This window comes from Pseudoalteromonas sp. P1-11, from assembly GCF_001399995.1.
Taxonomy (GTDB): Bacteria; Pseudomonadota; Gammaproteobacteria; order Enterobacterales; family Alteromonadaceae; genus Pseudoalteromonas; species Pseudoalteromonas atlantica.
This window is the reverse complement of the sequence record NZ_LJSP01000006.1, coordinates 1-57,671: the sequence shown is the minus strand read 5'-3', so window position 1 is coordinate 57,671 and position 57,671 is coordinate 1. Positions and strand designations below refer to the sequence as shown.

51 protein-coding genes (1 of these 51 running past the window's edge) are annotated in these 57,671 nt (G+C 40.8%); 33 read left to right on the top strand and 18 right to left on the bottom strand.

Annotation, left to right across the window (positions count from 1 at the left end; all coding sequences use genetic code 11):
• Nucleotides 1-281, bottom strand: the beginning of a protein-coding gene (locus AN390_RS11935) for a YoaK family protein (RefSeq protein ID WP_055254741.1). Its footprint begins 376 nt before the window's first position; the window shows 281 of its 657 coding nt (coding positions 1-281); its start codon is at nt 279-281; its stop codon lies off the left edge, out of view.
• Between the two features lie 11 nt (nt 282-292).
• Nucleotides 293-985, bottom strand: a complete 693-nt coding sequence (locus AN390_RS11930; RefSeq protein WP_055254739.1) for an ABC transporter substrate-binding protein — start codon at nt 983-985, stop codon at nt 293-295.
• Nucleotides 986-1,103: 118 nt separating this feature from the next.
• On the opposite strand from AN390_RS11930, the gene AN390_RS11925 reads away from it, so the two are divergent.
• From AN390_RS11925 to AN390_RS11915, 3 genes are all read left to right on the top strand, one after another.
• Nucleotides 1,104-1,352 carry a TIGR03643 family protein gene (locus tag AN390_RS11925; protein WP_054983514.1) on the top strand — a complete coding sequence of 83 codons (249 nt, stop codon included), beginning with the start codon at nt 1,104-1,106 and terminating at the stop codon, nt 1,350-1,352.
• 76 nt (nt 1,353-1,428) lie between these two features.
• Nucleotides 1,429-1,791: a hypothetical protein gene (locus tag AN390_RS11920; RefSeq protein WP_024031662.1), complete on the top strand. Its 363-nt coding sequence runs from the start codon at nt 1,429-1,431 to the stop codon at nt 1,789-1,791.
• Nucleotides 1,792-1,814: 23 nt separating this feature from the next.
• Nucleotides 1,815-2,894: an endonuclease/exonuclease/phosphatase family protein gene (locus tag AN390_RS11915; RefSeq protein WP_055254737.1), complete on the top strand. Its 1,080-nt coding sequence runs from the start codon at nt 1,815-1,817 to the stop codon at nt 2,892-2,894.
• Nucleotides 2,895-3,168: 274 nt separating this feature from the next.
• Here the strand turns inward: AN390_RS11915 and AN390_RS11910 are convergent, their stop codons facing one another.
• Nucleotides 3,169-3,678 (bottom strand): hypothetical protein, encoded by a 510-nt coding sequence (locus AN390_RS11910; RefSeq protein ID WP_029774162.1) that lies wholly within the window; start codon nt 3,676-3,678, stop codon nt 3,169-3,171.
• 111 nt (nt 3,679-3,789) lie between these two features.
• Nucleotides 3,790-4,659, bottom strand: a complete 870-nt coding sequence (locus AN390_RS11905) for a hypothetical protein (protein ID WP_029774161.1) — start codon at nt 4,657-4,659, stop codon at nt 3,790-3,792.
• 362 nt (nt 4,660-5,021) lie between these two features.
• Here AN390_RS11905 and AN390_RS11900 point away from each other — a divergent pair, with 362 nt between their 5' ends.
• The gene (locus AN390_RS11900; RefSeq protein WP_029774160.1) at nt 5,022-5,285 is read left to right on the top strand and encodes a hypothetical protein; all 264 of its coding nucleotides are present in this window, start codon (nt 5,022-5,024) and stop codon (nt 5,283-5,285) included.
• Between the two features lie 209 nt (nt 5,286-5,494).
• On the opposite strand, the gene AN390_RS11895 is transcribed toward AN390_RS11900, so the two are convergent.
• Both AN390_RS11895 and AN390_RS11890 read right to left on the bottom strand, forming a co-directional pair.
• The gene (locus tag AN390_RS11895) at nt 5,495-6,871 is read right to left on the bottom strand and encodes an NAD-dependent succinate-semialdehyde dehydrogenase (RefSeq protein ID WP_055254734.1); all 1,377 of its coding nucleotides are present in this window, start codon (nt 6,869-6,871) and stop codon (nt 5,495-5,497) included.
• Between the two features lie 182 nt (nt 6,872-7,053).
• Complete coding sequence (locus AN390_RS11890; RefSeq protein ID WP_055254732.1) at nt 7,054-7,572, bottom strand: NUDIX hydrolase; 519 nt, start codon at nt 7,570-7,572, stop codon at nt 7,054-7,056.
• A gap of 238 nt (nt 7,573-7,810) precedes the next feature.
• On the opposite strand from AN390_RS11890, the gene AN390_RS11885 reads away from it, so the two are divergent.
• From AN390_RS11885 to AN390_RS11860, 6 genes are all read left to right on the top strand, one after another.
• The gene (locus AN390_RS11885) at nt 7,811-9,151 is read left to right on the top strand and encodes a sigma-54 dependent transcriptional regulator (RefSeq protein WP_024031667.1); all 1,341 of its coding nucleotides are present in this window, start codon (nt 7,811-7,813) and stop codon (nt 9,149-9,151) included.
• Nucleotides 9,152-9,363: 212 nt separating this feature from the next.
• On the top strand, nt 9,364-9,579 hold the full coding sequence (locus AN390_RS11880) for a hypothetical protein (RefSeq protein ID WP_004588505.1): 216 nt from the start codon (nt 9,364-9,366) through the stop codon (nt 9,577-9,579).
• A 27-nt stretch (nt 9,580-9,606) separates the two neighbouring features.
• Nucleotides 9,607-11,091, top strand: a complete 1,485-nt coding sequence (locus AN390_RS11875; RefSeq protein ID WP_055254730.1) for an ATP-binding protein — start codon at nt 9,607-9,609, stop codon at nt 11,089-11,091.
• The gene (locus AN390_RS11870; RefSeq protein WP_024031669.1) at nt 11,092-11,553 is read left to right on the top strand and encodes a response regulator; all 462 of its coding nucleotides are present in this window, start codon (nt 11,092-11,094) and stop codon (nt 11,551-11,553) included. It begins immediately after the preceding gene.
• 61 nt (nt 11,554-11,614) lie between these two features.
• Nucleotides 11,615-13,585, top strand: coding sequence for a hybrid sensor histidine kinase/response regulator (locus AN390_RS11865; protein ID WP_055254961.1), 1,971 nt, complete (start codon nt 11,615-11,617; stop codon nt 13,583-13,585).
• A gap of 15 nt (nt 13,586-13,600) precedes the next feature.
• The gene (locus AN390_RS11860; RefSeq protein ID WP_055254728.1) at nt 13,601-14,215 is read left to right on the top strand and encodes a fumarylacetoacetate hydrolase family protein; all 615 of its coding nucleotides are present in this window, start codon (nt 13,601-13,603) and stop codon (nt 14,213-14,215) included.
• Here AN390_RS11860 and AN390_RS11855 read toward each other — a convergent pair.
• From AN390_RS11855 to AN390_RS11845, 3 genes are all read right to left on the bottom strand, one after another.
• Nucleotides 14,172-15,050, bottom strand: a complete 879-nt coding sequence (locus AN390_RS11855; RefSeq protein WP_095206768.1) for an ABC transporter substrate-binding protein — start codon at nt 15,048-15,050, stop codon at nt 14,172-14,174. The two genes, AN390_RS11860 and AN390_RS11855, sit on opposite strands and share 44 nt — an antisense overlap.
• 153 nt (nt 15,051-15,203) lie before the next feature.
• Nucleotides 15,204-16,256: an aldo/keto reductase gene (locus AN390_RS11850; protein ID WP_055254724.1), complete on the bottom strand. Its 1,053-nt coding sequence runs from the start codon at nt 16,254-16,256 to the stop codon at nt 15,204-15,206.
• 67 nt (nt 16,257-16,323) lie between these two features.
• On the bottom strand, nt 16,324-16,746 hold the full coding sequence (locus tag AN390_RS11845; RefSeq protein WP_004588512.1) for a thioesterase family protein: 423 nt from the start codon (nt 16,744-16,746) through the stop codon (nt 16,324-16,326).
• Between the two features lie 476 nt (nt 16,747-17,222).
• Here AN390_RS11845 and dinB point away from each other — a divergent pair, with 476 nt between their 5' ends.
• Nucleotides 17,223-18,275: a DNA polymerase IV gene (gene dinB / locus AN390_RS11840; RefSeq protein WP_024031675.1), complete on the top strand. Its 1,053-nt coding sequence runs from the start codon at nt 17,223-17,225 to the stop codon at nt 18,273-18,275.
• A gap of 238 nt (nt 18,276-18,513) precedes the next feature.
• The gene (locus AN390_RS11835; RefSeq protein ID WP_055254722.1) at nt 18,514-20,049 is read left to right on the top strand and encodes a leucyl aminopeptidase family protein; all 1,536 of its coding nucleotides are present in this window, start codon (nt 18,514-18,516) and stop codon (nt 20,047-20,049) included.
• A 200-nt stretch (nt 20,050-20,249) separates the two neighbouring features.
• Here the strand turns inward: AN390_RS11835 and AN390_RS11830 are convergent, their stop codons facing one another.
• Both AN390_RS11830 and AN390_RS11825 read right to left on the bottom strand, forming a co-directional pair.
• On the bottom strand, nt 20,250-21,887 hold the full coding sequence (locus AN390_RS11830; RefSeq protein ID WP_055254720.1) for a methyl-accepting chemotaxis protein: 1,638 nt from the start codon (nt 21,885-21,887) through the stop codon (nt 20,250-20,252).
• Nucleotides 21,888-22,030: 143 nt separating this feature from the next.
• Nucleotides 22,031-24,256 carry a S9 family peptidase gene (locus AN390_RS11825; protein ID WP_055254718.1) on the bottom strand — a complete coding sequence of 742 codons (2,226 nt, stop codon included), beginning with the start codon at nt 24,254-24,256 and terminating at the stop codon, nt 22,031-22,033.
• Between the two features lie 112 nt (nt 24,257-24,368).
• Between AN390_RS11825 and AN390_RS11820 the strand changes: the two genes are divergently transcribed.
• Nucleotides 24,369-24,773 carry an HIT domain-containing protein gene (locus tag AN390_RS11820; RefSeq protein ID WP_004586851.1) on the top strand — a complete coding sequence of 135 codons (405 nt, stop codon included), beginning with the start codon at nt 24,369-24,371 and terminating at the stop codon, nt 24,771-24,773.
• Between the two features lie 44 nt (nt 24,774-24,817).
• On the opposite strand, the gene AN390_RS11815 is transcribed toward AN390_RS11820, so the two are convergent.
• Nucleotides 24,818-26,518, bottom strand: a complete 1,701-nt coding sequence (locus tag AN390_RS11815) for a dipeptidyl-peptidase 3 family protein (RefSeq protein ID WP_055254716.1) — start codon at nt 26,516-26,518, stop codon at nt 24,818-24,820.
• A gap of 275 nt (nt 26,519-26,793) precedes the next feature.
• Here AN390_RS11815 and AN390_RS11810 point away from each other — a divergent pair, with 275 nt between their 5' ends.
• Nucleotides 26,794-27,633, top strand: a complete 840-nt coding sequence (locus tag AN390_RS11810) for an HDOD domain-containing protein (protein ID WP_004586853.1) — start codon at nt 26,794-26,796, stop codon at nt 27,631-27,633.
• An 82-nt stretch (nt 27,634-27,715) separates the two neighbouring features.
• Here the strand turns inward: AN390_RS11810 and rdgC are convergent, their stop codons facing one another.
• On the bottom strand, nt 27,716-28,624 hold the full coding sequence (gene rdgC, locus AN390_RS11805) for a recombination-associated protein RdgC (RefSeq protein WP_004586854.1): 909 nt from the start codon (nt 28,622-28,624) through the stop codon (nt 27,716-27,718).
• A gap of 83 nt (nt 28,625-28,707) precedes the next feature.
• A complete protein-coding gene (locus AN390_RS11800) occupies nt 28,708-30,465 on the bottom strand; it encodes a HAMP domain-containing sensor histidine kinase (RefSeq protein WP_055254714.1) in 1,758 nt (585 codons plus the stop codon).
• A gap of 372 nt (nt 30,466-30,837) precedes the next feature.
• Between AN390_RS11800 and AN390_RS11795 the strand changes: the two genes are divergently transcribed.
• From AN390_RS11795 to AN390_RS11730, 14 genes are all read left to right on the top strand, one after another.
• Nucleotides 30,838-31,206, top strand: a complete 369-nt coding sequence (locus tag AN390_RS11795; protein WP_024031682.1) for a response regulator — start codon at nt 30,838-30,840, stop codon at nt 31,204-31,206.
• 229 nt (nt 31,207-31,435) lie between these two features.
• The gene (thrA, locus tag AN390_RS11790; RefSeq protein WP_055254712.1) at nt 31,436-33,853 is read left to right on the top strand and encodes a bifunctional aspartate kinase/homoserine dehydrogenase I; all 2,418 of its coding nucleotides are present in this window, start codon (nt 31,436-31,438) and stop codon (nt 33,851-33,853) included.
• Nucleotides 33,854-33,862: 9 nt separating this feature from the next.
• Complete coding sequence (gene thrB, locus AN390_RS11785; RefSeq protein ID WP_055254711.1) at nt 33,863-34,798, top strand: homoserine kinase; 936 nt, start codon at nt 33,863-33,865, stop codon at nt 34,796-34,798.
• Nucleotides 34,799-34,809: 11 nt separating this feature from the next.
• Nucleotides 34,810-36,093, top strand: a complete 1,284-nt coding sequence (thrC, locus tag AN390_RS11780) for a threonine synthase (RefSeq protein WP_029773772.1) — start codon at nt 34,810-34,812, stop codon at nt 36,091-36,093.
• Nucleotides 36,094-36,363: 270 nt separating this feature from the next.
• Nucleotides 36,364-37,620, top strand: coding sequence for a serine hydroxymethyltransferase (gene glyA / locus AN390_RS11775; protein ID WP_055254709.1), 1,257 nt, complete (start codon nt 36,364-36,366; stop codon nt 37,618-37,620).
• 328 nt (nt 37,621-37,948) lie between these two features.
• Nucleotides 37,949-38,398, top strand: coding sequence for a transcriptional regulator NrdR (gene nrdR, locus AN390_RS11770; protein ID WP_004586861.1), 450 nt, complete (start codon nt 37,949-37,951; stop codon nt 38,396-38,398).
• Nucleotides 38,399-38,400: 2 nt separating this feature from the next.
• Nucleotides 38,401-39,534, top strand: coding sequence for a bifunctional diaminohydroxyphosphoribosylaminopyrimidine deaminase/5-amino-6-(5-phosphoribosylamino)uracil reductase RibD (ribD, locus tag AN390_RS11765; protein WP_055254706.1), 1,134 nt, complete (start codon nt 38,401-38,403; stop codon nt 39,532-39,534).
• Between the two features lie 16 nt (nt 39,535-39,550).
• Nucleotides 39,551-40,204, top strand: a complete 654-nt coding sequence (locus tag AN390_RS11760) for a riboflavin synthase (protein WP_054983490.1) — start codon at nt 39,551-39,553, stop codon at nt 40,202-40,204.
• 29 nt (nt 40,205-40,233) lie between these two features.
• The gene (gene ribBA, locus AN390_RS11755) at nt 40,234-41,346 is read left to right on the top strand and encodes a bifunctional 3,4-dihydroxy-2-butanone-4-phosphate synthase/GTP cyclohydrolase II (protein ID WP_055254705.1); all 1,113 of its coding nucleotides are present in this window, start codon (nt 40,234-40,236) and stop codon (nt 41,344-41,346) included.
• A 101-nt stretch (nt 41,347-41,447) separates the two neighbouring features.
• Entirely contained in the window at nt 41,448-41,912 is a 465-nt protein-coding gene (ribE, locus tag AN390_RS11750) for a 6,7-dimethyl-8-ribityllumazine synthase (RefSeq protein ID WP_004586865.1), read from the top strand.
• Between the two features lie 15 nt (nt 41,913-41,927).
• Nucleotides 41,928-42,338, top strand: a complete 411-nt coding sequence (gene nusB, locus AN390_RS11745; RefSeq protein WP_004586866.1) for a transcription antitermination factor NusB — start codon at nt 41,928-41,930, stop codon at nt 42,336-42,338.
• A 94-nt stretch (nt 42,339-42,432) separates the two neighbouring features.
• Nucleotides 42,433-43,407: a thiamine-phosphate kinase gene (gene thiL, locus AN390_RS11740; RefSeq protein WP_055254703.1), complete on the top strand. Its 975-nt coding sequence runs from the start codon at nt 42,433-42,435 to the stop codon at nt 43,405-43,407.
• A complete protein-coding gene (locus AN390_RS11735; protein ID WP_024031690.1) occupies nt 43,404-43,889 on the top strand; it encodes a phosphatidylglycerophosphatase A in 486 nt (161 codons plus the stop codon). Before thiL ends, AN390_RS11735 begins: the two co-directional genes overlap by 4 nt.
• 37 nt (nt 43,890-43,926) lie before the next feature.
• On the top strand, nt 43,927-47,013 hold the full coding sequence (locus AN390_RS11730) for a ligand-binding sensor domain-containing diguanylate cyclase (RefSeq protein WP_029773767.1): 3,087 nt from the start codon (nt 43,927-43,929) through the stop codon (nt 47,011-47,013).
• A 130-nt stretch (nt 47,014-47,143) separates the two neighbouring features.
• Here AN390_RS11730 and dxs read toward each other — a convergent pair whose 3' ends face one another.
• The 3 genes from dxs to AN390_RS11715 all read right to left on the bottom strand — a co-directional run bounded on the left by dxs (nt 47,144) and on the right by AN390_RS11715 (nt 50,241).
• Nucleotides 47,144-49,006, bottom strand: a complete 1,863-nt coding sequence (gene dxs, locus AN390_RS11725) for a 1-deoxy-D-xylulose-5-phosphate synthase (protein ID WP_029773765.1) — start codon at nt 49,004-49,006, stop codon at nt 47,144-47,146.
• Between the two features lie 102 nt (nt 49,007-49,108).
• Nucleotides 49,109-49,996 (bottom strand): (2E,6E)-farnesyl diphosphate synthase, encoded by an 888-nt coding sequence (gene ispA / locus AN390_RS11720; protein ID WP_055254701.1) that lies wholly within the window; start codon nt 49,994-49,996, stop codon nt 49,109-49,111.
• 2 nt (nt 49,997-49,998) lie between these two features.
• Entirely contained in the window at nt 49,999-50,241 is a 243-nt protein-coding gene (locus tag AN390_RS11715) for an exodeoxyribonuclease VII small subunit (protein WP_004586873.1), read from the bottom strand.
• 315 nt (nt 50,242-50,556) lie between these two features.
• Between AN390_RS11715 and pomA the strand changes: the two genes are divergently transcribed.
• The 4 genes from pomA to AN390_RS11695 all read left to right on the top strand — a co-directional run bounded on the left by pomA (nt 50,557) and on the right by AN390_RS11695 (nt 54,951).
• Nucleotides 50,557-51,324 carry a flagellar motor protein PomA gene (pomA, locus tag AN390_RS11710; protein ID WP_004586874.1) on the top strand — a complete coding sequence of 256 codons (768 nt, stop codon included), beginning with the start codon at nt 50,557-50,559 and terminating at the stop codon, nt 51,322-51,324.
• A gap of 2 nt (nt 51,325-51,326) precedes the next feature.
• Entirely contained in the window at nt 51,327-52,247 is a 921-nt protein-coding gene (locus AN390_RS11705; RefSeq protein WP_004586875.1) for a flagellar motor protein MotB, read from the top strand.
• A 211-nt stretch (nt 52,248-52,458) separates the two neighbouring features.
• The gene (locus tag AN390_RS11700) at nt 52,459-52,965 is read left to right on the top strand and encodes a hypothetical protein (protein ID WP_031289574.1); all 507 of its coding nucleotides are present in this window, start codon (nt 52,459-52,461) and stop codon (nt 52,963-52,965) included.
• A gap of 45 nt (nt 52,966-53,010) precedes the next feature.
• The gene (locus tag AN390_RS11695) at nt 53,011-54,951 is read left to right on the top strand and encodes a DNA topoisomerase III (protein WP_055254699.1); all 1,941 of its coding nucleotides are present in this window, start codon (nt 53,011-53,013) and stop codon (nt 54,949-54,951) included.
• A 22-nt stretch (nt 54,952-54,973) separates the two neighbouring features.
• Here AN390_RS11695 and AN390_RS11690 read toward each other — a convergent pair whose 3' ends face one another.
• Nucleotides 54,974-56,287, bottom strand: coding sequence for a M20 family metallopeptidase (locus AN390_RS11690; protein WP_029773761.1), 1,314 nt, complete (start codon nt 56,285-56,287; stop codon nt 54,974-54,976).
• A 94-nt stretch (nt 56,288-56,381) separates the two neighbouring features.
• On the opposite strand from AN390_RS11690, the gene AN390_RS11685 reads away from it, so the two are divergent.
• Complete coding sequence (locus AN390_RS11685) at nt 56,382-57,239, top strand: tetratricopeptide repeat protein (protein ID WP_024031324.1); 858 nt, start codon at nt 56,382-56,384, stop codon at nt 57,237-57,239.
• The last annotated feature ends 432 nt before the right edge of the window (nt 57,240-57,671 follow it).

Genomic DNA, 57,671 nt, shown 5'->3' with positions numbered 1-57,671 from the left:
AATAATAGGGTGTCGTAATGGCGTCCCAGCTTTAACGAGCCGCCGGTAAGTAAAAAACCAGAAAGGGCAGAGCCAAGCATAAAGCTTAAAATTATACTCATTAGTAGTAACGCAGCAGAGGTACTGCTCATTAGTTTTATACCAAGTAAAGTAACACTACCGGAAAGGTGAGAAATAGCCTGATGCTCAAACCCTAATAACCCTACAGCATTCACAATGCCAGCAATAAAGGCGAGTGTAAACGCGCCGTACTCAACCCAATTTGGTAATTTAGTTAACATTGCCTACCTTATTAATGCACACCGAATTGCGCTTTATAGCGTTTTATTTGCTCATCAACGATTGCGGTGTTGACCACGCCATGCTTAAAAGCAATATAAACAGGTAGGGCATAGCCTTCAAGCTGCTTAGCATGTATGTTTTTATAGCCTTTTGAGTACCATAAGCCGGCTTGATAATTAGTAATTGCGTAGTCAACACGCTGTTTATTAAGCAAATCAAATGTGGCTTTAGTGGAGAGTGAATGCATAAAGTTGCTTTGTTTAATATTGTATTCTTTTGCCAGTACATTGGGTAATTTAACGCCTCTTAGCATAGCAATGCGTGAATTTGATAAGTCATTATTAAGGTTTGCTTTTTCTGTGCTAAATAAACCAAATTGGGTGGTGTGTAGTGGCTCAGTGGTAAATTCTAAATATTGCGCACGCTCGGTATTATTTGCCAGCGCAAAGTAACAATCGTAGTAACCTAACGTCATTTCTTTTTTAATACGAGCCCACGGTAAATGCACCAACTCAATGGTTACTTTTAAATTACGCTCTATAAAAGTTAAATAGTCTATGTCTATGCCTGTAAAGGTATGTGTTTCATCGTCATAAATTGTAAAAGGCGGGTAATGGGTCGTTGCACAGCGCAGCGTTTTATTAGGCGCTGCTAATAATAGCGAAGAAAAACTAAAAGCTAAAAGCAGCAGTAATGTGCGCATAAATGTAAATCCGATTTTTTCTTATGTTAGTGTGTTTATTATACAGCGATATTCGGTTTTGAGGTGATGATCTATGTATTTTTTCTTCTCGTATAAGTTTAAATTTTAAGAGATAACCATGTTTAACGCAGAGCAGCAATCGCGAATTATAGAAATGGCGTGGGAAGACAGAACCCCCTTTGAGGCTATAGAGCAGTTATACGGGCTTAATTATTCACAGCTGGTCGTGTTTATGCGAGAGCATATTTCAAAGGGTAGTTTTAAAGTGTGGCGCAAACGCCACGCAGGGCGTAAAACCAAGCATTTAAAACTGCGAGACCCAGCCATAATGCGCAGCCATTGCAAAACACAGTACAAGCCGAGATAAATAGCTGCTTGCAGTTTCATATGATGTTCAGGCGTGTTTGATAATCTTTAGCTATTAACATTATTAGAGATTATTTATGAAAGCGTTTTTATATACGGTTTTTTTAGCGGGTGCCTTGGTTAGCGTTAATGCACAGGCAAAGCCCGACAAAGACAATCACGGCCATAAAAATGGCCACCATAAACATCAGCAGCACAACTATAAAAGCAGTAAGAAACTATCTAAAAAGCAGCAAAAAAAGTTAGTGCGTGCTGGGTGGACGCCACCAGGGTTAAGTAAGCGTTACCATAGAGGCGATTACCTAGACCGCAATGTATATAAACAAGGCCGCGTTATTGAACGTTCTAGAGATAATGGTACAGTAAGTATAAAAATAGACAGTACAGTTATACACATGGTGCACGATACCCGAGAAATACTTTCAATTTTAACTCGTTAAGTACAATTTATAAGGATATTTAAATGCTCATTGCACTGGCTATAATCATTGGCTTTTTTTTATTAGTGACCTTGTTACCTATGTCGTACAGTCAGCACTACTTAGTGCGCAGCTGCGACTTCGTTCGACTACAGGTATTTTATATAGCCAGCGCTGTTGCAATTATATCGTTTTATTTACTGTGGCAAAGCGGCAATAGCGGGTATTTGTATACTGCTTTAACCGCATTACTAACCATGGCATTACAAGGTAAGTGGATATTTCCTTACACTTGGCTTGCTAAAAAAGAAGTTAAAACGGCCTCAGTGAGCGAAGATCACAGTGTTAGAATCATGTCGGCTAATGTGCTTATGTCAAACCACAATAGTGAGCAACTAATCTCACTGGTTGATAAACACCAGCCCGACTTATTAATTACCCTTGAAAGCGACAGCTGGTGGGAAAATAAATTAGCTGTTCTTAAAAAAAACTACCCCTATTATATTGAATGCCCTAAAGACAACCGCTACGGCATGCATTTATACAGTAAATTTAAAATTCTTGATGCGCAAATATGTGAGCTCATTGAACAGGATATTCCTTCAATTCATATCCTGTTCGAAAACAATGAAGGCCTTGAAATGCAAGGGCACTTTATACACCCCGCGCCACCAAGTCCCACTGAAGAAGACTCATCGCGCCCACGCGACTCAGAGCTAATAATGGTCGCTAAAGCACTTAAAAAGCCAACACGCCCGACCATTGTAGCCGGTGATTTAAACGATGTGGCATGGTCGCGTAGCACCCGTTTGTTTATGCAAATAAGTGGTTTTTTAGACCCACGTAAAGGCCGTGGCTTTTATAACACCTTTCACGCAAGTTACTTTTTTATGCGCTGGCCGCTCGATCATTTATTTCACAGCCAAGGCTTTAAAGTAAAGCGCATTAAGCGCCTTGCAAAATATGGCTCTGATCATTTTGCACTACTTACCGAGCTGGTGTATGAAAACGCCAAGCAGCATTCATTAGAAGATAAATCAGACGAGCTTAAGCAAGAAGAGATACAAGAGCTTGCTATGAGCAAAGCCGATAAACGAAAAGTGCCAAGGTTTGAGAAGGGCTAGCTATTAGTTTTTAGCTATTAGCTGTTAGTTGAATATGTTTTAACTTGAACGATCAGGTTTAACTCATGATATTTCATCAAACTTGATAACTTCATCAGCCAGTGTAGGTCGGATAAGCGAAGCGCCATCCGACACAGTAAAATACCTTGCCAATTATAATCAATATTTATGTTGTCGAGTGGCAGGAGAGTGCACGAGTAGACATTGATGAATCGTGATATGAGGAGTCAAGATTAGAACCCTTTGGCCTGATGATGTGAGAGTTAGCTGTGCTTCAATATTGAGTATATTTGTACTCTTTTTTTGTTTTGCGCCAGATATATGTTCCTCCAATTAAAAATAGAGCAACAATAAAAGGTGTCAACTTGTTGTCTGACTTCCAAGCTTGTTCAGATTCTTCATAAGAACGAACAAGCAGTCCATTCACTTTTAACTCAAAAAAATTATGATATATGTTCGAAGAGTAGATTGGCGAATGCGTATCAGAAGCCTCAAATAAAATAGTAACAAGCTGATCTTTTGATTTCAAAAGAGACTCTTCAACAATGCCTTGCCCATTTGATTTTGACGGGTAATTAAAATTCATTGGATCATTAACAAACCCGAAGCGTATTCCATAATCATGTGCTTGAACCCAATCAACAAGACCACTTTTTTCTACAAGGTCACTTTTAAAAGGAAAGCCACTATTAACCTGATTTAGATTTACAAACCCGATGACTAGGCCTAATGCGATGGAAATAACTGATAAAGATAAATTTTTATAATATGTTAATTTTGTCATTTATTAACTCAAATAAGCTCCTTGTTAGTTCGAGCGATAAAAATCAGTTTCGGGCTCAATTCCAAGGGCTTTAATGTGCCATGAGCGGACTGTCGTAACCTTAGACTCTTGTTATGCGCTGATACACCTATTATTCTCATTGATTTGGTGTATGGCGACTTTTAATACCTGCAAACAAATTTTAGCTGTATACATTGTAGGGTTAAAGCCTGTACTCATTTGTTCAAATGGGTGAATGTAATTCCTAAAATCTCTGAGTGCATGACTAAATTTATGAACGTCATGATGCAATAAATTTATCTCTTTTGAAACATCGATAAAATTTGCAAGTGACCACTCTTGAAATGGCCTTACCTTCTGTTCCCGATTTTTGGGTGCGCTATTAGCGCAATTAAATATCCTTGGATTACTAGTTGCAACGCCAAGTAAAATACCCTCAAGAGTACTACCAGCCATAAGAATTACAGAGAGTGGAGCGTTAGCAGAAAAACAGTTTTCTATTTCTTTAATTCTATACTCAAGCACGCTAGTTATAGTGCTATCCAATTGAAGGTTAGATAGCTTTAAATCCTTAAACTCTTGGTTGAGAAAACCTTCTTCATCATTTGTTTTCTTAGGAGTAGTAAATTCAACTTTATCTAGTTTTTGAAACGAGATATCCGCGTGGTTTCTTACAACTTTCCATTTATCAAATGCGAGATATTTATTGAATTCTGAGATATGTAAATCAAGTTTTTCAGGGGTTTCAATAAAGCTAACAGGAGAGAATAAGTTTTTAATACATTTATCAATATTTGGTGTGCCATTGATTGCTGCAAGTCTTTCATCGGTATACATCCAACGCGAAGGAAAGCCTTGTCCGTAACTGTCACTAAATCCCAACTCATTGAAGAATTGAATTATTTTAGGCCCACTTCGGTATTCTGTTTCTTCATTGATAAGAATGCGAAGTTTTTCTAATGTTTTCGTTCCTAGAATCAAATCTCAAATCCTTGACTTTGCTTAAGCCCATTTTGGTGGTTTATAACACACCAAAACGGCGTATATTACATACTCCGATAATTTCATCAATAATTACCTTTATAAACATGTTATTGAAATAGTGTTAATTCAAAGCTTGTTATTTTGCATCAAAATGGCGGTTAATAATGTTATCGGGCAAAATTAGGAACCTACTCATCAAAACAAGAATAACTTTAACTTTTTCAGTGTCAGGTTATCGCTCATTATTGCCTGTCAGGTTAAGTCTAGTGAAATAGATTGCATTGCATAGTTAAAGTTTTTATATTGTTCGGCAATATTTTACTTGGTGCTAATGAAGCACTGCGTGCAAAGGAAAGCATGTGAATTATAAAAAAATGTACTACCCAGTTAAGGCGCTTGCTGCCTTATCTTTAGTTGCAGTTGCAATCAAGTACTGGATGCCAACGGAGATTGGCTTTGCGTTTATGCTATTACCTTATTTGGTTTTGTATTTTTTAGCGAGTGCTAACAACTACCAAAATAAACGACTCTTTCTTATCAGAATTATAGCTGCATTATTTACTATTATTTTAGCGCCAGTTCTCATTTTTGGCATTGAACCTGACCCTCAGGCCGGAATCTAACTGCAATTAGTGCCTCAGAATTTATTATATTATTTTTTAATGTTGATAATGATTAAGAAGAAAAATGTACATTTTCAGCTATTAGTATTTAGTTTCGTGGGGTTTGGTCAGTAAAGGATGAGCTCTGCTGTAATCTAATTTTAAAGAAAAAAAACCTAAAAGAGATTACCCACTTTTAGGTTTTTTATATATTGGTATTTATAGCTAAATTAGCTATTAATCATAATACATTTGATATTTACAAACTCGCGCATACCAAAGCCGCCATGTTCTCGGCCGTAACCACTTTCTTTAACACCACCAAACGGTAGGTTGGGTTGGGCAAGGCCGTAACCGTTAATGTTGATCATACCGGTATCAAAGTGCTTTTTAGCTAGTTCAATGGCTTTTTTCTCATCTTTAGAGAAAATACCACCGCCTAAACCATAGCGAGAGTCGTTGGCGATACGCATTGCATCGTCGTTGTCTTTTGCTTTTATGAGCGAGGCTACAGGGCCAAATAACTCGTCATCGTATGCTGGCATGCCCGGCGATAAATTATCAAGAATAGTCGGTGGGTAGTAGTAACCTGTTTGCGATGGTACTTCACCGCCTGTTACAACATTTGCACCTGCTTCAACAGATTGCATTACTTGGTCGTGAATTTTATCACGTAAATCTTCACGTGCCATTGGGCCTAAATCGGTATCTTCGGCCATTGGGTCGCCCATTTTTAATGCTTCAAATTGCGCTTTAATTTTTTCTTTAAAGTCATCATATAATGACTCTACAACCACAAAGCGTTTTGCCGATACACAGGTTTCGCCGTTGTTGATCATGCGCCCTGTAACACAGGTTTCAACAGCAAGGTCTAAATCTGCATCATCAAGTACTAAGTAGGCATCGTTACTACCAAGCTCAAGCACTGTTTTTTTAACGTATTTACCTGCTTCTTCAGCTACTTTTTTACCGGTAGCGTCACTGCCTGTAAATGTTACGCCGCTGATTGCTTTGTGTGAAATAAGCGCGCTGGCAGTTTTGCCATCAATAAGTAAGTTGCTAAAGCAATATTCAGGGAAGCCCGCTTGTTTAAATAGGGTATCGATTTTCTCTGCCATACCAAATACATTACCGGCATGTTTAAGTACGGTCGTGTTACCAGCCATAATGTTAGCGGCACTGTAACGAATTACTTGGTAAAGCGGGAAGTTCCAAGGCTGAATACCTAATAAAACGCCCGTTGGTTGGTAGCTAACAATAGCGCGGCCGCCATCCATATCGCGCTCTTCATCGCCAAGTACTTGTGGGCCGTTTTCGGCTGTGTAACGACAAATACCAGCGCACAGTTCAATTTCTTGAAAACCTTGCTCGTACACTTTACCCATTTCTTCGGTCATTAGCTTAGCAATGGCTTCTTTTTGATCTTCGAATAAAGAGGCTAGTTTATTTAAATACTTAGCACGCTCGGTAAATGAGGTTTGGCGCCATTTTAAATATGTTTCGTGAGATTTTTCTACTACTTGTTCAGCTTCCTCTTGAGAAAGCAGCGTGTAGGTATCAATGGTTTGTTCAGTTGCGGGGTTGATTGTTTTAACTGTGTTACTCATTTTTATCTCCTTACAAATTAGTTATCAGTAAGGGTGCAAACACAAAGCCAGTTTGTTTTATAAAGTAAAATAGGGCTTAAGTTATTGAATAGTGGTCGCTTTAAATTTAATTATGGGATGTAAATAAAAAGCGAGTGATGAGCAAGCAGTAAAAAATACTGCTTTATGCAAATTTTACAGCCTTAGTTAAACAGTTGCTGTGCTATTTGTTTTAGTAGGTAAGTTTCACGAATGATAGACAGCCCTTGTTTTTCACTAAGGCTCATTGTGCGCTCGTTGTGTGCAATGGCGTCGTATATATTGACCCATTTAGGCGTCATACCATTTTGTTGCTCGTAATGTTCAAGCTGTGCTTTGCCAAGCTCTTTGTCTGTATCGCATAAATAGCAATACGACTGTATATGTATAATATCAAAGTCGTCTTTGTACCAAGGGCGGTACTCTTCGTATAACCCAAAGGGTTTAATAACCTGTATATTTTGCGCGCCAGTTTCCTCGCTAAGCTCTCTTATTAACCCTTGCTCTAGGGTTTCACCTTCATCCACACCGCCGCCGGGTAAACTGTAGTCTTCGTAGCGATTGGTATACATTAATAAAATGTGTGCATCTTTAATCACAATGGCGCGGCCTGTGCGGCGGGTAAATTGAGTGCCTTGGTTTAAATTTACGCCAGGGTGGACCATTGTTTTTAATAATTGCATTTTGTCTCCTTTTTAAAAGCAAAATTATATCAGCTGGTATACTTAGGCGAGTAGTAAAAATAATTCTAATTATTTTTAAAAATTATGATCGGTATGGCTTAAGTTTACGTACATACTCGGTTGTTAAAATTAAACGTTAAAAGACTCAATAGTTTAATCATTTTTAAGAGATTCTAGTAGCCCCTTTTATTTGCAAAATAGGGTGCGTAGAATAAGAAGAAAAGCATAGGGATTTATCATGTTAAACATACTTTTAGTCGATGATGACGTTGAATTTAGTGACGTTGTTTGCCACATTGTCGAATTCCTCGGGCACAACATTTGTACTGCAACTAGCTTAAAAGAAGCACATCAATGGTTTGAAAATAATACCTTTGATCACGTATTACTCGATTTTATGCTGCCAGATGGCAGTGGTCTTCATTTACTCGATCATTTAAAAATGATTGGGCAGTCTCCAAAAGTGACGCTTATTTCTGGCCACCCTTCAGTAAAAGGGATTTTGGCAGACATGTGTGAGCAAGATGTTGGGCATTTATTAAAGCCGCTGCAACGCGAAGACCTAGAGCTGGTATTAAACGGCCCTAAAAAAACAGCTAAAAAAGCTAAAGTTCCGGCTATTACTCGCCATTTTAATAGCTTAATTGGTGAATCAGAGCCAATGCAAAAGCTTTACACCATGATAGAGCGCGTAGCTAAAACCAATGCTAACGTGATGCTCATGGGGGAAAGTGGTGCCGGTAAAGAAGTGGTCGCCCAAGCAATTCATAACGCAAGCCAATGCGAAGGCCCTTTAGTGGCGAGCAACTGTGGTGCTTTGTCTAAAGAATTAATAGGTAGTGAGTTATTTGGCCATGAAAAAGGGGCTTTTACAGGTGCAATTGCCCGTAAAGAAGGGGTGTTTGAGCAAGCAGACGGCGGTACGTTATTTTTAGATGAAGTAACCGAAATGCCTATAGATATGCAGCCAAACTTACTGCGTGTGCTTGAAACTAAAAAAGTAACACGTGTAGGCGGCAATCGTGAACTGCCTATAAACTGCCGCGTTATTTCTGCGACTAACCGTTCGCTGACCGACTTAGCGCAAAACAATATTATTCGTGAAGATATTTACTTTAGACTTGCGGTTTTCCCCATTGATATACCTGCGCTGCGAGAGCGAAAAGAAGATATTCCACTGCTTGCGAAAGCCTTTTTAGAGCAACTTAACGATGAAAATGGCACTTCGTTTTATTGGCACAACGAGCAGCTAAAAGAACTACAGCAATACGAGTGGCCAGGCAATGTGCGTGAACTTCGCCACGCTATCCATCGCGCCTTTATTATGAGCGACCCACAATCGAGCGAAATTACACTTCCGGATAACTTAGAGTCGCCGTTTTCGCGTGTAAATACGCAAGTGGCCGACAACCATGTTTCGGCAGGGCAAACCATTGAAGAAGTCGAAAAAGAGTTAATCCACGCCACGCTAGATAAGGTGCAAGGTAATAAAACGCTAGCTGCGCAAATGCTAGGGATCAGTACAAAAACATTGTATAACCGATTAAACGCATACGGCGGAATTGGAGAATATAAATAACCTGAACTCTGAATAATAAACCTATCTCTAGCAGCTATTTTCAACGTTAACTGCGTTAAATTTGCTTGCAATAGGCCAGCTATTGACGCGTAAATTCGGCTTGTTTTCATTGAAAATCTCTGGCTAGAGAAAAGAATTTGGTTATCACTATAATTTAATATTTTAGTAAGTCTCTTAACCAGAGTTCAGGTTGAATAAGTATAGGAAGTAATATGAGTGATGAAAAAGAAGTTAATACGCTAAATAAATTGGTACATGATGCAAGAGCTCCACTGAATAGAATTTCTATGAATGCAGAGCTCATTAAACTGGTATTAGAAAACGATATGCCAAAAGACAAAGCGTTAGCAGCACTCGATAAAATAATTTCAAACTGTCAGCAATGTAGCGAAAGCTTGCAAAACATTACTGATTTTAATAATAAGTAGTCATTTAAAATTAGGTATTTACACATAATGAGTAAGCAAAAGCAGCAGGGTAAAACGAATATAACGTGGGCCGCTTTTATCGCAATAGTACTGTGTATTGTTGTTGGCAATGCAGTTTTGGCATTAAGTACTATTCAGGGATTAACGCAAACGCAAAAAAGCTTGGATAACACCAGCTTATTAGCCGATGCTATTGAGCGTCTTCACTTATCAATTGTGCAGGCAGAGTCTGGCCAGCGCGGCTACTTACTCACCGAAGAAGAAGACTACTTAATGCCTTATTACGATGCGATAGGGCAAATAGAATCGCAAATGGAGCATGTAAAGTCTCTACACTCTGAAATTGATGGCCAAGCTGAGCGAATTGCTGAGCTATTAGTGTTAACAGAAGCTAAAATTAAAGAGCTTAAACAAACGGTTAAGTTGGCTACTAATGACAAAGAGCGCCGTGCGTTATATGTATTAAATACGCACAGAGGGCGAGAGCTGTACAAAGATATTCGCGTTAAAGTTAATGATATTCAAGACCGAGAATTACTGTTTAAGGTGAGCCATTTTTCTAAGCTGGCACAAATAAAAAATGAAGCAAAAATCACCTTTGCTATTACAGCGGTTACCAGTGCGCTTTTAATAATAGGTATGTTTTTATTAACACGCCTAAATTTAAGAAACGCGGCTAAATACCGTGAGGAGCTTGAAAGACAAAACGAAACACTTGCAACTAAAGTGTCTGAGCGCACGCAAGAGCTGACCTTATATTCAGATGAGCTTAGCCGCTCAAACCGTGAGCTTGAAGAGTTTGCGTTTGTTGCCAGCCATGACTTACAAGAACCACTACGAAAAATTCAAGCATTTAGTGACCGCCTAGAAACCATGTTTAAAGATGAGCTGGGCGAAAAAGGCATAGATTACATAGGCCGTATGAAAAATGCAGCGCAACGTATGTCTAACCTTATTAACGACTTGCTAGAGTTTTCGCGGGTAACAACCCGAGGTAAAGACTTTGATGACACTGACTTAAAAGGCGTAGTTAACGATATTTTAAGTGATTTAGAGGTTGCCATTAAAGAAAGCAATGCGCACGTAGAGGTGGGCGAACTACCGGTTATTCAAGCCGATAAAAGCCAAATGCAGCAGTTGTTTTTAAACTTACTGTCTAACGCTGTTAAGTTTAGAAAGCCAGGTGTTGAGCCACATATAAGCGTAATGTACGAGCACAAAGACGAGTTTAGTGAAGAGCATAACGAAAAAGTGGGTTGGCAAATTATTACCATAAAAGATAATGGTATTGGTTTCTCACAAGAGTATGCTGATAAAATATTTGTACCATTTCAGCGCCTGCATGGGCGTTCGGAATATAAAGGCACAGGGATTGGGCTTTCAGTTTGTAGGCGTATAGTTGAGCGGCATGGTGGGATAATTACCGCTCATAGTAAAGACGGTGAAGGGGCAACCTTCATAATAAAATTACCTGTGGAAACAACGCTTTTCACACTTCAAGGAGAGGCTTAGATGCCGTATTCAAAAGTGAAACCTATTACAATATTAATGGCAGATGATGACGAGGATGATCGCCTACTCACGCAAGATGCGCTAGCCGAAAGCCGTGTATTAAACGAGCTGCATTTTGTGGAAGATGGGGTTGAATTATTAGAGTACTTAGAGCGCAAGGGTAAGTTTGAAGATAAAAATTCATCGCCACGCCCGGGGTTGATTTTGCTTGATTTAAATATGCCACGTATGGATGGCCGTGAAGCACTTGAGGCCATTAAGGCAAACCCAAACCTTAAAGGCATACCGGTTGTTATTTTAACCACCTCTAAGCAAGAAGAAGACATGGTTAAAGGCTATAACTTAGGAGCGGCCTCTTATATTACTAAACCGGTAACGTTTGATGGCTTGGTTGATTTAATGAAAACCCTAGGAAAATACTGGGTAGAATTTGTAGAGCTGCCGACAACGTTTAACGACTAAATAAGTAGCAACATTAAGCCCCTAATTAGGGGCTTATTAAATGCAATTAAAAGGAGGTAGTATGTTAGATAAAGTGACTCGCTTACTTTTAGTAGAAGACGATGAAGATGATTACATTCTCACTTGCGACTACTTAGATCAGTTAGATTCACATACATTTGACATAGATTGGATAAGCTCTCCTGAGCAAGCAATAAGCATTTTAAGTAAAAACGATCACGATATTTGTTTGCTTGATTATCGATTAGGCGCCTCAAATGGGCTAAGTGTATTAAAAAAGGCCATTGCTAATGGGTTTAGCGGGCCAATTATTATGCTTACGGGGCAATCTAATGATGAATTAGACTCTGCAGCACTAGATGCCGGCGCGGTAGATTACCTTATAAAAACAGAAATGAGTTCGAGCCGGTTTGCTCGCGCTATACGTTATGCTTTAGCGCGTAAAGATGTTGAAGGCGAGCGAGTAGAGCGTTTAAAAGCCGAGGCAGAGAACCGCTCAAAAGACAGATTTTTAGCCCACTTAAGCCACGAATTACGTACCCCGCTTTCATCTATATTAGGTTACACAGAGTTACTGCTGCAAAGCGACTTTAGCAAACAGGCCGAAAACGAATTAGGGGTTATTTACCGAAACGGTAAGCACTTGCTGAGCTTGTTAAACGACGTGCTCGATTTATCTAAAATTGCTGCCGACAAATTAGAGCTCACCTTAAGTGAAGTAAACTTAGATAGCATGCTGGCTGATGTTTACACCTTAATGCGTGTATCTGTGCTTGATAAAGGCTTAAAGCTTCGCTTTGAGTCTCTACAGCCTTTACCTCTTATTGTGAGAGTAGATGCCACCCGCGTACGCCAAATACTTATTAACTTAATCAATAATGCGGTTAAATTTACCGAAAAGGGCGAAATAGTGGTTAGTGCCTGGACCGAGTGGGTTGAAGGGCAAGAAATGCTATTTTTTAGTATTAAAGACTCGGGCATGGGGATTGCCCCTGAAAAACAAGCATTAATTTTTAAACCCTTTGAGCAAATAGCCGATGTAGAATCGCGCTCTGTTGGCGGAGCAGGCTTAGGCCTTGCTATTTGTGCCGAGCTATTAGCGCGTATGCACGGCAGTATTGATTTAACCTCTAGAATGGGCGAAGGCTCTACCTTTACTATTTCGGTGTACCCAGGTGATATAAGCGAAGTAGAACGCCAAGTATTAAACTTTAGTAGTGGCTCGCAACTACAGACAAAATCAGCACCATGCAAAGTGACCGGCCGCGTATTAGTGGTTGATGATTTACGCGATTTACGCATGTTAGTTGGCCATATGATTAGCACATGTGGTGCGCGCGTGGACTACGCCGAACATGGCCAGCAAGCGCTTGAAAAAGTAAGAATTGCCGAGGCGTATCGCTCGCCTTATGATATTATTTTTATTGATATACATATGCCCGTAATGGGTGGTAAAGAAGCCACAATAGAGCTTAGAAAAATGGGCTATACAGGCCCAATTATTGCGCTTACAGCCGCCACTATGAAAGGCATACATGAAGAGCTTGCCGCCCTTGGCTTTAACGATGTAATACCAAAGCCCGTTGATAGCTCTTCTTTGTATCAATGCTTACAAGATTACTTAGTATCGCCAGAGCATGCGCCTCAAGCTAAAAACATTCACAGCGACAAAGCTGTAATAGAGAAAAAACAGCGCTTTTTATTGGTTGAGGACGACCAAGATGCAGCGCAAATTACGCAGTTGCTGCTAGAAAGTTTAGGGGTAGAAACCGTTATTACCTCAACGTGTGCACAGTGTTTACAAACCCTCAATCATGACCAACAATTTAATAAGGTATTGCTAGATATGCACTTACCTGACGGGCGTGGTGTAGATTTAGGGAAGCAAATTAACGAACGTTACCCTGACTTAAGCTTAGTGATTGTTAGTGGTGCAGAGCCCGATCCTAAGCAGATCAAAGATTTAAATATTAATCATGTACTTTTGAAACCGATTAACCTGAGCTTATTAGAAACCTTGATAAGCTCGTAATTTAGAAGTTATTTTATGCAGTCGATAAAACTAGAAAGTGAGATATTAACGCCCTCTAAAGTAGTATGCGTTGGGCGTAATTACACCGCGCATATTGCCGAGCTTAATAATGAGCTACCAGATCAAATGGTATTGTTTAATAAACCGAACAGTGCCATAACGGATACCTTATTTGCTACGCACAATAACGACACACTGCACTATGAAGCCGAGCTGTGTTTTGTTATTAAAAATAATGAGTTGGCAGGCGTAGGTTTAGGGTTGGATTTAACTAAACGTACCGTGCAAAGTAAGCTTAAAAATAAAGGGCTACCGTGGGAGCGCGCCAAGGCGTTTAACGGCTCGGTATTATTAACGCCCTTTGTCGCTATAGCGGATGCTGAGCAGGTGTTTACGTTTGAGCTTAAAATTAACGATAACGTTATTCAACAAGGCGATACGCAATTTATGATACATAAGCCTAAAGATATTTTAAGTGAAATTAATGAGTTTATGCACTTAGAAAATGGCGATGTAATAATGACAGGGACGCCTGCAGGCGTAGGGGAAGTGCCTGCAAACAGCGTATTTACAGTAAGCTTGTATGCTAATTCGACCTGCTTGTTATCGCAGAGCTGGCAGGCGCAATAGGGTTAAGTATTTGCTGTTGGTAATGCTTAGTAAACTGCGGAAAACTTTGCTCTAACCAAAAACGCTGACTATTTATATAAGCAGGCGATTGTAATACCTGCTTATGTAGCGCTTTATTTATTTTATTAAGCGCCTTAGTAGCAAAATCATTCGGTGCTCTTACTGCACACCCTATAGCCCCTAAAACAAACTCTCTGGGGTCTTCTTCAATTGGCAAACTGACTATATTTTTAAACTTACTGTGATTGACAAAATAATCCCCCATAAACGGGTAGTCTATTGTGTAATCTAAAAAGCCGCGACTTAAGCGAGCAATAACAGCTTGGCTTTCATTTTCGCTGCTCCAGCTTAGCGATGCTTTATGATACACCGTGGTGTTTTCGATTATTTTATTAATTTTTGAAGTAAACTTGCGCGCCGCGGCTTGACCATATACATATTGCTCGTCTGACAATAAATGTATAAGTTTAATAGGGCTGCCATGCTTAGCGTGTATTTCTGGGGCAAGTTGTTGAGTGGTTAAAACCGAAAAAGGCGGGTAAACCGTGGTGGGGGTAGAAAACTGTAACACCCCATTGGCCGTTTTTTTATGAATAACACACGGAAAGCATACATTATCGCCTTCATTTAAGTGCTTATTAATTCGCTCTTGCGGCACGATTAGTCGCGTATGTTTTACATCATCAATGCTGTTAATTAGTTGCTCGGTGATGTTGTCACAAATACCGCCTTGCGGCGCATGCGAATCTTTATCCATATGAAACGGGGGCGTGTAACTTTGTAACCATACAATTTCTTTAATTGGATGAGTATTGTCAGCGTACCCGTAACGCATTAAAGCACCTAGTACACCAAAGAATAAAATTACATTTCTAAGCATAACTCACTAAAAACAATCATTTTAAGGTAACTTTAGTATAGTTTTACTTTGTATATGTTCAAATGTAAGAGAGAAATAGGCAGTAAAAAAACTGCCTATTATTTTGGTTTAATATGGCTGCGGGTAATCTTTAAAAATAGTGCCAATTTCAGTTAGCGTGTCGTCGCTTAAAGTTATGCTAAAAGCGTCAATGTCTTCTTTTAATTGGGCCATGCTGGTCGCACCAATAATTGATGAGGTAACGCCATCGACTTGATTACACCAAGCAAGTGCCAATTGGGCTGGGGTTATGCCGCTTGCATGTGCAAGCTCTACATAACGCTGCGTGGCTTTTTGCGCGTTAGGGGTATCTCTAAAAATGCCATTGCGCTGCATAAATGTCCAACGCGATCCCGCTGGGCGTGCGCCGTTTAGGTATTTACCCGTTAGCAGGCCAGCAGCAAGCGGCGACCAAGGTAAATAAGCAATGTCTTCATGGATACACAGCTCAATTAAGTAGGGCCAATCTTTAGCGTGCGCTAGGCTAAACTCGTTCTGAATAGACACCATACGCGGTAAGTTATGCGCTTTTGCTAAATTTAGAAATTGGCTAATGCCCCATGGGGTGTCATCTGAAAGGCCACAATATTTTATTTTTCCGGCTTTAACACACTCATCAAGGCCCTCTAAAATATCAAGCATACCCGCCTGTTGTTGCTCAGTATCTACGTCACTAAAAGTGAGTTTACCTGGCCACTGCCTGCCAAAATGTGGGGTAGAGCGATTAGGCCAATGCAATTGGTATAAATCTATGTAGTCGGTTTGTAGGCGTTTCAGCGAGTTATCTACGGCCTCAATGACAGCGCTGCGTGTTATATCGCCGCCATCTCGTACCCACGATAGGCCATTGCCTGCAATTTTACTCGCCAATACAATATTACCGCGCTTTTGCGCATTGCGACTAAGCCAGTTACCTATAATTTGCTCTGTTTTACCGTAGGTCTCTGGTGAAGGAGGAACGGCATACATTTCGGCAGTATCAATAAAATTAACGCCTTGTGCTAAGGCATAAGCTATTTGCTCATCGGCGTCTTGTTGGGTATTTTGTTTACCCCAAGTCATGCTGCCTAAGCATACTCTAGAAACATCAACACCGCTGCTGCCTAACGGACTGTATTGCATTTAAAATCCTTAAATTATGTAAGATCTTGAGAGTGGATAATTAATATCAATTCGCAATAAAACCGAATTAAGCGAATTGGTGTAGCGCCGATAGTAATGGCTCTGAAATCGCCGCTTTTTGTCCTGTTTTAAAGTCAAACATAACAACTTGAGAATAGCCTGTGGTAGTAATAGCTTGCTGAGCATGGCTAAATACAGAGTAATTCATCATAAAACGGTCGCTTTTTATATCTGAAATAGTAATACCTACGGTTAAGGTATCTGGGAAGGTCACTGGACGTTTATAGCGAATATTGTTTTCACTAATGACCGGGCCTATTCCACCTGGTTTTATCGTATCAAACTGATTTATTTTATTTAGAAAATCGATACGCGCAATTTCAAAATAACGCAAGTACACCACGTTGTTAACATGTTGTAGGGCGTCCATATCGGCCCATGCTACGGTGATATCGGTATGAATAGGGTGCTGATCTTTGAACCTTTGCATGTATGTGTACTCTTAGTTTTAAATGAATGAGGTTATCAATATGGTGTTTGTAGCTCAAGACAATAAATGCCATGTTTTTTTATAAGATGATTGTACCTATTTATTTTTAGGGCTACAGTTAAATAACACAGACAACACACACACGAGAACACACATGCAAAATATAATTAATTGGGCTTTAGCCAGTTTAGTTTTTATAGCGTCTTTTGCTTGCTATGCAATGGGTAATGCCTCCGGCGGCATAATGCTTTTAGCTGCGGGGTTTTTATTGGAATTTGTTTTTTGGCTACATTGCTTTAAAAAATCAAAGCGCTTTAAGCAGCCGTTTTAAAAAAGCGGTTTAAAGCTTGCACGGTTTAACACGCTACACCTAGTAGCGCTTTTAACTTTAGCAAGCTAAACAGGCTTTAATGGACTTGCTTAATGAAAGTGAATCCTTAATAATGGCTGTATAAATAAACAGTTGTTATGTGGTGATGAAAAAGTTTATTCATATCGACATGGACTGCTTTTATGCAGCGGTTGAAATGCGCGATAACCCCAAACTTGCCAGTGTGCCTTTAGCGATTGGTGGCAATAGCCGTCGTGGCGTGCTCTCTACAGCAAATTATATAGCGCGCGAATATGGTGTTCGCTCGGCTATGTCTAACTACCACGCTAAGCAATTATGTCCCGATTTAGTTATTGTGCCTGGGCGCATGGCGGTTTATAAAGAAATTTCTAACCAAATACGCGCTGTATTTAAACGCTACACCGATCAAATAGAGCCGCTGTCGCTTGATGAAGCTTACCTAGATGTAACCAACAGCACCGCATGCAAAGGCAGCGCAACGCTTATTGCTCAGCAAATTAGAGCAGATATTTATAACGATACCGGCCTTACTGCCTCTGCCGGAGTTGCCCCCATTAAGTTTATTGCCAAAATAGCCAGTGACGAAAATAAACCCAATGGCCAATTTGTGGTTTTACCGGATGAAGTTGATGCGTTTTTAAATAATTTACCGCTAGGTAAAATCCCTGGTGTGGGCAAAGTAACCCTCGAAAAGCTTAATTTAAAGGGGTTATACACAGGTAAAGACGTTCGCGAGAAAGGCGTTAATTGGATGCAGCAGCACGTGGGGAATTTTGGTGTATCGCTTTATCAAAAATGTGCTGGCGAATATATTGGTAAAGTAACCACTGAGCGAGTGCGTAAATCCCTTAGTGTTGAACACACCTATGAATACAATAAAAATAGCTTACAAGAATGTTTAGATCAGTTACCTAAATTACTGGAAGAGCTAACAGCGCGCCTTAATAAGCAACAGCTACAAAATCGTATTAATAAGCTAAGTGTAAAAGTGAAGTTTGCAAACTTTGTTGTTACTTCAGCGGATCAAGCTCATCATCAATTAAATACTGCTATTTTTACTGAATTACTCTCTAAGGCGTATCAACGCGGTATGCAGCAACCGGTGCGTTTATTAGGTATTGGAGTGGGTGTTAAAAATGAACCTAATTTAAATCTGCAACTGAGTATTCTTGATTAACTACATGCTTTTTTGCAATTGAAAGTGCTTTAGCAAAGTAATTTAAACGTGGTATAAGCAGGGGCTGCCTTTACAAAAAACTATATAGTGATTGTTAATTTCTTCTAAAACATGGAGTCACTTTAGTTAGCTGTAAAACCAAGTTGCCAGATTAAAATGAGCTGATCGCAGTTGGCTGGTTTTGTGTTTTTATATCAACGATAATAGCCCCTTATGTTTTCTAACAGGAGTTTTACTTATGGCATATCCTCAAGCGATAGCTGCACAATCACTTAGTGCAAGCTTTGACTCATTTTCTCACGATGCACTTATTATAATTAGTGATGACTTTTCTCAATTAGCCAATAACTCATTAAGTGATGCTATCGAATCACACGCTAAAGTAGATTCTCGTATTGGTAAACAAGTTACGTTTTTAGTGGTTGATAATGTACGCGTTGTTTTAGCACCTACGGGGCCGCTTAACCGCGATTACGATGATGTAAGGCGCTACTTTGATGCTGCTAAACTAGCGATTAACGAAGCAAAAGCCGCGGGTAGTGTAAACCCTGCTATTTACTTACCTAAATTACATACAGATGCGCGTTACCAGCATGCGTTAGAAGTGGCGTATTTAGGGGCATGCCAAGCATTATGGCAGCCTCTTGAAGCACGCGAATACCACGGCGAAAGCATTGAACCTATTACGCAAATAGGTTTAATCGATGCAAATGAGCAAACAGTTAAAGCTGTAAATGCAATTGCAGCAGGGCAATATGCGGCACGTGATTTATGCGGTACTGAGCCTGAACGTATGGCGCCACCACGCTTTGCCGATTACTGTGTTGAGCTTTTTAAAGGCTCTAAAGTAGCGGTTGATGTGATTGACGATATTAACACGATAGATAAAAACTACCCTATGCTTAGCACCGTTGCTCGCGCATCTTATGCGGTTGAGCGCCACCACCCACGTGTTGTTAAGCTAGAATACGTGCCAGAAGGTGAAGTAGCGCGCACGCTAATGTTTGTTGGTAAAGGCTTAGTTTACGATACCGGCGGCGCCGATTTAAAAGTAGGCGGTTACATGGCGGGTATGAGCCGCGATAAAGGTGGGGCTGCATCCGTTGCGGGCTTTATGAAAGCCGTGGCAGATTACCAACCTAAAGGCGTTAAAGTTATTTCTTATTTAGCTGTGGTCCGTAATTCAATTGGCTCAGATTGTTTTGTACCAGATGAAATTATCACTAGCCGTGAAGGCGTACGTGTACGCATTGGTAACACCGATGCAGAAGGGCGTTTAGCTATGGGTGACCTACTTAGCGAAATGAAAGATGTCGCCAAAGGCGAAGTTAATCCAACATTATTCACCGTGGCAACCCTTACAGGCCATGCGGCACGTGCTATGGGCCCTTACGGAGCGTATGTTGAAAACGGACCTGCACGTAGTGCTAATACCTCTCGTCAAATAGCGGATTGTGGTGATTTATGGGCAGATGCAGCTGAGGTTTCTCGCTCTCGCCGTGAAGATTACGACTTTATCAAACCGCGTACCCTCGCTGATGATGTTTTATCAAGCAATAATGCGGCCTCTGCTGTTACAGCCCGTGGGCATCAATTCCCTATGGCGTTTTTAGCCGTTGTTGGTGGGCTTGATAAACACGGTAACGATTCTGAGCAGCCGCTTCCTTATGTACATATGGACATTGCCGGTAGTGGTGTTGAAGGCGGTGATTGGCAGCACGGCAAGCCAACCGCAGCATCAGTAACCAGCTTATTTGCGCGCTACTGTATGTAATACCAATCCGCAATAATACTTAATCATTTTTCGGGGCTTAAAAAATTCTCATTTAGAACAACTAAATAGCAAATTTTTTGCCTAGCCATCAACACGTTTTTCCATCCTAAAAATAGATCACTTAATTATGCGAAATGGTATAAGCTAAAAACGCTTATATAATAAAAAAGCCCTGTTAATTCAGGGCTTTTTGTTTTTAATTATTTTAATTTAAAGCGATTAACCACGCTCGAAAGCCCTTGGCTACTTTGTTTAAGGTTATCGCTGGCATCGGTAAGTTGCTTTGTATTATTTAGTGATTGCTCGGTTGATTGAGATAGCTCGTTAATACGTAAATTAACCTCGTCAGCGGCTTGCGTTTGCTGCTCGGTGGCACGGGCTATTTGGCTGTTCATGTCGGTAATTATAGATACCAGCCTTTCTATTTCATTGAGCGATGTATCGGCAGATGAAACCTGCTCAACCGTCGTCACCGACAGTGCTTGGCTTGATTTTACCGCCTCTACTGCCGCTTTAGCGCCTTCTTGTAATTTAGTGATCATGGCTTGAATTTCATCTGTGCTTTGCCCGGTTCTGCTGGCTAATGTGCGCACTTCATCGGCAACAACTGCAAACCCTCTGCCGTGCTCGCCTGCACGAGCCGCCTCTATAGCAGCGTTGAGAGCAAGTAAGTTTGTTTGCTCCGATATACTTCTGATCACATCAAGCACAGAGCCTATATTGTTACTTTCGTTTGCTAAATCTTCAGTTACTTGGCTCACTGTTTCTATATTACTTGAAAGTGTTTCTATGGCGGTAATGGTATTCGCTACCACGTTTTTACCGGTTGAGGCATTGTGCGCTGCATCATTGGCTGCTTGTTCAGCGGCTTCGGCATTACGACTCACATCATGAATTTGGTGCGTCATTTGCTCCATGGCGGCGGCTACTTGTGTGGAACTGTCGTTTTGTAGTTCAATGAAGGAGTGGCTTGTTTTACTCGACTCATCCACCGTGTGAGCGTGTCTGCTTACATCATCAGCACTGTGCGATACATGTACTAACGACTCGCGCATTTTTAAAACAAATAAATTAAAAGAGCGTGACAGCTCTGATATTTCATCATTGCCCGATTCGTTTAGCGTACGTGTTAAGTCACCTTCACCTTGCGATATGTTTTTCATCATGTCTGCGGCAAGACGAGTAGGCGTGAGTATACTTTTACCAATAAAGTAACTTAATAAAATGACAGCAATAATCATAACTAAAGCGCTAATTATGATGAGATTACGCTGCTCGCTAAATGCTTCATCTATTGAATCTAGGTATACGCCTGAGCCAATAATCCATTGCCACGGGCTAAAGCCTTTTACAAATGCGACTTTATCTACCGGCTGATCTTTTCCTGGTTTTGGCCATTTATAAGGTATAAAACCTTCTTTTTGTTGTTTTACAATGCTCACCATTTCTACAAAAAGTGCTTTGCCATCGGGGTCTTTATTATTACTTAAGTCTTTACCGTTAAGCGCAGGCTTTATTGGGTGCATTACCATTTGGGGCTGGTAGTTGTTTACCCAAAAGTAATTTGTTTTGTCATAGCGCAGCGCTTTTATAGCGGCCAGTGCTTGTGATTGAGCCTGCGCTTGTGTGAGTGTATTGTTTTGTTCAAGCTGGTGGTAATGCTCAATAACACTGTATGCTGTTTCTACTACATTTTGGGTTTTTAGATATTGCTCGTTTTTGAGTGAGCTATATTGATGAGTTAGGCTAGATATACTAAGTACTATTAGGCCAAATACAACAATGGCTATTAACAGTAAAAAACGCTGGAAAATACTGAAACTACGTAGGTTAAGCATTAATTTGTCCTCAATTAGTGTACGCCTTAGCGCATAGAATAAGCGTAGCTAAAAAAAGCGTTTAATCTAGGCTTACTAACTTATTAAGACAAAAAAAAGGCTGATTTTTCAATCAGCCTTTAGTCTATTTAGTCATCATATGATTATTTAACATCAAAATGTCGATTAAAGAAGTTTGTGATGGTTTGGTGTAAATGTGTTTGCACCTGTTTACCGCGTAAGCTGTGTTTTGAGCCTGGGTAGGTCATCATTTCAAACTGTTTTTCGTTATCTTGTAGTTGTTTAAATAATTTAGTGGCGTGGGTAAATAACACGTTGTCATCGGCCATGCCATGGTAAATCATTAATGGGCCTTTTAAGCCATCAGCGTATGGGAATACGGCGCTGTCTTCGTAGCCTTTGGCATTGGTTTTAGGATGACCAAGGTAGCGCTCAGTGTAATGGGTATCGTAAAGTGCCCAGTCAGTAACTGGAGCTCCCGATACACCGGCTTGAAAGTAATCGCCCGCTTTAAACATGGTCATTAGGGCCATGTATCCGCCATAACTGTGGCCATAAATACCAATGCGTTGTGGGTCTACGTAATCAAGCGTGCGTAAAAACTCAACGCCTTTAATTTGATCTGCTACTTCTACAACACCTAAGTGTTTGTAAATAGCGTCTTCAAACTTTTTACCACGGTTGTATGAGCCTCGGTTATCGAGCTGAAAAATAACATAGCCTTGTTGCGCCATGTATTGAAAGTACAAGTTTTTGCTGCGCCAGCTATTTGTTACGCGTTGTGCATGCGGGCCGCCGTATACATTAACAATTACTGGGTGCTTTTTACCGTCTGCAATATTGCTTGGTTTAAACAAGCGGTAATGCATTTCTTGGCCATCATCAGCTTTAATTGTGCCGTACTCTGGAGTGGCTAAATCACTTAAATAAGGTGTTAATGGGTGGCTATCATCAAGCTTATTTTGTTCAAGCCATGTGATAAATTCGCCGTTTACTTTACGTAGTGCCGCCGAGTTAGGCTTGTTTACCGATGAGCTATTATCAATAAACGTTTTGCTGTCTTTAGCCATTACCACTTTGTGGTATTGGCCTTGTTCGGTAATGCGCTTAATATTGCCTTTTTTAAACAGTGGTGCGCTGTATAAATGGCTTTCAAGCGGGGTGTCTTTACGTCCTGCAAAGTACACTATGCCTTTTTTCTCATCTACGCCTTTTAAGCTATCAACAACCCAGTCTCCTGAGGTGATTTGTCGAATTAGCTGGCCGTTAGTGCGGTACAAATAAAGGTGTTTAAAACCATCGCGCTCAGAAGCCCATACAAAATGCTTTTTGTCTTTTAAGAAATGCAGATCAAAGTTTAAATTGATCCACGTATCGCTGTTTTCTGTTAGCGCTACTTTTTGCGTTTTAGTATCGCTATTGTAAAAACGTAGTTCTAACTTATGTTGTGAGCGGTTTTGCCATTGATACGAAAGGGTTGTGCTGTCTTTTAGCCATTTAGCACGTGCAATGTAAATGTCTTTATCGTCGCCTAAATCAACCCAGTCAACGTTTTGATTATTTAAAGACACCACGCCAAGTTGAATCTCAACGTTGTCGGTACCTGTAAATGGGTAACGTTGATTAAATAGCTTTACTTCGTCTGCATAAATTTCGTTACGGATAGCTTCTTTTACTGGGGTTTCATCTACGCGGGTAAATGCAATTTTAGATTCATCGCCAGCCCACCAGTAGCCAGTCATACGGCTCATTTCTTCTTGTGCTACAAATTCGGCCATGCCGTTTTTAATAACGCCGCCGCCATCTTTGCTCAGTTGTATTTCTTTACCTGAATCAAGTGCTAAAGCGTAAAGGTTTTGCTCGCGAATAAACGATACATAGTTACCTTTAGGAGAAAAACGGGCATCGGTTTCAAACGCTTCTGTATTGGTAAGTTTTTTACTTTTACCAGATGCAAGCTCGTAATAATACAGGTCACCATTGAGTGGGAATAACAGGGCTTTGCCGTCTTTAGACCATTTATACTCTAAAATACCTTTACCAAAAATACGTTGGCGTTCGCGGCGTGCTTTTTCCTCATCAGAGAGGTTTTCTGGGCCTGAAAATAGCTTTGCAGAATCAACCAGTATTCTGTTGGTGTTATCTTTTAAGTTGTATTCCCATAAATCATAACGGTTGTAGTCATCGGTTTTACCTTGCAGGTAAGTTACGCGGCTACCGTCTGGTGAAAACTTAAGTTGTACGGGAGCTTTACCCGACAAGCTCGGATCATCAAAAATACGCTCTAGCGATAATGGTTTTGCTTGTACGCTTAGTGCGCCAACAGCTAGCGGTAGTGCGAGGGTTAAGTGTTTTATTTTTTTTAGCACAAGGTTGCCTTAGCTTATTATAAATATTGTATTAAATGGTAAAGCTAAGCGTGTGCAACTGCAAATAAATGCTATAAAGTGGCCATTATTAAAGACTAACTAGGATGTGACGATGACGAACCACACTTTTGAACTCGCCCCAGAGCTTAAGCGCGATTGTATAGAACTGGCAGATTGGCCTTTATGTAAGGTGCTATTGCTTAACGACAGCCAATATCCTTGGTTTGTATTGGTACCCAGAAAACCTAATTTAAAAGAGATCATCGATTTATCTGATGCCGATCAAATTGTATATTTAAAAGAGTCGGCCAAACTCAGCAAGCTTATTATGCAAGTGTTTAGTCCTGATAAATTAAACGTGGCCGCTTTGGGTAATATGGTGCCGCAATTACATATTCATCATATTGCACGTTTTACAACTGATGCTGCGTGGCCTGCACCGGTGTGGGGTAAGTTTCCTGCAAAACCATACACAGATGAGCAAATAATAGCGCTAAAAAAAGCGCTGCAGTTATAAACTACAGCGCTTTATTAAACTATTACAAAGTATTACGTGTTGGGTTAGTTAAGGCCTAACACGTCTTTGCCTTGTTTAAAGGTTACATCAACCGGAATATTTGCTTGGCTTAGTTTTTCTAGGTCTTTAGCAAGCTCTTCTTTAATATCGCCATGTGTGGCAATTAGTTGATCTACTTTTTCGTAATCGCCGTCACCTTGTAATGTTAAAATTAAGCGCGACAGCTTAGCCATAGCCACACCCATTTTTTCCATATTTACACGGTATAAACCCTCTTCATTTTTAGAAAAAGCGCCTTCTTGTGCAAAAAAGTTAAAGCGGATCATGTTGGCTTTACCATGTGCGCTTGATGCACCAAAACGTACTGAGCGGAATATACCCGCCATAAAGGTGGTGTAGTAATCTTCTAATGTGCCTTCGGTAATTTCGCCTTTTTTAAGTAACTGCTCAACCATGTATAAACCTAAAATATCGGCTTTACCTTCTTCAAGTGCACTTGCGTGCTCTTGTAATGATTGGCGCACAGTGCCTTTATTTGTAATGGTGTTTTTAATACCTAGGCCATGAGCTACTTCGTGAAACATGGTATTGGCAAAAAAGGCGTTAAAGGTAATATGCTTACGTTGCTCAGGTACAATTAACTGCTCAGCAATTGGCACTAAAATTTTATCAAATTTTGCACGCATTGCGTTTTTAAGCTGCAGGCGACGAGTGCCTTTTTCAAGCTGTACTTGCTCATCGTTTGGTAAGTTAATGGCAATAGTTTTGCTGCCCGCATTTGAGTGACCTGCATAGTAAACCACATCGTAAGCATTTAAATCGGCGTCTGAGCCTGGCACTTCTTGCTTATATTTAGCATCTACCGGTAAACCTTTTTGAAGCTCTGGTAAAAAGGCCGCAAACTTAGCTAGGCGCTCGCTCCATTTTAAATCTTTAATTAGTACATAAGACTCATAAGCAGAGCGGTAGCCAAAGAGTTGATCTTCGTAGGTTTCAATTGGGCCAATAACCACATCAACTGGGTTATTTTTCATGTCCATCCAGGCAAAGTCAGAACCTTGAAAATCATCTTTTTGCAGTGCATCAGCACGTAGGTTTAAGTAGTTGGCAAATTCTTTATCATCGGCAAGCTTACTGGCTTCACGTAACAAATCTGCTGCTTTAGCTAACTCCTCAGCGTATTCTTTTGAGTAAGGCACGCTGTAAAGGTTACCTTGCTCATCACGTTTAATTAATGAGTAAAGGCCTTTTTTATCTTCTACGTCGGCATTATTTAGCTCTTCTTTTGTTATGTCGGCTGGGTAGAATTGTGCGCCAAGGGCTTTTTCTTTGTAACCTGATAAAAACGGTTCGTCACCATTTAAACGATCCCAAGGGCCGTAGTTAATATCAGCAAATTTACGTACTTTTTCATCACTTAGTTTTGCTAAAAAAGCGTCTTTATTATCGCCAAAAGCCTGCTTCCAAAATAGCTCGTCCATAATTTTAGAGGCATCGATAAGCTTAGCAACCATGGCTTTTTGATTCTCACTTAAATGAGATAGGTCGGCTTCTAGGCTAAAGTCGGTGTAAATATCTAAACGTTGTTTATCAATGTTAATTAAATCTGGGCCAGCTTGTGCGGCACTTTTTTGAGCAAGTTCTACACCTGTGGCTTCGGTCGATGAGGGGGCTTGCTCTGAGCATGCACTAAGAAAAACGACGCCTGAGAGTAAAATTGCTTGGCTAATTTTGTTTAAGATCATTTGATTGCCTGTTAAAAAAGTAAGTTTAATTATTTGTACGCTTAAATATAATTGCTAGCGCGTACAAACGTTTCCTTATAGTGACTGCATTAAAGCAAAACTAAATGGTAAATAGCAAGTGTTTGGCGGTGTACCGCGCCTACAGGCGATAATAACAATTAATTTATATAATTTTCTTAACTTTATCGGTAAGTTAGATAATACTCATTGTATTACTCATTTTATCCGAGGTTAGCAGTTGCATTGCGGCCCAGAAACAAAAGGATGACAGTTCTATGTCTACAGAAAATGCACTATTAACGATTTTGGTTGATAGAATCAATAACGACACTTTGGTTTTACCTACGTTACCTGAAGTTGCAATTAAAGTGCGCCAAGCGGCCGATAACCCTGATGTAAACCTAATGCAAATGTCAGACGTGATTGGGCAAGACCCGGCTCTTTCAGCGCGAATGATTAAAGTGGCTAACAGTGCAATTATGGGCCGAGCGGTTAAAGTGTCTAACTTACAGCAAGCGGTTACGCGCATTGGTTTACGCCAAATTAAAAATATAGCAACCGCAATGGCAATGGAGCAGCTGTTTGTTTCTAATAATGAGCTAATAAAAGGCTACATGAGTAAAGCGTGGCAAAAAACGCTAAATGTGGCTGGGCATTCAATAACGCTTATGGCGTTTTATTTACAAAATAATAAACGTACATCGTTAAATAGTGACGCTATTACGTTGGCGTCGTTGGTATATAACATTGGTGTACTGCCTATTTTAACCGAAGCTGAGCGCCACCCAGAGGTGTTTGCTAACCCAAGCTTTTTAGCACATGCAATTCAAAAGCTCAGTGGTAAAATTGGTGGCTCAATTATGGGAGCGTGGGAGTTTCCACCTGAATTTGTAAATGTTGCTAGGCATTGGGCCGACCCTACGTATCGCCCTGAAGAGATTGGTTATGTTGATTTTATTCGTATTGGCGCTATTTTAGAGGGGACTTTACAGGTTTCTGATAAATCAGCGGCTTTACAAACTTACATAGATAAAGGCGTCATTCCTTCTATGCAGCTATTTTCAAGTGACGAATACAACGACATGCTTGAAAATGTAAAAGACACATTTAGCTAATTAGCAGTTATAAAGGTAAAAGCAAAAAGCACGACTAAGTCGTGCTTTTTTTGGTTTTAATAGCGCTTATAATTTTAGCGTCTTATAAATCTTCTGCATCACCTAAACCGGCCGTCAGCTCTTCAAGCAGTAGCTTGATTTCTTCTGAGGCTAAAATAAAGTCAGCATCTAATTTAACTGCCATATCTTCTTTAGGAATATCGGCGTTTTCTTCTTTTAAAGTTTCTGAGTAGCTTAAACGCTTGATAGAGCCATCGTTTTGCAGCATAAACTTCAGGCGTTCTTGCCAATCAAGTGCAAGTTTGGTCACGCGTTTACCATTTTCTAGGTGCGATTTAACTTCATCACACGATAAATCATGACCTTTTAGTTTAACCTGTGCGCCACTGTCGTCGGCTTCTTCTAGCTCAGCATCAAAACCTATAGCAAAGTTTTCAGGGGTGCTGAAGTTAGTTAACCAATCAGTTAAAAATACATCTAGGTCGTAGTTTGCAAAAGCAGGTACTACCGGTAATGTGCCCAGAGACTTACGCAGCAATGCAAGTAGCTCTTCTGCTTTATTAAAACTGCCGCTGTTAACTACAACCCAGCCGTTTTCTTGGTCAATAAAAGCAAACTGTAGGCTCGATTTTTTAAACGCTTGAGGTAATAAGGTAGTTAAAATGTTTTCTTTTAACTCGTCTTTTTCTTTCTTTTTAACAGGACGGTTTTCTTCCGCTTCTATTTGATCTACTTTTTCGGCAACCATTTCATTAACAACAGATGCAGGCAGCACTTTTTCTTCACGTTTGGCACACACTAAAATGCTTTTTTGTGAAAAATGCGCCAGCGAGTCACCATGCTTACCAAATGCTTTTGTCCAACCAAATGTAGAAAGGTCTTGAGAGCCACAAGGGCGAAATACATCTTGTTCTAACGCTTTTTCAAACTCTTCTTGAGTGTACGAAACATCTTGCTTAAAGCGATAACAAATCAGGTTACTAAACCACATAAGGTAACTTTTCCATCTTTTAAATTTGCTCAATCATAGCAATAAAATGGGGTTCTCGAAATGGCTGATTTTAAGCAAAGCCGTTATTGATTAAATAATGGCTTTGGCATGTTTTTAGGAAATTCAATATGGTAATGAAGCCCTTTGCCAGGCTCACTGCTTGCCTCTATTGAGCCGCTAAGTGTTTGCTTAACTAAGTTAAAGGTTATGTGTGTGCCTAACCCACTGCCGCCTTGGTCGCGTTTTGTCGTAAAAAATGGGTCAAACAATTTGGCTAATTGCTCTTTTGTTACGCCATTGCCGTTATCGGTGTAGTCAATAATAAGGAGTGTGTCATCGGCGTTAATATTTATATCAATATTGCCCTGCGCAATATTATCAAAACCATGAATAATTGAGTTCATAATTAAGTTAGTAAAAATTTGGCTAATTGCCCCTGCAGGCAGGTTAAGAACTAAATCATCCGGACACTGTAAATTTATGGTGTGCTTGGTTTTTTTTAGTTTAGGGTGGAGCGATAAAATTACTTCGTTTAAATAATCTTTAAAGTTAATTGTTCTTACAGCTTCACTGGCTTGGTCTACCGCTATTTGTTTAAAGCTGGCAATAAGCTCAGAGGCTCTATCAAGGTTGGTTGTAAGCAAGCTTGTGCTTTGCTTGGCTTCGTTTATAAACTCTTCTAATGCTTTGGGCGATAATGTTTTTTCTTTGTAGGCATTTTCTAATGTGTTTAAACGCTCTTGTAAAAACGATATAGCAGTTACACCAATCCCAATAGGTGTATTTATGTCGTGTGTAATACCGGCGACTAATCCGCCTAGCGCAGCCATTTTTTCGGTGCCTACTAAGCGCTCTTGTGCAAGGCTTAGCTCGTCTAGGTAGCGTTCAAGCTCTTTTTGTTTAGTTAATAATTCTTCTTCGGTGTGTCTGCGTAAATCAACTTCTTCGGTTAGTACCAGCTTTTGTTTTTCTAGTTCGTACTTTTGCTGTTGTAAATCCATCATAGCTTGGCTTAAGTTTGACGTTTTACGGGCAACATCTTGCTCAAGCTGTATATTGTGCTGGTCGAGCTTTTCGTTACTAACAATCAACTCACGTTGGGTATGCTCAAGCTCTTTTCTGTATTGAACTACTTTATCTATTAAGTTATTAAAAGACTGCTCCATAACGTTTAGCTCGTTATGCTCTTCGGTCTCAATGTCTATGTGTTGACCTTCTAAGTCATCAAGCTCTAAGTTTTCTATTTGATCGGTTAACTCGTTTAAAGGGTCGGTGAGCAGCTTTCTAAATGCCATTAAAAACAGAATGATCAAAAAGGTGGTTTTGATCATGGCGTTACCAATTAAAAAGTAAATAGATACCATTATTCGGCTAAATACCACATCGCGGCTAGAGAACAAGGTCACATCACCTACTTGAGTAGCGCGCCCCGAAAATTCAAAAATTAGGGGGAAGGTATAGCCAAAGAGACCCGATTTGGTGTCCTCTATAATGACTTCCTCTTGTACGAGTTGTTGGTTATAAAGTTTGTGTATATCCAAAGAGCGCCCCAGCTGCGAAATAATTTCACCGCTGTCGTCGCGCACTATAATGCCCTCCACCATAGGTATAGCAAGTAAGCCTTCTGCGGTTGTAATTGTTTGCTTTGTGTTTAGTTCCCAAATTGCGCGTGTTAAGCTTCGGCTAAAGGTTTTTTGCAGCGTACTTAGCTCATCACGAATGTAGTCTTTAGTATTTACAAATTCTGCAAGCACCTGTCCACATGTCACCACAAAGGTAAGCAAAAAATACACTGATAAAACATTAGTTAACAATTTCTTAGAAAGGCTTTTTTGTAACATATGGGATTTACTCATCCGGTGTAATTATATCTAAGTTGCAATTTCTAACTTAAAAGTTAGTCAATAAAACCTTAAAAATAAATAAAAAATTTATATTTTAAAGAGATAGCCCAGCTATTGAGTCGTTTTGTTTTAATAATAGTGCACTAAACTGATTTAAATTAATTTTAATGCCTACTGAGATTACAAAAACGATGATTTTTAATAGGCAGCTAAGGCAATTATTAATAATGTTTGACGTTTTATTGTAAGGTTACAGTATTACATTATGCGAACAAGCAAAGTGTTAGAGTTTTAGGAACGTGTTAGAATAGCAAAAACCAACGGACGGCTCGTTTTTATAATTTTTAGAAGGTTATTTTAGTAGTTAACATGATGAAATTTTCTATATTAGTGTGTGATGACTCCACTGTTGCACGCAAACAAGTTGTGCGTTGTTTAAATGAGTGCGTGAGTGCCGACATTCAACAAGCCGCAAACGGGGCCGATGCGCTGGCGCTTTTACGCTTGCAGCAATTTGATCTTTTGTGTTTAGACTTAACCATGCCAGAAGTTGACGGCGTACAAGTGCTGGAGCGCATCAAGGCAGAAAAAATAGAGTGTTTTGTACTGGTGATCTCCGCTGATATACAACAACAAATGAAGCAAAAAGTCGCGCAGCTTGGTGCCATCGACTTTATAAATAAACCTATTAATAAATCGGCCTTAAGTGAAGTTTTGCATAAATTTGGCATTCATTAGGTTTTTTCATGTTCAAAAAGGCTGTTTTATCTTTTAATTTGGGGTTGACAGCATAGCCTTTGTTAAGGCAGTCTTAGCTCTATGAAAACAATTAATCGCGCACTGACCATTATTATTACAACCACCATTCTTACTGGATAGTGGCATAGGTCGGTGCAACAAATTTAAAGGCCTGTGTTCACTAAGAACACAGGCCTTTTTTCGTTTTATGGGATGAGGAACATAAATAATGCGCGTTTTAAAATTTGGAGGCTCTTCGCTTGCCGACTTTGCCTGTTTGCAACAAGTAGCTTTACTGGTAAAAGCACAGTTAAAAGATGAAATGTTACTGGTACTTTCTGCACCCGGAGGTATGACTGATTCATTAGTTGCGTTGGCAAGTGCCGCTGAGCAAGGTCAAGATTTTTCTCAGCAATGGCAAGCTTTGCTAAGCCGGTGCGAGACATTAAAAGCAGAAGTAGAAAAAAGCAGTGGCGAAGTAACAAACTGGCCAGATTTTAATGAGCTTAAAAATAAGCTAGATGGTGTGGCGCTTATTAAGTGTTGCCCAGATCAAATTCGTGCTTTTGTAATTAGTTTTGGTGAGCGTGTTAGCGTATCGCTAATGCAAAGTTTATTAAGCTCGCACAATGCACAATACCTTGAAGCAACGCGTTGTGTTGCCTCTACTGGTGGCTACATTGATGCTGAGGCCGACTTAGTAACGAGTAAAGCACGCTTTCAAGCAGTACTTAAAGAAAACCCAGCCACCATTTACATTATGCCAGGCTTTACAGCAAGCAACGAGCAAGGCGAACTTACTACACTTGGTCGTAATGGCTCTGATTACTCAGCAGCTATTGCAGCGGCATGTTTAGATGCTGAAATTTGCCAAATTTGGACTGACGTTGATGGTGTGTACAGTGCTGATCCGCGCTACATCAAAAAAGCAACTAAAGTTGATTTCTTATCTTATAAAGAAGCGATGGAGCTTTCTTACTTTGGCGCTAAAGTACTTCATCCTAAAACCATTTTACCGTGCGCGAAAGCGGGCGTACCGTGCGAAATTAAAAATACCCATAATCCAGATGCTCAGGGGTCATTAATTGGTAACGACTATTCATCTGATGAGCCAGTAAAAGCGCTTTCTAGCTTGCAAGATTTAGCAATGCTAACCGTGTCAGGCCCTGGCATGAAAGGTAAAGTGGGCATGGCCTCTAAGGTATTTAATGCCCTTGCGCACGATAACGTATCGATAGTATTAATTACTCAATCATCGTGTGAATTTAGCATTAGCTTTTGTGTGCACGAAAGCGATTTAGCGCTAGCACTAGAAGCCTTACAAAGTGCATTTGAACTTGAATTACAAGCAGGCTTAATTGAGCCGGTACAAGTACAACGTAATCTTGCCATTGTTACTTTAGTGGGCGATAACATGCGCGCACACAAAGGTTTAGCAGCACAGTTTTTTGCTTCTCTTGCACAGGCCCAAGTAAACATAGTAGCCATTGCGCAGGATTCTACAGAAAGTGCTATTTCGGCGGTTATTGATGGCGAGCTGTGTAACGATGCAGTAAAAATATGTCATGAAAACTTTTTTACCCACGTCCCTTCAATTGACGTATTTTTACTTGGCTGTGGCTTAGTAGGCCAAGAGCTTATTTCTCAGTTAGAGCGCCAGCAAGCGTGGCTTGAAAAACGTAATATTAAGTTAAACCTATATGGCGTTGCTAATTCTCGTCAATTGCATTTAGACAGCGAAGGTATTGCATTTGATGACTGGCAGCAAAAGCTTGCAGCATCAGAGCAAGCGTTTGATTTAAATTTAGTTGAGCAGTTTGTAAAACAAAATCACTTAGTAAACCCCGTGCTTGTAGATTGTACGTCTTCTGATGCGCTAGCAGCTCAGTATGTGGATTTTTTAAATGCGGGCTTCCATGTGGTTGCCGCTAATAAAAAAGCAACAACCAGCTCGTATGATTATTACCAAGACTTAATTGCAGCAACACAAAAAAATAACCGCAAGTTTTTATACGAAACAAACGTAGGTGCAGGCTTACCGGTAATCGATAACCTACAGTCGTTATTTGGTGCAGGTGATGAGTTACTTGAGTTTAGCGGTATTTTATCAGGCTCACTGTCGTACATGTTTGGTGCACTAGAAGATGGTTTATCACTTTCTGAGGCAACTATTAAAGCAAAAGAAAGCGGTTTTACAGAGCCAGACCCACGCGATGATTTATCGGGTACCGATGTAGCACGTAAATTACTTATTATTGCTCGCGAAGCCGGCATGAAATTAGAGCTTAGTGATATAGAAGTAGAGTCGGTATTGCCTCAAGGTTTTGCACAAGGCGACAGCGTAGATGAATTTATGGCTAAACTGCCAAGTTTAGATGCTGAGTTTAACGACCGTATTCAAAGTGCGGCAGCAGAGGGCAAGGTACTGCGTTATGTAGGTACAATTAAAGAAGGCCACTGTAAAGTAGGTATTGAAGCGGTCGATTCATCGCATGCATTAAATGTAATTCGTGATGGTGAAAACGCATTAGCTATTTTAAGCCAATATTATCAACCACGCCCGTTTGTAATTCGTGGTTATGGCGCTGGCTCTGCAGTAACCGCTGCAGGCGTATTTGCCGACGTATTAAAAACATTATCGCGCTAGGAGAGCATTATGATAGAAGTATATGCTCCGGCGTCTATAGGTAATTTTGCAGTGGGCTTTGATGCACTTGGGGCAGCGCTTGCACCTATTGATGGCAGCTTATTAGGTGATGTAGCCGTAGTAAGCGCCGCAGCAAGTGATGAGTTTGTTTGCTCTGGCGAATATGCGCATAAGTTACCAAGCGATGCGAGCGAAAACCTAGCATATCAATGTTTAGTGCATTTTAGAGCGCACGTTGCGCCAGATATGCCAAGTGTAAAATTAGAGCTTAAAAAGAATTTACCAATTGGCTCAGGGCTAGGTTCGAGTGCGTGCTCGGTGGTAGCAACTTTTGCTGCGCTTGATAAGTTTGCTCAAACCAATTTAAGCCAAGTTGAGCTGATTGAATTAATGGCTGATTTTGAAGCGATAGTCAGTGGCGGACGTCATTATGACAACATCACCCCGTGTTATTTAGGGGGCTTACAGCTTACAGGCGATTTAATTCCTGATAAGTCAATTGCTCTACCAGTTGATGAAAACTGGTACTACGTAGCGGCGTTTCCTGGGTTTTCGCTTAATACCGCAAAGGCGCGCTCGGTATTACCTAAAGAGCTAAGCATGCATGCAGGGGTTGAGTTTGCACAGCGTTTATCGGCATTTAGCAGTTTGTTATTAACGCAGCGTTTTGATGATGCACTGAGTATTATGCAAGACGATATAGCAGAGCCGTACCGAGCGCCGTTAATAACAGGGTTTAGCGAAGCGAAAGCAAATTTGCCAGCGCTTGGTGCAGAAATTGTCAGTATTTCAGGTGCAGGCCCTACGTTATTTACAGTGTGTAAAACATTAGAAGCTGCTGAAAAATGTGCGCAGTGGTTAGCGCAAAACTATATAAATGAGCAGGGCTTTTGCCACATTTGTAAATTAGATAACGACGGCACGCGTCAATTAAACGTTTTATAGGATAGGCATTTATGCAATTACATAATTTAAAAGAAAATTCTCAAAAAGTGTCGTTTGTTGAAGCGGTAAAAACAGGGCTTGGGCGTAATCAGGGGGTATTTTTCCCTGAAAGCTTAGCGCCACTCGCCGATGTAGATGCGTTATTAGATATGGATTTTGTTACCCGCAGTAGCAAAATTTTATCGCACCTTATTGGTGATGAATTACCCGCTGATACCGTTGCTCAAATGGTTAAAAATGCGTTTAACTTCCCCGTAAAATTGGTAGAGGTTGAAGACAATAACTATTGTTTAGAGCTTTTTCATGGCCCTACGCTTGCGTTTAAAGACTTTGGCGGGCGCTTTATGGCTGAGTGTTTAGCACAGTTTAATCAAGGCGAAAAAGTCACGATTTTAACGGCAACCTCTGGCGATACTGGCGCTGCTGTTGCACATGCGTTTTACAACAAGCCAAACATAGATGTGGTTATTCTATACCCTAAAGGCAAAATTTCGCTTGCTCAGCAAAAGCTATTTACTACGCTTGGTAACAACATTCATTGTTACGCGGTTGATGGCAGTTTTGATGATTGCCAAGAGCTGGTTAAAAAGTCATTTTTAGATGACGAAGTTAAATCTACACTTGGCCTTAATTCAGCTAACTCAATCAACATTAGCCGCCTAGTGGCACAAGTATGTTATTACTTTGAAGCCATTGCTCAGCTACCAAAAGAAAAGCGTGCTACAGCGCATATTTCAGTCCCTAGTGGTAACTTTGGTAATGTATGTGCCGCCATGATTGGTGCTGTAATTGGTTTGCCGGTGGGTAAACTAAGCGCGACTACAAATCAAAACGACACCGTGCCACGTTACATGCTTGATAAAAATTGGGCGCCAAATGCAACACTTGAGTCGCTTTCAAATGCGATGGATGTAAGCAAGCCAAATAACTGGCCACGTGTGCAAACAATGTTAGATAATAACTGGTTTAGCTACGATAATTTTTACTCAACCAGCGTGAGCGAAGAAAATACGCAAGCAGTGATGAAAAATATTCAACAAACTGGTTATGTTGCAGAGCCGCATACCGCCATTGCATACCAAGGTCTTGTAGAGAATAAAGCACCCGGCGCAGCAGGTATCTTTTTAGCAACTGCTCACCCTGCTAAGTTTAAAGAAAGCGTAGAAGAGATCCTAAATATTGAACTTGATATGCCAAAACCACTTAGCGACGCGCTTGCTAAACCTTGTTTAGCAAGCGACATTAACCCTGATTATGAAGCGTTACGCACTGAAATACTCGCTAAGTTAGGCTAACTAACTTAGCGTTAAAAAAGCGGCTTTGGCCGCTTTTTTTGTATTTTGAACGCGCTAAATAAAGTATTTATCATTAACTAATTAAATGTAAAAAATAAAAATCATTTAAATTATTAATGCATTTATAAAAAAATATCATCTTAAAAACGCTGTGAAATAGATTCAATCCCTGTTTAAATATCCTCAACTTAAGAGCGTAGGCAAAGAGTCGTTTAAAGCGTACAATAAAGCCTCTAAAAAACACCATACACGTTGCCCTAGGAGACCCCAATGTTAGAACGTAGCATGAATATTTCGGATTTTGATCCAGAGTTATTTGACGCGATAAACAAAGAAACAGCTCGCCAAGAAGAGCACATTGAATTAATCGCATCAGAAAACTACTGTAGCCCACGCGTACTAGAAGCACAGGGTTCACAGCTTACAAACAAATACGCAGAAGGTTACCCGGGCAAACGTTACTATGGCGGTTGTGAGCACGTAGACGTTGTTGAACAACTTGCAATTGATCGTGCTAACGAGCTATTTGGTTCTGACTACGCAAACGTTCAGCCACATGCGGGTTCTCAAGCAAATGCAGCTGTTTTCTTAGCATTATTAGAAGCGGGCGACACTGTCCTTGGTATGAGCTTAGCTCATGGTGGTCACTTAACGCACGGTTCACACGTAAGCTTCTCAGGTAAGCTATACAATGCAATCCAGTACGGGCTAGACGAAGCAACTGGCGAAATTGACTACACACAGGTAGAAGCGCTAGCACTTGAGCACAAACCAAAAATGATTATTGGTGGTTTTTCTGCGTACTCAGGTATTGTTGATTGGGCTAAATTCCGTGAGATTGCTGATAAAGTAGGTGCTTACTTATTTGTTGATATGGCTCACGTTGCCGGTTTAATTGCAGCGGGTGTTTACCCAAGCCCAGTACCTCATGCGCATGTTGTAACAACAACAACACACAAAACATTAGCAGGCCCTCGTGGTGGTTTAATTATTTCTGCTTGTGGCGACGAAGCAATTTACAAAAAGCTTAACAGCGCTGTGTTCCCAGGTGGCCAAGGTGGTCCTTTATGTCACATTATTGCTGCAAAAGCAGTGGCATTTAAAGAAGCTCTACAACCAGAATTTAAAACATACCAAGCACAAGTAGTTAAAAATGCTCAAGCTATGGTTGCTGTTATGCAAGAGCGCGGTTACAAAATCGTATCTGATAAAACAGAAAACCACTTATTCTTACTTGATTTAATCGATAAAGATATCACAGGTAAAGATGCCGACGCAGCGCTTGGCAATGCAAATATTACTGTGAACAAAAACTCTGTACCAAACGATCCTCGCTCACCGTTTGTTACTTCTGGTTTGCGTATTGGTTCACCTGCAATTACGCGTCGTGGCTTTAAAGAAGCTGAATCGAAAGAACTTGCTGGCTGGATTTGTGACGTATTAGACAACATCAACGATGAGTCAGTACAAGCGCAAGTTAAAGAAAAAGTTAAAGCAATTTGTGCAAAACTACCTGTATACGCTTAATTGCATAAGCAGCAGTAATTTAGATCACAACAAGGGGCCTGTTTACCTTTCGAGGTTTAATTTGCAGTAGTATGTTTGGTTTTTAGGCAAGGCAGAGTCTATGTAGTGTGGTTACTCCACACAAATGCCAAACATGCACTGCCCTCGGGTTCGCTCTTTGTTGCTCGGTTTTTACTTAGCCCACTAGGTTACAAACCTCGCACCGCGATCAAATCACCCCTAGATAGAACAAATTTAATCCTGAAAGGCCAACAGGCCCTATTTTTTTGCTAAGATAAAAGGCCGCTAAATAGCGGCCTTTTTTGTTTTAAAACGGAAGTACCGAGTTATGCATTGCCCATTTTGTACCGCAAAAGATACTAAAGTTATTGATTCTCGCCTAGTCGGCGGAGGCCACCAAGTTCGCCGTCGTCGTGAATGTAACGAGTGTCACGAGCGATTTACTACCTTTGAAGGCGCCGAGTTAGTCATGCCACGTGTAATTAAACAAGATGGCAGCCGAGAACCCTTTAATGAAGATAAGCTACTCAATGGCCTTAATCGTGCCCTAGAAAAACGCCCTGTTAGTACAGAGCAAGTGGATGAAGTGGTTAATATTATTAAATCGCAGTTGCGTGCTACCGGCGAGCGAGAAATATCAAGTCACCTAGTGGGTGAGTGCATAATGGAGGCGCTTAAAAAGCTGGATAAAGTAGCCTATGTGCGGTTTGCCTCTGTGTATCGCTCGTTTGAAGATATACGCGAATTTGGTGAAGAAATTGCCCGTTTAGGGGAGTAATAATGCAAAACCAAACAACCTTTACCGCGCAAGATGAAATGTACATGGCACGTGCCATCGAGCTTGCAAAAAAAGGGCGATTTACAACCACCCCCAATCCTAATGTAGGGTGTGTTTTAGTTAAAGATAACCACATAATTGGTGAAGGGTTTCATCAATTAGCTGGGCAGGGACATGCTGAGGTTAATGCCCTTGCTGTAGCAGGTGAAAACGCAAAAGGTGCGACTGCGTATGTTACGCTTGAACCGTGTAGCCATTACGGACGCACTCCGCCGTGTGCAGAGGGTTTAAAAGCCGCAGGTGTAGTAAAAGTTATTGCAGCTATGGTCGACACCAACCCACAAGTAGCAGGTAAAGGGCTTAAAATACTCAGCGATGCCGGTATTGAGGTTGCATTTGGGCTTTTAGAGCAGCAAGCGCGCGCACTTAATTTAGGTTTTTTTAAGCGTATGGAGCAGGGACTTCCGTATGTTACGTGTAAAATGGCGGCCAGCATTGATGGTAAAACCGCGCTTAAAAATGGCCAAAGTAAGTGGATCACCGGCAGCGCTGCGCGACAAGATGTACAATTACACCGAGCACAAAGCTGCGCTATTTTAACGGGCGCCGATACGGTTATTACCGATGATGCTAAGCTCAATGTGAGGTTAAGCGAGTTGCCACAGGCTTTGCCTACTGAATTACCCCTACGCCAACCGGTGCGTGTTATAATTGACTCACAAAATAGGCTTACACCAGAGCTGGCAGTATTTAATATTGAAAGTGAAATAATAATTTTTACTACCAAGGTTGATAAATCAACGCAGTGGCCGCATTTTGTAAGGCATATAGAAGTGCCACAGCAAAATAACAAAGTTAATTTAACGTCTGTTTTAGCGCACCTTGCTAAGCTGCAATTTAATCATGTTTATTTAGAAGCGGGTGCTACACTTGCCGGTAAAATGACAGAGCTTAATTTAATAGACGAATATATATTTTATTTAGCGCCTAAACTAATGGGGTGCGATGCAAAAAGCTTAGTTAATTTTGCACCGCTAACAGATATGCAAAACACCGTTAATTTGACGTTTAAAGAGTGTGTGAAAATAGGCGATGATTTACGTATAACCGCCACAAAACACATTCCAATCACTTAATTAAAAGAGTAGGGCTATGTTTACTGGAATAATTGAAGCCACAGGCAAAATTGCGCTATTACAAAAAAAACAAGGCGATTTAGCCATTCGCATTCAAAGCGCTAATCTTGATATGAGCGATGTAAAGCTTGGCGATAGCATTGCCACAAATGGCGTATGTTTAACGGTAGTTGATAAGCACATTGATGGCTTTAGTGCCGACTTATCAAACGAAACTATCAGCTTAACTGGGTTTGCAAATTATAATATTGGCCAAACAGTTAACCTTGAAAAAGCCATGCAGCCGGTTTCACGTTTAGGCGGGCATTTAGTGTCAGGTCATGTTGATGGCATTGCAACCATTACAGCCATTACTAGTAATGCGCGCGCCACAGAATATTGGCTAAGCACCGATGAAAACTTAATGAAGTACATTCCTTACAAAGGGTCTGTATGTATAGATGGTATAAGCCTGACAGTAAACGCTGTACAAGGTAATACATTTAAATTAACCATAGTGCCGCACACAAGCGAGCAAACCACCATTGCTGATTTTAAAGTGGGCACACGCGTTAATTTAGAAGTCGACCAAATTGCACGTTATTTAGAGCGCCTTATTAAAGGGGCTGAGCAGCCGACTGGCTCAGATATTTCAATGAGCTTACTAGCTAAAGCTGGTTTTGTTAAATAACGACACTGATAACTTACATGAGCAAATTTATGAATTTACACAGCGCACAAGAAATCATCGACGACATTAAAGCCGGTAAAATGGTTATTTTAATGGATGACGAAGACAGAGAAAACGAAGGTGATTTAATCATTGCAGCAGAGCACATTAGCGCCGAAGCAATTAACTTTATGGCCACTCATGGCCGTGGCTTAATTTGTTTAACTATGACGCAAGAGCGATGTGAGCAGCTTGATTTACCGTTAATGGTTAAAAACAATGGCGCAGCGTTTTCTACTAACTTTACTATGTCGATTGAAGCTGCCAAAGGCGTAACAACAGGTATATCAGCAGCCGATAGAGCGCGTACAGTTCAAGCGGCAATTGCAAAAGGCGCCGTACCAAGTGATATCGTACAGCCTGGGCATATTTTTCCTATTATGGCACAACCAGGTGGCGTGTTAACGCGCGCAGGCCATACCGAAGCTGGGTGTGATTTAGCACGTTTAGCCGGCCTTGAAGCCTCATCAGTTATTGTAGAAATTCTCAATGCCGATGGCACTATGGCGCGCCGCCCTGATTTAGAAGTATTTGCTAAAGAGCATGGTATTAAAATTGGCACAATTGCAGATTTAATTGAGTACCGAAACCTTAACGAAACCACCATAGAGCAAGTGGCTAAGTGTAAATTACCCACTGAGCACGGTGAGTTTGATTTAGTAACCTACAAAGATACGATTGACGGCCAACTGCACTACGTATTGTTAAAAGGCGAAATTAAAGAGCAAGAACCAACGCTTGTGCGCGTGCACTTACAAAGCACCTTTAACGACATTTTACTTTCAGACAGAAGTGCGGACCGTAGTTGGGGGCTTTCTGATGCAATGGCTTACATTGCAGAAAATAACGGTGCACTGGTTATTTTAGGTAAACAAGAAAGCACCGAAGAGCTAGAGGCCACAGTAAAAGCATTTGCTGCTGCCGATGCTGGCGAAAATGTTACGCCGCGTAAATTTAAAGGTACATCACGTACTGTTGGTGTGGGCTCGCAAATACTGGCTGATTTAGGTATTAAGCAAATGCGCTTAATGAGTCGCCCTAAAAAGTACCATGCACTTTCGGGCTTTCATTTAGAAGTGGTTGATTACGTTGAGCCACAATAAGGGCTCAGCTTTTAACTAGTCTATTTTTTTATTTTTATGGTATGATGCGCAGCAATTTTTGCGCAATCGCAACCGCTTGAACATATTTTTAGGGTTATCAAATGAAAATTATTGAAGGTAATAAGTACGCTCCAGGCAAAAAATTCGCTATTGTTATTTCTCGTTTTAACGATTTTATTGGTAGCAGCCTACTAGAAGGTGCTGTTGATGAGCTAAAGCGTACTGGTGGCGTAGCCGATGATGACATTACCGTTGTGTATGTACCCGGTGCAGTAGAGTTACCTTTAGCGGCAAAACGCATTGCGGCAAAAAAAGAGTATGATGCAATCATCGCATTAGGCGTAGTGATCAGAGGTGGTACACCACACTTTGACCTCGTTGCTGGCGAATCTAACAAAGGCCTTGCAAATGTATCGCTTGAGTATGATATCCCGGTTGCATTTGGCGTATTAACCACAGAAAGCATTGAACAAGCAATTGAACGCGCTGGTACCAAAATGGGTAACAAAGGCGGCGAAGCGGCATTAGGCGCGCTTGAAATGGTTAATGTGTTAGATAAAATTTAAGTTTAAGGAATTTTTGTGAAACCAGCAGCAAGACGTAAAGCACGTATCTTAGCACTTCAAGCCGTTTATTCTTGGCAATTAAGTGGCAATTTAATTGCCGATATCGAACAACAAATGTTGATCGAAAACGACGTGACTAAAATTGATGTTGAATACTTTAAAGATTTAGCGCGTGGCGTTGCCGTTAATTATAAGCAACTAGATGAAGCTGTATCTCCGCATTTAACACGTCCATTTGATGATTTAGATATGGTAGAGCGTGCAATTTTACGTTTAAGCGCGTATGAGCTTAAATTCCGTGAAGATGTGCCATACAAAGTAGCAATCAATGAAGGCATTGAGCTTGCTAAAATATTTGGCGCTGAAGACAGCCATAAATTTGTAAACGGTGTACTTGATAAAGCTGTTAAGCATTTACGCAAGTAATACTAACCTTGCTAAAGCGCTCTGCTAAAGAGCTTAGCTTTAACAGTTAGTACACGTTAAAAAGGAGAGCCGGCATAGGTCGGCTTTTTTGTGTATGAAGGAATTTGAATTAATAAACCGCTACTTTAAAGGTCGTGGTATAACTCGTCGTGATGTAAGCCTAGGAATAGGGGACGACTGTGCATTAGTTACCGTTCCGCAAAACTGCCAACTTGCAGTAACAACTGATACGCTTGTATCGGGTGTTCATTTTTTTGATGACATTTCTCCCCGAGCATTAGGACACCGAGCACTGGCCGTCAATCTAAGTGATTTAGCAGCCATGGGGGCTGAGCCTACTTGGGTGTCGGTGGCATTAACCCTACCAAATATTAACCAGCAGTGGATTGAAGAATTTACTGAGGGAATGCACGAAATTGCTGAGTACTTTAATGTACAAATAATTGGTGGCGATACTACGCAGGGCCCTTTAACAGTTACTATATGCGCTAAAGGCACTGTGCCAGAGGGCAAAGCTTTACGCCGTGCAGGTGCTAAAGTGGGCGACTGGGTATGTGTAACCGGCACGCTAGGTGATGCCGGCTTGGCTATTGAATCTCGCAAGCGTGGCCTAAGTATTGAGCCTGAGCACTTAAAGTACATAAATAGCCGCTTTGATTACCCCACTCCACGGGTGGCTGCAGGGCAAGTATTACGTGGCCTTGCTTCATCAGCTATTGATGTGTCTGATGGCCTTATGGCGGATTTAACCCACATACTTGATATGTCACAAGTCAGCGCCAGTATCAATATTGAAAACATCCCAACCTCAGACGCTATGCGTTCAAGCCTGAGCTTTGAGGCGCAATTGCCGTATATTTTAGGCTATGGCGATGACTACGAATTACTTTTTACTGTCTCTGAAGATAATAAAAGCATGTTGGAGCTTAAATTACGTCAATACGGCGTAGAAGCAACGTGCATAGGGCAAATAAAAAGTGGCGAAGGGCACATTGAGCTTTTACACCACGGTGAAAAATTTAATTTTGAGCAACAGGGCTTTGAGCACTTTGCCAAGGAGCAGGTTTGACTAGCAAAAAACAGTTTAATTTAAAGCGCCCGCACCAGTTATTTGGCTTAGGGTTTGGCACTGGCCTTGCGCCTGTTGCGCCAGGCACCTTTGGTACATTTGCTGCTTTACCATTTATTTTTATGACCATGTATTTTCCGCTTTGGCTACAAATCGTGTTTGCCGTGGTTATTAGTATTTTTGGTATTTGGGCGTGTGGCAAAACCGCCGATGATTTAGGTGTGCACGACCACCCAGCTATAGTGTGGGATGAAGTTGCGGGTTATTACATCACGATGATTGGCGCAGCGCTTAGTTGGCAAACCTTACTTGTAGGCTTTTTATTATTTAGATTTTTTGATATTGCCAAACCAGGCCCGATCAAAACGCTCGATAAGCGAATGGACGGTGGCGTGGGTATAATGGCAGATGATGTACTTGCCGGTATTTTTTCACTTATTTGTTTGCAAGCGTTAATAAAAGCAGGTTTACTACCCTTTTAATTTTTGTGTTTTATTTGTTTAACTAGGTGGCAGCGAAATGATGCGATTTTTACTGGTATGTGTACTTATGTTGTGTGCCATGCCAAGTTGGGCTTCTATTACTGATTACGTTGTTAAGCAATGGAATATCAAAGATGGCTTGCCCTCGCAATCGCTAAAAAGTGTTGTGCAAGATCAGCAAGGCTATATGTGGGTCGGAACGCAATTTGGCCTTAGTCGCTTTGACGGCACAACGTTCACTAATTACAACACACAAAATAGTCCTTTTTTGCCAAGCAATGGTATTAATAAACTGCTCATAGATAGTAATGGCTATCTGTGGGTGGGCACTAAAAGTGGCTTGGTGGTCATAAACCCGCAAACGCTTGCCGCACAAGAATTTAATATTAAAGGCCCAGTTAGAGACATATTAGAAGATGCCAAGGGCAGCATTTGGATTGCAGCTAATGGGCTTTATTATGTAGACCGCAACCAAGTTGATTTACGTGATAAAGCGAACGAACTCGTTCCTATTGTAAATGCTACTGTGATCACCCAAATAGTGGGGTCGGTTAGTCAAATGGCGCTTTCTCCAGAGGGGATTTGGCTTGTCAACGACCGTCATTTACTACGCTTAACTAAAAGCGCCTCTGATTTTTCAAAACTCAGGTTGGAGTTAACAGCTAAGGTGTCATTGCCTGAGCGGTTAGCACAAACCATTGTTCATGATCTGTCTTTTTTAAATGGTAATTTATATTTAGCCTCTGAACTGGGTGCCTACTTTTTAGATTTAGACGATGAACTAAGACCTTTCCCGCTTCCGAATGCGAATAACTCAGCTGTGTATAAATTTATGAGCGACACCAATGGTGGCTTATGGGTTTCTACGTATGGACGACTGCTTTTTAGAGCTAAGTCGGGTGAGTGGCAATGGGTTGAGCCAAGTCAGCTAGATCAAAGTATTTGGTTTGCCGATATTTACCGCGATAGCCAAAATAATATTTGGCTTGCAAGTTTTAGCGAAGGCTTATGGCTTGCACACGAAGGGCGTATAGAACGCCACTCTGCTTTATCGCAAATGACAGAGGCCGTTATGGCAATCAGCCAAGCGCCCGATGGTAATTTATGGGTGGCAAATAAAAGTGGTATTGGGTATTTCGATTTAAATAAAAACTTTGTCAATAAAATACCCAGTGCGCAATTTGGCCGTGCAACAGTACACGACTTACAGTTTGATGGGTCGCGTTTATATATAGCGACCGGACGAGGGCTGTTTTTTTACGAGCAAGATAAACTATACAGTTTTCCTGGCAGAGCGCTGCGCGACAATCCGGTATTCGCTATTAGCCCATCAAGCAAAGGTGGTTTTTGGATAGGTACAGGGCGTGGCTTGTATAGGCTAAGTTATGGCGGGTTAACACCCTTTGCATACAATGCCTTTTTAGGCAGTAAATTTATAACGTATGTGCTCGATAAAGCAAACTTTGGTGTAATAGGGACCAGTAAAGGGGCGTATTACTTTACTGACCGTGGCATTGAAAAAATAGGTGACCAAACTTCGCTCGAAAGTGCATACATCACCAGCGTATTACATATAGATGGTGTAGGTATTTTAATTGGCTCGCTTAATGACGGCTTATTTTACAGAAGTTTACAAGGGCATTGGCGACAGTTAGATGCAGCCAACGGCTTACCCTATGGCTCTATTTTTAGCCTAGAGTATGACGAAACCTATAAGCGTGTATGGGTAAGTACCATGAAAGGTGTTTACCGTATGCCAGTAGCGCAATTTAAATCAGAGGTGTCGAGCTTAAAAGTGGAAGAGGTTATTTCTTCTTTTGATAGGCAGCTCGATGGTAAAGCAAGCCAGTGTTGTAACGGTTTAGGACACGATGCCGTTGCCATGACCGATTATTCAATTTGGTACCCAAGCTTACAAGGCATTGTAGAAATACCTAAAAATACCGAGCTATTTGGCCTAAATGTATTAAAGCCTAAAGTAGAAACACTGACCACACCACTGCGCGCGTTAACTACCGCAGCATTGGGCGAAAAGCCTTTACTAGATACTGATGAGCGCGACATAACGTTAAAGTACACCGCTATCGATTATTATGCGCCAAATAGTATTGAATTTAGATATAAGTTAAGTGGGTTAGATAGTGATTGGCGCTATGCTAATGCACGCCGAGAAGCCATTTATACAAATTTACCGGCGGGGTCATTTTTATTTGAGCTTGAGGCAAAACGCCAAGGCGAAGATTGGGACAGAGCGCAAACTGTCGAGTATGCATTTGTAGTACCGCAGCGCTTTGACGAAACTATTTACTTTAGATTGCTAATTGTTAGTGGGTTTATTTTACTGTTTTACTTTATTTTTTGGGTATTTAGAGCGCAAGAGCGCCGTAAGCAAGAAGTACTCGAAGCCCTGGTTACAGAGCGCACATTAGAGCTGCGCCAAGCTAACGATAAATTAGGCCAAGTAAACTCACAGCTTAAACTAGTTAGTCACTCAGATGAGCTTACAGGGCTACGTAGCCGCCGCTTTTTGTTTGATCAGCTCCCTAAAGATATTGAGCACTTCCAACGTAATGCACAGTCTTTACAAGCACAAGGTAAGTCACTTGTACTGCTTATTATCAACTTTGATAACTTTAGCCGTATAAACGATGCGTATGGCCCAATAGCAGGGGATAGCTGTTTACAACAAATGGCAGCATTACTTAATTCGCGTACCCAAGGCTCTGACTATGTAGCACGCTGGAGTGGGGATGAGTTTTTATTATTGCTGCGCGATTTTAAGTGCAACATGATTGACAGCTATGCCTCTGATTTATGCCAAGCAATCGCATTAAATTCGTTTCAATTACCAAACGGTAAAACAACCAATATTACGGCTTCATTGGGGTGGTCTTTTTACCCACTGCCGCTTTTAGGTGGGCAAGTAATAAGCTGGGAAACGTCGATAAACTTAGCCGATATAGCGCTTCATCAGGTTAAAAAACGTGGTGGTGACGGTGTGGCAAATATTACGTTTGATAAACAGTTGGATGCGTTTGAGTTTGAGCAAAATTCGAATGTAGATCAGCAGCTGGGTATTTTACAAAGTAATGGCTTAGCAGATATTAAAGTGTGGATGCGATAAAGTTAAATCGATACCTTTTATATGCGTGTTGGCTATTGATAGTTAAACCTAACGTATGAAGTAATGAGAAAGCTAAGCTGTAAAAGGCTTAGGTAAAAAAAGGAGCTTAAAAGCTCCTTTTTTTATTTAATTAAGCGATAAACGATTTTATTGAATTTAAAATGCCTTGTTCGCCTAAACCCATTTCATCGTGCATTTGCGCTTGTGTGCCGTGCTTAATAAATTCATCAGGAATACCTAAGTTAAGCACTTTTAGGTTGGCTTTTTGCGCTGCTAAATATTCATTAACCGCCGAGCCTGCGCCACCACAAATAGCGTTGTCTTCAAGCGTTACTATTACATCATGAGTTTGGCTAAGCTCATCTAATAAACTTGTATCAAGTGGCTTAATAAAGCGCATATTAACTAGCGTTGCCCCTAGCTCATTTGCAGCAAGTTGCGCGTTTTCAAGCAAAGTACCAAAGGATAAAATAGCAATTTTAGCGCCTTGCTTAATGGTATTGGCTTTGCCTATTTCTAGTAGCGTCATTTCGCTTTGAATATCGGCAGTACCGGCACTACCACGAGGGTAGCGAACTGCTACAGGGCAATTAGCCTTATAACCGGTATAAAGCATATGGCGGCACTCGTTAGTATCACTTGGGGCCATAATAACCATGTTTGGAATACAGCGCATAAAGCTTAAGTCGTACGCACCTTGGTGTGTTTCGCCGTCGGCGCCTACAATACCAGCGCGGTCTATAGCAAAAAGCACAGGTAAGTTTTGCAGTGCAACATCATGGATAAGTTGATCATACGCACGTTGTAAAAAGCTCGAGTAAATAGCTACAACGGGTTTTAACCCTTCACAGGCAAAACCGGCGGCCAATGTGACAGCGTGCTGCTCTGCTATGGCTACATCGAAATACTGCTCTGGGTGCTCTTTTGAAAAACGCACCATACCTGAGCCTTCACGCATTGCCGGGGTAATAGCCATTAATTTTTTATCTTGCTCGGCCATATCACACAACCAATCACCAAACACCTTAGAGAAAGTGGCGGCGCCAGGTTTAGATTTAGGTAAGCTTGATGTATTAGGGTCAAACTTTGGCACACCGTGATAGCCAATAGGATCAGCTTCTGCGGGTTTATAGCCTTTTCCTTTTTGAGTTTTTATATGTAAAAGCTGAGGCCCTTTTAAATTACGCATATTACGCAGTGTATCTACGAGCATATTTACATCGTGCCCATCAATTGGGCCAATGTAATTAAGACCTAGTTCTTCAAAAAAGGTACCTGGAATAACCATTCCTTTTAGGTGCTCTTCTACTTTACTGGCAAGCTCTTTAACAGGAGGCACGCCAGAGAGTAACTTTTTACTGCCTTCGCGAATATTTGTGTAAAAGCTGCCAGATAAAATACGCGCAAAGTGATTAGTTAACGCACCGACGTTTTCAGAAATCGACATTTCGTTATCATTTAAAATGATTAACATGTCAGATTTTACATCGCCTAAGTGGTTCATAGCTTCAAATGCCATACCTGCTGTAATGGCGCCATCGCCTATAACGGCAACAGTTTTGCGCCCTTTGCCTTCTTTTTGAGCCGCAATAGACATACCAAGTGCTGCCGAAATAGAGGTGCTTGAATGGCCTACGCTAAAGGTATCGTATTGGCTTTCTTCACGAAAAGGAAATGGATGTAATCCGTCTTTTTGGCGAATTGTATGCATTAAATCGCGTCGTCCCGTTAAAATTTTATGCGGGTACGCTTGATGGCCTACATCCCATACAAGGCGATCTTCTGGTGTGTTATACACATAATGTAGAGCAACGGTAAGCTCAACAGTTCCTAAACCAGACGCTAAATGGCCGCTACTTTGCGAAACAGAGTTGAGTAAATAGTCTCGTAACTCGTTGCTAAACGCAGGGAGTTTATCTTGCGCTATATCGCGTAAGTGGGCTGGTTCGTCAACCAAGTTAAGTAATGGATACTTGCTACTATCAAGTGTCATGGTATTTATTTTATCCTTCGCTAACACCGGTGCTAACTTATTAGTTGTTACCGCTGTTGAGTAATAATGTCAGTGCTAAATGGCAATACGTATATGTAACACTCAATGGTCACGTTTAATCAGGTAGTTTGCCAGCGCCGCTAGAACAGAGGTATCAGCATCTATTTTGTTTAATGCTTGATGCGCTTGCTCTATTAAATTTTGCGCCATTTGCTTGGCGCCTTGCATACCTAATAGGGCCGGATAAGTTGCTTTATTAGCAGCTAAATCAGAGCCTTGTGGCTTACCTAAAGTAAATGTGTCACCTTCAACATCTAAAATGTCGTCGTGCACTTGAAATGCCAGCCCTATAGCATACCCAAAAACACGTAAGTTTTCTAAGGTTTGTTTGTCTGCTTTTTCGCTACATAATGCACCTAATGTAATGGCACAGTTGATTAAGGCACCCGTTTTTAATCTATGAATTCGTTCAAGCTGTTGTACTGTAATCACTTTATCTGTGGCGGCAATATCTAGCCCTTGCCCGCCGACCATGCCTTCAAGCCCCGATGCTTTAGCCAGTGCGCTGATCATTTTTACTTGTGTTGATGCGCTGCAGGTAAAATTGTGAGTCGAGATAAGCTCAAAGGCCAATGTTTGTAGTGCATCGCCTGCTAAAATTGCATGCGCATCGTCAAACTCTATATGGCAAGTTGGGCGTCCACGGCGAAGGTCGTCATCATCCATGGCTGGTAAATCATCGTGCACCAACGAGTAGCTATGAATACACTCAATAGCAGCAGCAAGAATATCTAAATCTTGCTTATTAGCTCCGAGCATTTCACCACTTGCGTAGACTAAAAAGGGGCGTAAACGCTTGCCACCGTTAAATAAGCCGTACTGCGTAGCTTCTTTTACTGTGTGTGCGGTATCAAGGGGTTGATCAAAGTACTGTTGCAGGGTCTTTACGACATCTTGTTGAGCACATTCTATTTTTTCTTGTATGCTCACGGTTATTCCATATCGTTGTTAAATGAAGTAAGCGCTGCTTTTTCGTCATTACCCATCAAAATAGACACTTTTTGTTCTGCTTGTTGTAACTTACCCGTTGAGGCGTTAGCTAAGGCTATACCACGCTCAAATTGCTTTAACGACTGCTCAAGCGATAAATCACCTTGTTCCATTTCACCGACAATGGTTGATAGTTCTTCGAGTGCTTGTTCAAAACTTAGGTTTTCAGGTTTTTTAGTCGCCATGTTTAATTTCAGCCAGCATGATAAATTTAGGAGCCAATTTTAGGGGGAATGCTAAACTAGGTCAAAGGATGATCGTTGTTTTTTGAGTTATATCAGTTTAAATCGTATTTTTACCATGTATAAGATGCGTATTAGTGCTCACTGTGTACAATAAAATTAATCAGTCGCTAGGCGAGTAGGGTATCTTGATCTAAAATTAGGCCAAACACAGTGTTTTACACTTTTTTCAAAAATGGCTTAAGTATTTCAGTATCTTGCCGATAAGCAGTTAATAATAAAAGTTTGAATAACAAAGTATAATACTTTGGAGGAAATGTGGATTTAGCAACCATAATTGGGATCCTTGGCGCAATTGGTTTAATTGTCATGTCCATGTTTATGAGTAGTAGCGGTGAAATGGGGATGTTTGCCGACGCGCCTTCTAGTGTAATTGTATTTGGTGGCTCACTATTTATTGTGTTATCAAACTTTACCTTGTCGCAGTTTTTGGGCATAGGTAAGGTTGTTGGTAAAGCATTTATGTTTAAAATCGAATCGCCAGAAGAGCTGATTGAAAAAGCAGTTGAACTTGCTGACTCAGCCCGTAAAGGGGGGTTTTTAGCCCTCGAAGAAGCCGAAATACCAAACCCTTTTATGCGCAAAGGTGTAGATATGCTCGTTGATGGCCACGATGCTGATGTAGTTCGTGCCACGCTTCAAAAAGATATTTCTTTAACCACAACTCGTCATGAACTGGGCGCCGGTTTATTTAAGTCACTTGCCGATATAGCCCCTGCAATGGGTATGATAGGAACGTTAATAGGCTTAGTTGCTATGTTATCTAACATGGATGACCCTAAAGCCATTGGCCCCGCAATGGCGGTGGCATTATTAACTACTTTATATGGTGCATTTTTAGCAAATGTAGTGGCTATTCCTATTCAGGTAAAACTTGAGCTTCGTAAAGACGAAGAAGCCATGAATCAGCGTCTAATACTGGATGCTATTTTAGGTATTCAAGATGGTCAAAACCCGAAAGTAATTGAAGGTATATTGAAAAACTACCTTGCTGAGTCTAAGCGCAAAGTAGATACCGAGGAGTAACCATGTCTGATCAAGAGTGCAAATGCCCACCCCCAGGTTTGCCTGCTTGGATGGGAACATTTGCCGACTTAATGTCGCTTTTAATGTGCTTTTTTGTACTTTTGCTCGCGTTTTCAGAAATGGATGTACTTAAATTTAAGCAAATAGCAGGCTCGATGAAGTTTGCATTTGGTGTGCAAAACAAAATAGAAGTAAAAGATATCCCTAAAGGGACCTCGGTTATTGCTATGGAATTTACCCCTGGTAAGCCTGAACCTACCCCGATAGAAACCATTCAGCAACAAACCGTTGAAATGACCCAGCAAATGTTAGAATTTCAAGCGGGTGATGAAAGCTCTGCTGGTGGTAGACAAGAGCAACGTGGCGATAAACGTGGTGGCGAGTCACGTAGTACATCGCAGCAGCAATCTTCAGAACAAGCAACTTCAGCCGCCGATCAAGAACAAACTAACGAGTTAGTGAAAAAAATAGCGCAACAGCTCGAAAAACAAATTATCGATGGTGCAATCGAGCTTGAATCTTTAGGGCAGCAAATCATTATTCGTATCCGTGAAAATGGCTCATTTCCCTCTGGCAGTGCTTTTTTACAACCTAAGTTTAAGCCCATAATTCAAGATATTGGTGAGTTATTAAAAGATGTACCTGGAGAAATTACGGTATCGGGTCACACCGATGATTTTCAGGTTTCTAACGAGTTATATATTAATAACTGGGACTTATCGTCAAAGCGTGCTGTAGCAGTCGCAAGCGAATTACAAACGGTACAAGGGTTTGATAAAAACCGCATGATGGTAGTAGGGCGTGCTGATACTCGTCCACTTGTTCCGAATGATTCAAACGAAGATAGACGTAGAAATCGCCGAGTAGAAATATCAATCTTACAAGGTAAAGCTAAAGAGTCAGACCCTATTGATGTACGCTAGGCGAGTAGCGGGCGCTAATTTCTCTAATTAAGTTTCTTTTTGAGGTACTTAATCACCTAAGTATCTTGGCAAGCTCATTATTTTAGCTTAAAGTACATTTCCTTAACATATGTAATGGATGCGCTGTGAAAGTTATAATTAAATATTGTGATATGCCAGGTAATGGTGATGGTACCGACGACGATACAAAAGAAAAATAAGGTAAAACATTTTGCCTGATTGGTTTTTGTATTTCGTTAGTATTTTAAGTAAAAGCTGGGTCTTTATGCTAAGCCCGGCTCTTTTTATATTTTTTATATTCAAAGATTACTTAGCCTTTAGATTTGCATTACTGACCGTCGCTTTTTTCTTCTTTGGGGGGATAACAGCCTCTAGCTTGAGAGAGTTTGACGATATTTATATCTATCGTTATTTAGTATGGGCGGCTACCGATATTATATGGATGGCGTTAATAGCTTATTGGGGAATAAAAGATAAAGTTTATTTATGGCAATGCGTTATTGGTCAGTTAGTGGTTATTGGCGCACCTATATTACAATTATTCAGATTAGTTGACCGTCACCTTTGGGATTTAGCGTACAGCACCATTATTTACAAAACGTTAATGCCCTTTATCAACATTGGCACCGTCATAGTGTGTTATTTACCTTTAATTATGCTTTTCGCTAAAAAAAGTAATTCCCCCTCAAAAATAGAAAGCGCTCCACCTTCTAAATAGGTGTGCTAAACTACTGTTCATATAAACAGTTAATGAGCAACTCCCATGAAACTCTATATCGCAGAAAAGCCATCACTTGGCAGAGCTATTGCTGATGCATTGCCAAAACCACATAAAAAACACGATGGTTATATAGAAGTGGCTAATGGTGACTGTGTCTCGTGGTGTATAGGGCACTTGCTAGAGCAAGCTGAACCTGATGATTATGATGCGCGTTTTAAAAAGTGGCAATTTGAACACCTCCCCATAGTGCCACAGCAATGGCAGCTCAAGGCAAAAACGAAAACGCGTAAACAATTAACTATTTTAAAAAAGCTAATTAAGCAGGCATCAGTACTCGTGCATGCGGGCGATCCCGATCGCGAAGGCCAATTGTTGGTTGATGAAGTCATAGAGCAAGCCAAAATAAGTAAAACCAAAAAGCAAGGCATTCAGCGTTTACTTATAAGTGATTTAAATTTAGCGGCGGTAAAAAAAGCGCTTACGACTATGCGTTCAAATCGTGAATTTATTCCGCTTAGTGTGTCGGCGCTTGCGCGTTCACGTGCAGATTGGCTATTTGGTATGAACCTTACGCGTGCTTATACGCTGGCGGGGCAAAAAGCAGGCTTTGGCAATGTGTTGTCGGTGGGTCGCGTACAAACCCCAATTTTAGGTTTAGTGGTTAACCGGGATAACGAAATAGCTAACTTTGTGTCAAAACCATTTTATGAAGTGTTGGCGCATTTAATAACCCCTGAGCAGCAAAGCTTTGTGGCCAAGTGGGTACCAAGCAAAGCCTGCGAGCCGTACCAAGATGAAGAGGGCCGCGTTTTAAATAATGCATTAGCCGAAAACGTCGCCTCGCGAATAGCGAATCAACCAGGCGAGGTTACAGCACTTGAACAAAAACAAAAAAAACAAAGCGCGCCGCTGCCTTATAATTTATCGGCACTGCAAATAGATGCTGCAAAGGCATTTGGTATGGCAGCTCAGCAAGTACTCGATATTTGCCAAACGCTCTATGAGCGTCATAAGTTAATTACTTACCCTCGTTCTGATAATCGTTATTTGCCTAAAGAGCATCATTTAGATGCGCCTGCAATTTTAAAAGCAATTGCAGCTAATGGCGGTCAAAATACTGAGTTTGTGAATGGGGCAGACGCTAAAAAACGCAGCAAATGTTTTAACGATGCAAAAGTGGCTGCGCACCATGCAATTGTACCTACCACCAAACAACTAAAAACAGCGACTTTGGCGGCTGATGAAGCAAAAGTATATCAACTTATTAGTAGGCATTATTTAATTCAGTTTTACCCCGATTATATTTATAACGAAACTAAAGTAGAGGTAACAATTGCGGGAGGTTTATTTAAAGCCAATGCAAAGCAAGATGTAAGCCTAGGATTTAAGGTATTAATGGGCAAAGCCGAGCTAAAAGATGAAGCAACCTTGCCTCATTTAACAAAAGGCATGGCGCTTAACTGCACTAAAGGTGAAGTGGTAGAAAAACACACTACGCCACCGTCTCATTTTACTGATGCAACATTGCTAAGTGCCATGACCGGCATTAGTCGTTATGTAAAAGATTCACAAATTAAAAAAATACTCAAAGAGACCGATGGGTTAGGAACAGAGGCAACCCGCGCAGGCATTATTGAATTATTATTTAGGCGTCGTTTTTTAAAGCGCGAAGGTAAATCAATTAAAGCAACACAAACAGGCTTGGCACTTATTAGTGTTTTACCAGAGGGCTTAGCTAGCCCCGATTTGACCGCTAAATGGGAGGCGAGTTTAGGCAACATTGCTCAACAAGCAATGAGCTACCAACAATTTTTACAACCACTGCTGGTGGAGCTTGAAGGTTTTGTACAGCAAGCAGCTAGTTGTGATAGCCATGTATTTTCAAAGCTACCTAAAACACCGACTAAAAAGCGTTTTGCTAAGGGTGGTAAAAAAGCAGCATTTAAAAAATCAAATTATAAAAAGAGCTCAGCAACCACTTAATCGCTGAGCTCACCAATACGGCTTATTTTTTATTAAATAACGCGACTGCAGCGTTACTCATGGCTTTTATACCGGTCGGTAATGCTACTTTATAATCTGGCGCAAATTTACTTGAGTGTAATGAAGGAAGTGTTTGGTTACTTTTCATCGCATTAGTATATTGCTGCTGGTTTACTCCACCTAACCAAAATAACGTAATAGGAATGTTTTCATCAGTTCTACCGTACAGTCCAAAATCTTCACCAGCCATAACCGCTTTTGTCTCAAGTACATTAGTTTCGCCAATTGCATCAGCAATAGCACTCCTAACAATGTTAGTTTGCTGAGGGTTATTGTAAGTAGATGGAATAGATTCATCTTCATGAACGTGAACAACAGGGTAGTGTGACTCAGTGAGGCCAGCACTTTGAGCAATACCCGCTGTAATACGTTTTATTGCTGCTATTTGCGCCGTCCGTACCTCTGGGTTGTAGCTTCTAAGCGTAAGCTGTAGTTTTACTTCATCGGAAATCACATTATGCTTTGAGCCACCATGAATAGATCCCACAGTCACAACAGAAGGCTCAAGTGGAGAAAGCTCGCGGCTTGTAATTGTTTGTAATGCTAATACCGTACGCGCCGCAATAACTACAGGGTCTACGGTAGTGTGCGGGTAGGCGCCGTGTCCGCCTTTACCTTTTATAGTTATATCTACCGAATCAACACTTGCCATGGTGTATTCATTTTTCATTGATACCTTACCCGCAGGCACGCTGGCACTAACATGCAGCGCAATAACATGATCAGGCTTAGCATATTTACTAAATAAGCCTTCACTTAACATGGCTTTTGCTCCACCGCCAACTTCTTCTGCAGGTTGAGCAACCATCATTAACGTTCCTTGCCACTTATCTTTATGGGCAATAAGTTGCTCAGCAGTACCAATAAACGAGCTCATATGTATATCGTGGCCACAACCATGCATTACACCTACTTTATTCCCATGCTCATTGGTCACTTGTACTATAGATGCATAAGGTTTACCGGTTTGCTCTGTGATTGGTAGGCCATCGGTATCAGTACGAATCATTATTGTAGGGCCGGTGCCATTTTTATAAATTCCTACCACACCGTAGCCGCCCACATTATCTGTTACGTCAAACCCAAGGTTTGTTAATTGCGATGCTATTTTTTGGCCAGTTTCTTGTTCGTGATATGAAAGCTCTGGAGATTGATGTAAGTCGAGGTAAAACTTTTCAATAGCTGGCATACTCTTAGTTAAATCTAAGTTTAGTGACTTAGCGTAAGTAAGTGGGCTTGCTATCATAAATGCTGCAGCTAGATAGGTGATTTTCATGTTTTCCCTCATTATTTGAAAGTATTTAATACTTGTATTTATTATGTTCGTCTCCATATAAAAACCTAAATAAATGAATATGGCAATTAATTCAATGAGCAACATAGTTAGTATCAACGCACAAAACCTTCAGCAAGTACTCGGTGAAACATCACAACAAAAGTTGGTGCTGCTTAACTTCCACTCGCCACAAAGTCCTGAGTGTATTAGCCAAATCGGTATATTAGAAAATTTAGCTACGCAATATAAAGATCATATTGTAGTGGCTAATCTTGATTGTGACGCAGAACAAGCACTCGCCTCGCAATTAGCGCAGCAGGTTGGCTTGCAAACATTACCTACACTTGTGTTGTTAAAAGATTCAGCTCCAGTAGATTTATTAGCGGGTGCACAAACAGACGCGCAAATTCGCGAAGCCCTGAGTAAGCATTTACCAGCGCAGCAGGACCTACTTCTTGAACAAGCAAAACAAGCATTATTAAAGTCGGACCTAAATGCTGCATTTAATTACGCAAAGCAAGCGTATGAAATAGACAGTGCAAACGCACGTATAAAGCTTGTATTAGCCGATATATGCATTCAAATACACAAGTTAGATGATGCGCAAGCACTCATTGATACCATTGACGCCCAAGAGCAAGATGCTTATTTTCATAATATAAAAGCTAAATGCGAAGCGGCTCTAGAAGCTACCGACTCGCCAGAGATAAAAGAAAAGCAATCTCAAGTAGAAAAGTACCCAAATGACTTAGACCTGAAAATAGAGCTAAGCCAATTGCTAAATGATGCAGGACGAAAAGAAGAGGCACTCGAAACACTCTTCAGCGTACTTAAAAAGGATCTTAACTTTAATGACGCTAAAGCAAGCTTTTTAGCAATTATCGCTTCTCTACCAGACGGAGATGCACTTGCAGCAAAATACAGAAGAAAGCTTTATAGTATTTTGTATTAATACGCGCAGTTAATAAATTAACTTAAAAGCACCTTATAGGTGCTTTTTGCGTTTTATACATCGTTATATTTAAAACAAACTGGCTTTTGTGTATAGATTTAGTTTGCTTTTTCTACTGCTTTTGGCTCTTTAGAGTGAAAAATGTACGAAAGAGCTTTTATTTATAGTTTTTATTAAAAAACGCTTGCGTAAAAAACCGTTCTCCCTATAATGCGACCCCACTGAGACGGCAGACAGCAACGCTTAGCGAGGCAAACAAACCACTTAGTGAGTCGAGTAAAACTTAGTTTTAAAAACTTTCAAGTTTAACAAAGTTAAGTGTTGACAAAAAAATAGGAAAGCGTAAGATGCGCAGCCCTAGCGAGATAAAGTTTAACGCTTTAATCGCAACGTTCTTTAACAATATAAAGCAATCATCTGTGTGGGCACTCG

Coding starts and splice junctions, on each gene's coding strand:
- AN390_RS11930 (WP_055254739.1), bottom strand. CDS start 985: ATGCGCACATTACTGCTGCTTTTAGCTTTTAGTTTTTCTTCGCTATTA.
- AN390_RS11925 (WP_054983514.1), top strand. CDS start 1,104: ATGTTTAACGCAGAGCAGCAATCGCGAATTATAGAAATGGCGTGGGAA.
- AN390_RS11920 (WP_024031662.1), top strand. CDS start 1,429: ATGAAAGCGTTTTTATATACGGTTTTTTTAGCGGGTGCCTTGGTTAGC.
- AN390_RS11915 (WP_055254737.1), top strand. CDS start 1,815: ATGCTCATTGCACTGGCTATAATCATTGGCTTTTTTTTATTAGTGACC.
- AN390_RS11910 (WP_029774162.1), bottom strand. CDS start 3,678: ATGACAAAATTAACATATTATAAAAATTTATCTTTATCAGTTATTTCC.
- AN390_RS11895 (WP_055254734.1), bottom strand. CDS start 6,871: ATGAGTAACACAGTTAAAACAATCAACCCCGCAACTGAACAAACCATT.
- AN390_RS11890 (WP_055254732.1), bottom strand. CDS start 7,572: ATGCAATTATTAAAAACAATGGTCCACCCTGGCGTAAATTTAAACCAA.
- AN390_RS11885 (WP_024031667.1), top strand. CDS start 7,811: ATGTTAAACATACTTTTAGTCGATGATGACGTTGAATTTAGTGACGTT.
- AN390_RS11880 (WP_004588505.1), top strand. CDS start 9,364: ATGAGTGATGAAAAAGAAGTTAATACGCTAAATAAATTGGTACATGAT.
- AN390_RS11875 (WP_055254730.1), top strand. CDS start 9,607: ATGAGTAAGCAAAAGCAGCAGGGTAAAACGAATATAACGTGGGCCGCT.
- AN390_RS11870 (WP_024031669.1), top strand. CDS start 11,092: ATGCCGTATTCAAAAGTGAAACCTATTACAATATTAATGGCAGATGAT.
- AN390_RS11865 (WP_055254961.1), top strand. CDS start 11,615: ATGTTAGATAAAGTGACTCGCTTACTTTTAGTAGAAGACGATGAAGAT.
- AN390_RS11860 (WP_055254728.1), top strand. CDS start 13,601: ATGCAGTCGATAAAACTAGAAAGTGAGATATTAACGCCCTCTAAAGTA.
- AN390_RS11855 (WP_095206768.1), bottom strand. CDS start 15,050: ATGCGTTACGGGTACGCTGACAATACTCATCCAATTAAAGAAATTGTA.
- AN390_RS11850 (WP_055254724.1), bottom strand. CDS start 16,256: ATGCAATACAGTCCGTTAGGCAGCAGCGGTGTTGATGTTTCTAGAGTA.
- AN390_RS11845 (WP_004588512.1), bottom strand. CDS start 16,746: ATGCAAAGGTTCAAAGATCAGCACCCTATTCATACCGATATCACCGTA.
- dinB (WP_024031675.1), top strand. CDS start 17,223: ATGAAAAAGTTTATTCATATCGACATGGACTGCTTTTATGCAGCGGTT.
- AN390_RS11835 (WP_055254722.1), top strand. CDS start 18,514: ATGGCATATCCTCAAGCGATAGCTGCACAATCACTTAGTGCAAGCTTT.
- AN390_RS11830 (WP_055254720.1), bottom strand. CDS start 21,887: ATGCTTAACCTACGTAGTTTCAGTATTTTCCAGCGTTTTTTACTGTTA.
- AN390_RS11820 (WP_004586851.1), top strand. CDS start 24,369: ATGACGAACCACACTTTTGAACTCGCCCCAGAGCTTAAGCGCGATTGT.
- AN390_RS11815 (WP_055254716.1), bottom strand. CDS start 26,518: ATGATCTTAAACAAAATTAGCCAAGCAATTTTACTCTCAGGCGTCGTT.
- AN390_RS11810 (WP_004586853.1), top strand. CDS start 26,794: ATGTCTACAGAAAATGCACTATTAACGATTTTGGTTGATAGAATCAAT.
- rdgC (WP_004586854.1), bottom strand. CDS start 28,624: ATGTGGTTTAGTAACCTGATTTGTTATCGCTTTAAGCAAGATGTTTCG.
- AN390_RS11800 (WP_055254714.1), bottom strand. CDS start 30,465: ATGTTACAAAAAAGCCTTTCTAAGAAATTGTTAACTAATGTTTTATCA.
- AN390_RS11795 (WP_024031682.1), top strand. CDS start 30,838: ATGATGAAATTTTCTATATTAGTGTGTGATGACTCCACTGTTGCACGC.
- thrA (WP_055254712.1), top strand. CDS start 31,436: ATGCGCGTTTTAAAATTTGGAGGCTCTTCGCTTGCCGACTTTGCCTGT.
- thrB (WP_055254711.1), top strand. CDS start 33,863: ATGATAGAAGTATATGCTCCGGCGTCTATAGGTAATTTTGCAGTGGGC.
- thrC (WP_029773772.1), top strand. CDS start 34,810: ATGCAATTACATAATTTAAAAGAAAATTCTCAAAAAGTGTCGTTTGTT.
- glyA (WP_055254709.1), top strand. CDS start 36,364: ATGTTAGAACGTAGCATGAATATTTCGGATTTTGATCCAGAGTTATTT.
- nrdR (WP_004586861.1), top strand. CDS start 37,949: ATGCATTGCCCATTTTGTACCGCAAAAGATACTAAAGTTATTGATTCT.
- ribD (WP_055254706.1), top strand. CDS start 38,401: ATGCAAAACCAAACAACCTTTACCGCGCAAGATGAAATGTACATGGCA.
- AN390_RS11760 (WP_054983490.1), top strand. CDS start 39,551: ATGTTTACTGGAATAATTGAAGCCACAGGCAAAATTGCGCTATTACAA.
- ribBA (WP_055254705.1), top strand. CDS start 40,234: ATGAATTTACACAGCGCACAAGAAATCATCGACGACATTAAAGCCGGT.
- ribE (WP_004586865.1), top strand. CDS start 41,448: ATGAAAATTATTGAAGGTAATAAGTACGCTCCAGGCAAAAAATTCGCT.
- thiL (WP_055254703.1), top strand. CDS start 42,433: ATGAAGGAATTTGAATTAATAAACCGCTACTTTAAAGGTCGTGGTATA.
- AN390_RS11730 (WP_029773767.1), top strand. CDS start 43,927: ATGATGCGATTTTTACTGGTATGTGTACTTATGTTGTGTGCCATGCCA.
- dxs (WP_029773765.1), bottom strand. CDS start 49,006: ATGACACTTGATAGTAGCAAGTATCCATTACTTAACTTGGTTGACGAA.
- AN390_RS11715 (WP_004586873.1), bottom strand. CDS start 50,241: ATGGCGACTAAAAAACCTGAAAACCTAAGTTTTGAACAAGCACTCGAA.
- AN390_RS11705 (WP_004586875.1), top strand. CDS start 51,327: ATGTCTGATCAAGAGTGCAAATGCCCACCCCCAGGTTTGCCTGCTTGG.
- AN390_RS11695 (WP_055254699.1), top strand. CDS start 53,011: ATGAAACTCTATATCGCAGAAAAGCCATCACTTGGCAGAGCTATTGCT.
- AN390_RS11690 (WP_029773761.1), bottom strand. CDS start 56,287: ATGAAAATCACCTATCTAGCTGCAGCATTTATGATAGCAAGCCCACTT.
- AN390_RS11685 (WP_024031324.1), top strand. CDS start 56,382: ATGAGCAACATAGTTAGTATCAACGCACAAAACCTTCAGCAAGTACTC.